Annotated in this window: 45 protein-coding genes, 1 tRNA gene and 3 pseudogenes; 14 read left to right on the top strand and 35 right to left on the bottom strand. The window is 61.0% G+C overall.

Going from position 1 to position 48,523, the window contains the following annotated elements; translation table 11 throughout:
• From CIT26_RS37005 to CIT26_RS05955, 3 genes and pseudogenes are all read left to right on the top strand, one after another.
• The coding region (locus CIT26_RS37005) for a hypothetical protein (protein ID WP_206072728.1) at positions 1 to 185 on the top strand (185 nt) is incomplete at its 5' end.
• Positions 186 to 429: 244 nt separating this feature from the next.
• Positions 430 to 716: pseudogene (locus CIT26_RS05960) on the top strand (DegT/DnrJ/EryC1/StrS family aminotransferase); the annotation flags it as partial.
• A gap of 43 nt (positions 717 to 759) precedes the next feature.
• A pseudogene (locus CIT26_RS05955) lies at positions 760 to 1,147 on the top strand (transposase); the annotation flags it as partial.
• A 37-nt stretch (positions 1,148 to 1,184) separates the two neighbouring features.
• Here the strand turns inward: CIT26_RS05955 and CIT26_RS35660 are convergent.
• The 4 genes from CIT26_RS35660 to CIT26_RS05935 form a co-directional block, all read right to left on the bottom strand.
• Complete coding sequence (locus CIT26_RS35660; RefSeq protein ID WP_143747791.1) at positions 1,185 to 1,481, bottom strand: hypothetical protein; 297 nt, start codon at positions 1,479 to 1,481, stop codon at positions 1,185 to 1,187.
• A 1,124-nt stretch (positions 1,482 to 2,605) separates the two neighbouring features.
• Positions 2,606 to 2,884, bottom strand: coding sequence for a hypothetical protein (locus tag CIT26_RS05945; RefSeq protein ID WP_206072727.1), 279 nt, complete (start codon positions 2,882 to 2,884; stop codon positions 2,606 to 2,608).
• Positions 2,885 to 2,937: 53 nt separating this feature from the next.
• Positions 2,938 to 3,801, bottom strand: coding sequence for a LuxR C-terminal-related transcriptional regulator (locus tag CIT26_RS05940; RefSeq protein WP_095491707.1), 864 nt, complete (start codon positions 3,799 to 3,801; stop codon positions 2,938 to 2,940).
• 680 nt (positions 3,802 to 4,481) lie between these two features.
• The gene (locus tag CIT26_RS05935; RefSeq protein WP_245319182.1) at positions 4,482 to 5,255 is read right to left on the bottom strand and encodes a Crp/Fnr family transcriptional regulator; all 774 of its coding nucleotides are present in this window, start codon (positions 5,253 to 5,255) and stop codon (positions 4,482 to 4,484) included.
• A 697-nt stretch (positions 5,256 to 5,952) separates the two neighbouring features.
• On the opposite strand from CIT26_RS05935, the gene CIT26_RS05930 reads away from it, so the two are divergent.
• Complete coding sequence (locus tag CIT26_RS05930; protein WP_095491706.1) at positions 5,953 to 6,948, top strand: hypothetical protein; 996 nt, start codon at positions 5,953 to 5,955, stop codon at positions 6,946 to 6,948.
• Positions 6,949 to 7,055: 107 nt separating this feature from the next.
• Positions 7,056 to 7,334: a hypothetical protein gene (locus CIT26_RS35655; protein WP_143747790.1), complete on the top strand. Its 279-nt coding sequence runs from the start codon at positions 7,056 to 7,058 to the stop codon at positions 7,332 to 7,334.
• Positions 7,335 to 7,702: 368 nt separating this feature from the next.
• On the opposite strand, the gene CIT26_RS05920 is transcribed toward CIT26_RS35655, so the two are convergent.
• The 9 genes from CIT26_RS05920 to CIT26_RS05880 all read right to left on the bottom strand — a co-directional run bounded on the left by CIT26_RS05920 (position 7,703) and on the right by CIT26_RS05880 (position 18,375).
• The gene (locus CIT26_RS05920) at positions 7,703 to 8,893 is read right to left on the bottom strand and encodes an IS91 family transposase (RefSeq protein WP_095491704.1); all 1,191 of its coding nucleotides are present in this window, start codon (positions 8,891 to 8,893) and stop codon (positions 7,703 to 7,705) included.
• A gap of 2 nt (positions 8,894 to 8,895) precedes the next feature.
• Positions 8,896 to 9,645 carry a tyrosine-type recombinase/integrase gene (locus CIT26_RS05915; RefSeq protein WP_206072726.1) on the bottom strand — a complete coding sequence of 250 codons (750 nt, stop codon included), beginning with the start codon at positions 9,643 to 9,645 and terminating at the stop codon, positions 8,896 to 8,898.
• 160 nt (positions 9,646 to 9,805) lie between these two features.
• Positions 9,806 to 10,048, bottom strand: a complete 243-nt coding sequence (locus CIT26_RS05910) for a PAC2 family protein (protein ID WP_245319180.1) — start codon at positions 10,046 to 10,048, stop codon at positions 9,806 to 9,808.
• 667 nt (positions 10,049 to 10,715) lie between these two features.
• The gene (locus tag CIT26_RS38640) at positions 10,716 to 10,886 is read right to left on the bottom strand and encodes a DUF5996 family protein (protein WP_425350322.1); all 171 of its coding nucleotides are present in this window, start codon (positions 10,884 to 10,886) and stop codon (positions 10,716 to 10,718) included.
• 72 nt (positions 10,887 to 10,958) lie between these two features.
• The gene (locus tag CIT26_RS05900) at positions 10,959 to 11,861 is read right to left on the bottom strand and encodes a Vgb family protein (RefSeq protein ID WP_095491702.1); all 903 of its coding nucleotides are present in this window, start codon (positions 11,859 to 11,861) and stop codon (positions 10,959 to 10,961) included.
• Positions 11,862 to 12,487: 626 nt separating this feature from the next.
• Positions 12,488 to 13,306 carry a hypothetical protein gene (locus CIT26_RS05895; protein ID WP_095491701.1) on the bottom strand — a complete coding sequence of 273 codons (819 nt, stop codon included), beginning with the start codon at positions 13,304 to 13,306 and terminating at the stop codon, positions 12,488 to 12,490.
• Between the two features lie 873 nt (positions 13,307 to 14,179).
• Complete coding sequence (locus CIT26_RS05890; RefSeq protein ID WP_095491700.1) at positions 14,180 to 16,645, bottom strand: VapE domain-containing protein; 2,466 nt, start codon at positions 16,643 to 16,645, stop codon at positions 14,180 to 14,182.
• Between the two features lie 260 nt (positions 16,646 to 16,905).
• On the bottom strand, positions 16,906 to 18,090 hold the full coding sequence (locus CIT26_RS05885) for a tyrosine-type recombinase/integrase (RefSeq protein WP_095491699.1): 1,185 nt from the start codon (positions 18,088 to 18,090) through the stop codon (positions 16,906 to 16,908).
• Between the two features lie 208 nt (positions 18,091 to 18,298).
• Positions 18,299 to 18,375, bottom strand: a tRNA-Met gene (locus tag CIT26_RS05880).
• 345 nt (positions 18,376 to 18,720) lie between these two features.
• On the opposite strand from CIT26_RS05880, the gene CIT26_RS05875 reads away from it, so the two are divergent.
• Positions 18,721 to 19,686, top strand: a complete 966-nt coding sequence (locus tag CIT26_RS05875) for a Gfo/Idh/MocA family protein (protein ID WP_095491711.1) — start codon at positions 18,721 to 18,723, stop codon at positions 19,684 to 19,686.
• Between the two features lie 48 nt (positions 19,687 to 19,734).
• Here the strand turns inward: CIT26_RS05875 and mnmA are convergent, their stop codons facing one another.
• Positions 19,735 to 20,925 (bottom strand): tRNA 2-thiouridine(34) synthase MnmA, encoded by a 1,191-nt coding sequence (gene mnmA / locus CIT26_RS05870; protein WP_095491698.1) that lies wholly within the window; start codon positions 20,923 to 20,925, stop codon positions 19,735 to 19,737.
• A gap of 273 nt (positions 20,926 to 21,198) precedes the next feature.
• Between mnmA and sciP the strand changes: the two genes are divergently transcribed.
• Complete coding sequence (gene sciP / locus CIT26_RS05865; protein ID WP_006203587.1) at positions 21,199 to 21,474, top strand: CtrA inhibitor SciP; 276 nt, start codon at positions 21,199 to 21,201, stop codon at positions 21,472 to 21,474.
• Positions 21,475 to 21,908: 434 nt separating this feature from the next.
• Here sciP and CIT26_RS05860 read toward each other — a convergent pair whose 3' ends face one another.
• The gene (locus CIT26_RS05860) at positions 21,909 to 22,286 is read right to left on the bottom strand and encodes a flagellar export protein FliJ (RefSeq protein WP_029349790.1); all 378 of its coding nucleotides are present in this window, start codon (positions 22,284 to 22,286) and stop codon (positions 21,909 to 21,911) included.
• A gap of 449 nt (positions 22,287 to 22,735) precedes the next feature.
• On the opposite strand from CIT26_RS05860, the gene ctrA reads away from it, so the two are divergent.
• Positions 22,736 to 23,431: a response regulator transcription factor CtrA gene (gene ctrA / locus CIT26_RS05855; RefSeq protein ID WP_006203583.1), complete on the top strand. Its 696-nt coding sequence runs from the start codon at positions 22,736 to 22,738 to the stop codon at positions 23,429 to 23,431.
• Positions 23,432 to 23,550: 119 nt separating this feature from the next.
• On the opposite strand, the gene CIT26_RS05850 is transcribed toward ctrA, so the two are convergent.
• Both CIT26_RS05850 and chpT read right to left on the bottom strand, forming a co-directional pair.
• Entirely contained in the window at positions 23,551 to 23,916 is a 366-nt protein-coding gene (locus CIT26_RS05850; RefSeq protein WP_095491697.1) for a response regulator, read from the bottom strand.
• Positions 23,917 to 24,163: 247 nt separating this feature from the next.
• Entirely contained in the window at positions 24,164 to 24,793 is a 630-nt protein-coding gene (gene chpT / locus CIT26_RS05845; RefSeq protein WP_095491696.1) for a histidine phosphotransferase ChpT, read from the bottom strand.
• A gap of 420 nt (positions 24,794 to 25,213) precedes the next feature.
• Between chpT and CIT26_RS05840 the strand changes: the two genes are divergently transcribed.
• Both CIT26_RS05840 and CIT26_RS05835 read left to right on the top strand, forming a co-directional pair.
• Positions 25,214 to 25,753, top strand: coding sequence for a DUF1134 domain-containing protein (locus CIT26_RS05840; protein ID WP_245319184.1), 540 nt, complete (start codon positions 25,214 to 25,216; stop codon positions 25,751 to 25,753).
• A 148-nt stretch (positions 25,754 to 25,901) separates the two neighbouring features.
• Complete coding sequence (locus CIT26_RS05835) at positions 25,902 to 27,065, top strand: coiled-coil domain-containing protein (protein WP_095491694.1); 1,164 nt, start codon at positions 25,902 to 25,904, stop codon at positions 27,063 to 27,065.
• A gap of 29 nt (positions 27,066 to 27,094) precedes the next feature.
• Here the strand turns inward: CIT26_RS05835 and CIT26_RS05830 are convergent, their stop codons facing one another.
• The 6 genes from CIT26_RS05830 to CIT26_RS05805 form a co-directional block, all read right to left on the bottom strand.
• Entirely contained in the window at positions 27,095 to 27,898 is an 804-nt protein-coding gene (locus CIT26_RS05830) for a TrmH family RNA methyltransferase (protein WP_095491710.1), read from the bottom strand.
• A gap of 227 nt (positions 27,899 to 28,125) precedes the next feature.
• Positions 28,126 to 28,464: an ArsR/SmtB family transcription factor gene (locus tag CIT26_RS05825; protein WP_095491693.1), complete on the bottom strand. Its 339-nt coding sequence runs from the start codon at positions 28,462 to 28,464 to the stop codon at positions 28,126 to 28,128.
• Between the two features lie 155 nt (positions 28,465 to 28,619).
• Complete coding sequence (locus CIT26_RS05820) at positions 28,620 to 29,399, bottom strand: HugZ family pyridoxamine 5'-phosphate oxidase (protein ID WP_095491692.1); 780 nt, start codon at positions 29,397 to 29,399, stop codon at positions 28,620 to 28,622.
• 38 nt (positions 29,400 to 29,437) lie between these two features.
• Complete coding sequence (locus CIT26_RS05815; protein ID WP_095491691.1) at positions 29,438 to 30,610, bottom strand: CaiB/BaiF CoA transferase family protein; 1,173 nt, start codon at positions 30,608 to 30,610, stop codon at positions 29,438 to 29,440.
• A 6-nt stretch (positions 30,611 to 30,616) separates the two neighbouring features.
• The gene (locus CIT26_RS05810; protein WP_095491690.1) at positions 30,617 to 31,378 is read right to left on the bottom strand and encodes a 3-hydroxyacyl-CoA dehydrogenase; all 762 of its coding nucleotides are present in this window, start codon (positions 31,376 to 31,378) and stop codon (positions 30,617 to 30,619) included.
• A 70-nt stretch (positions 31,379 to 31,448) separates the two neighbouring features.
• On the bottom strand, positions 31,449 to 31,985 hold the full coding sequence (locus CIT26_RS05805) for a GNAT family N-acetyltransferase (RefSeq protein WP_095491689.1): 537 nt from the start codon (positions 31,983 to 31,985) through the stop codon (positions 31,449 to 31,451).
• Positions 31,986 to 32,269: 284 nt separating this feature from the next.
• Here CIT26_RS05805 and CIT26_RS05800 point away from each other — a divergent pair, with 284 nt between their 5' ends.
• Positions 32,270 to 33,259 carry a glutathione S-transferase family protein gene (locus tag CIT26_RS05800; RefSeq protein ID WP_095491688.1) on the top strand — a complete coding sequence of 330 codons (990 nt, stop codon included), beginning with the start codon at positions 32,270 to 32,272 and terminating at the stop codon, positions 33,257 to 33,259.
• A gap of 1 nt (position 33,260) precedes the next feature.
• Here CIT26_RS05800 and CIT26_RS05795 read toward each other — a convergent pair whose 3' ends face one another.
• On the bottom strand, positions 33,261 to 33,761 hold the full coding sequence (locus CIT26_RS05795; RefSeq protein ID WP_095491687.1) for an NUDIX domain-containing protein: 501 nt from the start codon (positions 33,759 to 33,761) through the stop codon (positions 33,261 to 33,263).
• A 53-nt stretch (positions 33,762 to 33,814) separates the two neighbouring features.
• Between CIT26_RS05795 and CIT26_RS05790 the strand changes: the two genes are divergently transcribed.
• Complete coding sequence (locus CIT26_RS05790; protein ID WP_095491686.1) at positions 33,815 to 34,729, top strand: metallophosphoesterase family protein; 915 nt, start codon at positions 33,815 to 33,817, stop codon at positions 34,727 to 34,729.
• Between the two features lie 111 nt (positions 34,730 to 34,840).
• On the opposite strand, the gene CIT26_RS05785 is transcribed toward CIT26_RS05790, so the two are convergent.
• From CIT26_RS05785 to CIT26_RS05745, 9 genes are all read right to left on the bottom strand, one after another.
• Complete coding sequence (locus CIT26_RS05785; RefSeq protein ID WP_095491685.1) at positions 34,841 to 35,464, bottom strand: hypothetical protein; 624 nt, start codon at positions 35,462 to 35,464, stop codon at positions 34,841 to 34,843.
• 119 nt (positions 35,465 to 35,583) lie between these two features.
• Positions 35,584 to 36,405, bottom strand: coding sequence for an alpha/beta fold hydrolase (locus CIT26_RS05780; protein WP_095491684.1), 822 nt, complete (start codon positions 36,403 to 36,405; stop codon positions 35,584 to 35,586).
• Positions 36,406 to 36,528: 123 nt separating this feature from the next.
• Complete coding sequence (locus CIT26_RS05775) at positions 36,529 to 38,307, bottom strand: tetratricopeptide repeat protein (protein ID WP_095491683.1); 1,779 nt, start codon at positions 38,305 to 38,307, stop codon at positions 36,529 to 36,531.
• 301 nt (positions 38,308 to 38,608) lie between these two features.
• A complete protein-coding gene (gene leuA, locus CIT26_RS05770; RefSeq protein WP_167391292.1) occupies positions 38,609 to 40,327 on the bottom strand; it encodes a 2-isopropylmalate synthase in 1,719 nt (572 codons plus the stop codon).
• 196 nt (positions 40,328 to 40,523) lie between these two features.
• A complete protein-coding gene (locus CIT26_RS38205) occupies positions 40,524 to 40,655 on the bottom strand; it encodes a hypothetical protein (protein WP_280951094.1) in 132 nt (43 codons plus the stop codon).
• 168 nt (positions 40,656 to 40,823) lie between these two features.
• Positions 40,824 to 41,912: an AbrB family transcriptional regulator gene (locus CIT26_RS05760; RefSeq protein WP_095491681.1), complete on the bottom strand. Its 1,089-nt coding sequence runs from the start codon at positions 41,910 to 41,912 to the stop codon at positions 40,824 to 40,826.
• A 61-nt stretch (positions 41,913 to 41,973) separates the two neighbouring features.
• Positions 41,974 to 42,288: a putative quinol monooxygenase gene (locus CIT26_RS05755; protein ID WP_095491680.1), complete on the bottom strand. Its 315-nt coding sequence runs from the start codon at positions 42,286 to 42,288 to the stop codon at positions 41,974 to 41,976.
• Positions 42,289 to 42,334: 46 nt separating this feature from the next.
• Positions 42,335 to 43,135 carry an SDR family NAD(P)-dependent oxidoreductase gene (locus tag CIT26_RS05750; protein WP_095491679.1) on the bottom strand — a complete coding sequence of 267 codons (801 nt, stop codon included), beginning with the start codon at positions 43,133 to 43,135 and terminating at the stop codon, positions 42,335 to 42,337.
• Positions 43,136 to 43,204: 69 nt separating this feature from the next.
• Positions 43,205 to 43,639 (bottom strand): DsrE family protein, encoded by a 435-nt coding sequence (locus CIT26_RS05745; protein WP_095491709.1) that lies wholly within the window; start codon positions 43,637 to 43,639, stop codon positions 43,205 to 43,207.
• Positions 43,640 to 43,737: 98 nt separating this feature from the next.
• Here CIT26_RS05745 and CIT26_RS05740 point away from each other — a divergent pair, with 98 nt between their 5' ends.
• Both CIT26_RS05740 and CIT26_RS05735 read left to right on the top strand, forming a co-directional pair.
• On the top strand, positions 43,738 to 44,817 hold the full coding sequence (locus CIT26_RS05740) for a hypothetical protein (protein WP_095491678.1): 1,080 nt from the start codon (positions 43,738 to 43,740) through the stop codon (positions 44,815 to 44,817).
• A gap of 25 nt (positions 44,818 to 44,842) precedes the next feature.
• A pseudogene (locus CIT26_RS05735) lies at positions 44,843 to 45,051 on the top strand (antitoxin).
• A gap of 17 nt (positions 45,052 to 45,068) precedes the next feature.
• Here CIT26_RS05735 and CIT26_RS05730 read toward each other — a convergent pair.
• Both CIT26_RS05730 and CIT26_RS05725 read right to left on the bottom strand, forming a co-directional pair.
• Positions 45,069 to 45,998, bottom strand: coding sequence for a cation diffusion facilitator family transporter (locus tag CIT26_RS05730; protein WP_095491677.1), 930 nt, complete (start codon positions 45,996 to 45,998; stop codon positions 45,069 to 45,071).
• Between the two features lie 28 nt (positions 45,999 to 46,026).
• Positions 46,027 to 48,216: an anthranilate synthase gene (locus CIT26_RS05725; RefSeq protein ID WP_095491676.1), complete on the bottom strand. Its 2,190-nt coding sequence runs from the start codon at positions 48,214 to 48,216 to the stop codon at positions 46,027 to 46,029.
• Between the last annotated feature and the right edge of the window lie 307 nt (positions 48,217 to 48,523).

Here is a 48,523-nt window from a genome sequence, read left to right as displayed (position 1 = left end):
ATGCCGTCGACGCGGAAGCGGTGGAAGTGGGAGCCTCGGTCGTCACGGTCGAGGTCGGGCTCGACGCGGCTGTCTCCGTCGTCGCGCGTGAGTTGTTCAACCCTTCCGAGTGTTTCCACCCTTCCGAGTGTTTCCACAGTATTCCCTTGTCGGAATTCATCGACTTCATGTGTTTCTCCAGTTAAAATATTAATCACTATAAGTATCTCGAAGGACACCCATCGACAAAGAACGATAATTTATCGTCTTAACGAAACTCCGCTTATACAACCAGAAATTTCGTCTGGGGGTATAATGCTAACCTTCATGACCAGAATACGGCGTGGATAGGGCTATACTGAGACTCTCCCGGGCGATCGGCGCTGCGTTCAAGCCTGCGCCTACGTCGGATTGCAAACGTCGCCTAGTACTCGGATCACGCGTGACCCTACCCCCGAGCAGCAGGAGACAAGGTCATGCATGCTAGTCGGCCAACACAGCATGAGCGTTACCGACACAGTCCGGCACGGCTCGAAACAGGTGATCTACGAGGGCTATCCTGAACCCGGCTACAATTACCGCCTGACTGACCTGCAGGCTGCCATCGGCGTGAGCAACTGCAACGGCTTCTCGCACTCTTCACGCGGCGGAGGCAGCTTGCGGCGCAATATGGTGAGCGCCTTCGCGACATCGCCGAACTGGAAACGCCTGCCGAGCCTTGCTGGACTCGCAGCAACTGACAAAGCTATTGTGTGAAATTCCCCCACTGGTTCGACCAGTGGGGCCATCTGCCCCCGGAAGGGAAAGGGCGCGGGCCTTGTCCTGCCCTATTGCGATACCGAGGCGATGCGGGAGCACCTCGCCGAGATCAGCCGGAGCGTCGACGACGGCGCGCATGCGGTGCTCATCCTCGATCAGAGGATGGCATGTGACTCCGAAACCGAAGGTGCCGGACAACATCACCCTGATGTTCCTGCCGCCGCGCTCACCGGAACTGAACCCAGTCGAAAACGTCTGGCAGTTCATGCGCGACAACTGGCTCTCCAACCGTATCTTCAAGGACTACGACGACATCGTCACCCATTGCTGCGCCGCAAGGAACAAGTTCGTCGACCAGCCGTGGAAGATCATGTCCATCGGACTCCGCGAATGGGCGCATCGGTCATGATCACCGCTCGTTGGTATTATTAGCAGCCGGTTTGGCGTCAATCTTTGCCATTGGAGTTTTGGCAAAGGCACGACTTTAGGCGCAACTGGTCCATTCCAGGATCCCGAATGCGGAGACGATGATCCCGGAATACTTTGCCAGATATCTCTGCGAGTCCAATGACCGCCTTGGCACCAATCGCCAATTTGTCATCGTCATAAATAAGAGGTGCGCCGCGTTGCGCCGTTGCACCTTCGACCGTCACGCCACTGGGAGCGGCGTTCCGCGCGATGCGAACCATCTCAGCAGTTGTTGCCTTATTTGTATTCGGATTAATGAGAAGTAGAGGTCTCATTTCGTCTCCTTTGCCCGGGCAAAGATGAGCAGCCCGCCGCACTTCAACGGGCGTGATCATCTTCGCCGATGTGGTTTGACCCTTCCCTCGGGGATAGGCGACCGCGATCGCGCTATTCGAGAGCGAGCAACCGTTCCGGGTTGGTCTCGATCATCGTATGGATTTCTTCAGGCGTGAACTCGGGTCCAGCAACGAGCTGACAAGGGTGCGCATGCCCTCGACCGGGGTCGGTCCGGATCGGATGCCGCTTTCGCCGCGGTCGCTGGTATTGATCACGAATACGCCAGCTTGCCACAACACCTTTTATGATGCGAGCGGTGCGGACAGTATCGAGAGCGCCGACCATGCCCACGCCTATCACGGCGACGTCCGTTTTTAAAGCCGATGATCAAAGAAGCATGCGGCCTCTGGAGCGGTTCATTGCTTGACTGAATCTAGGGGATTCCCGGCTCACGAGTTTTGTGATTATGGGATTGCCCGCCCATCTCTGGAGCGATCCGTTAGGATTGCTCTGTTTGGAACGAGAGAGGAACGGACCGATGTCGATATTTGTGCTCGGAATTGATCTTGGCAAGAACGTCTGCAGCCTCGTCGGGCTCGACGAGACCGGCGCCGTGGTTCTGCGCCCACGTGGATGACCTGATGCACGGCTTGACGCGCCAGATGAATTAAGACGCGAACATCGACCAAGCCGTCAATCTTGGCAATCGTATCGAGGTAACCATAAGCGGAACTGGCCGCCTCATGTTTTTCTTTCATCGGCCCGCGGGAAACCAAGCCCCGGTAACCCTGACGGCCGCGCATCGGCGCCACGATGGCCGCCGCCCGGAGCGGCTGAAAACCAGGGCTCGTGCCCTTCCCCAAGGGCTCAGGTTTGAGAAATCCGGATAGGCCTCGACGATGCTGCCCTACGCCTAATGAGGGTGTTTTGGTGTAGGGTTTTCCTAGCGTAAGGTTAAAAAAAGAAACTATGCGGTTGGCGCGTGGAGGGCCTACTCGACGCGTGTATCTTCCAATCATTTAGATCGTCTGAAAGTCGGAGGATCTCCGCTGTGGGTCTTGGCACGATCGGCAGCATTGCCCAGCTGACCTTGGACTCGGATCAATTGCCTCGGAACGGTCGCTCAATCTGCAGTGTAAGCAGGCTCGGGGAAGGTGTATCTGCCAACCCATCTTATGGCCTCCTCTATCGTATCGAAATTCTTGTGCTGCCCGCTTAGCAGCCCGAAGCCCGTCTCGAGAAACCATTTGCCTTTCGTCGAGTAGGCTTCCTCGTCGATCTGGGTGAGGACCGCCACCAGTTGGTCGCATTTCCACACCAGAACCCCCGATTCTCCGCCCTCGACCGTTCCGATCCGCACTTCGCTGAACGAAAATCCAGAAGTAATTTTTGCTTTGCCCACTTTGATAAAGCCCTCCACCTCATGCGCCCCTGCGATGCCGTCTCCACCGCTCGCTACCATCGCCGGGGGATGATTTGAGCGTATGGTTCTTGATAGCGGAGGCTCATATCAGGGCGAAGCTTTGGCACAAGCGAATGCACCAGCTCGAATGATGATATATTGTGAGACGGCTGAGTTGCCATCTTTTCGCTCCCCGACGGGGCATTGCCAGATGCGGGAGTAAGCATGCCATGGTTCATCGCCCAAACTGCAGCCTGTGTACGGTTGCGGACCCGGATCTTTCGGAGGATGGCCTTGACGTGTACCTTCACCGTAGCTTCGGCAATGTTGATCTCGCGCGCGATGGCTTTGTTAGACTCCCCTTCGATTAAGCGGCGTAGAATACAGTTTTCCCGATTTGACAAAACTGATAGTTCTTGATCCTCATGCTCCACGTTAACAACCACCTTTGTTAACTCATCAGCTACCGCGTCAGGTTTCAGATCATGCCTTATTTCTTGAATAGCCGTTGAAGTTTCGGCAGGTAACACCGTCTGCCCTAGCATAACCAATTCGAGAGCTTTGATGAAGGTGTCGTAAGCAGCGACTTTTATCAAATACCCGTCTGCCCCCGCACGAAAAGCTGAAACTATATCGGTCGATCGACAGTGATCGGCTAGCGCGACGACATGGCTGGACGGATAAATCGCTTTGAATTCTGCAATTTGTGCGAATTCAGCATCCGCATCAGTACCGCCGACATCTATGATGAGCAAGATGGACCGGTGCTGGGCTAGCGGCTTCTGCAGAAGATCGTGAACACTAGCCGCAGAGAAAAGGACACGAAACTTTGCCGCATCCAGGATTCGACTAAGGCCTTCTCGGAGTAACTCGCTCGGCCCGACAAGTACTGTTACAAAAGATTGTCTTGTCATCATTGCCTTTCGCTCCGGCACGATTGAGGTACACGCGTCGGGTAGAGCACTCCACGCGCCAACCGCACTCGATGCCCTCGGTTTGAGTCTCTTGCAGTTCCTCACTCCCTCCTTGGCGAGAACAGGTTGGGCAGTGTAAGGTCTATTTATAAGCAGTCTCTAACATAAGTTGCTTTTTCGGTAAATTTCGCCGCAAACCGACGTCAAGCTAGAACCCCAGGGCGCGGCAATCTGCCTGAAGACGCAGGGATGGCACGGCTTAGCCATCTCAAGCCGCTGGTAGTCGAACGACGATCGGGTAGTGCCTGCGGCGATTGCAACGATAGAGGAGGATTCCTGAAGGTGGAGGTTGGCGTGGTCAGGTCTGCCGCAGTGTGTCAGGCACCTGCACTTATTCGGCAGCACGCTCTCGTCGCGCGATAGGCCGTGTCGCCGTCGGTCATGATGATCGGACCTTTTTGCATATTGCTCAACACGAACGAGGTTGAGTTCCGCTCGGCCCGTCCTTCACCGCAAGCCGGATGCGGATACCGTGTGGTCGAGATATATCACTGCCCCGCCAGGCCGCGCACGACCAGTCGTCCGGAAACATTTGGCTGGAACTGTTCCAGCGACGGCCGAGGGTCGTCTTCCAGCAGAGAATTTGCTAATGGCCCATGCGTTGCCGCTCTAGGAGATAGCCGTTACCTGAGATACTCGTTGTCGAATCCGGCTATTTCGACCAGCTTCTTGCGGTTGATCACCTGTACATGGCCGCCCTTGAAAGAGACGAGATCGGCCTTTCGGAGTTCCCCCAACGTTCGGTTGACGTGAACGGTGGTCATTCCGAGGATGTCGGCCAAGTCGCATTGCGTAAGGGGACACTCATATCTTCCATGGGCCGACAAGCCAACCATGGAGAGCCTCTCCTCCAACTCGAGCAGGAAATGGGCGGTGCGGCTCATCGCGTTCCGCCGCCCGGTATTCATGAGATGTTCGGCAAGGATGGCGTTCAGGCGGGCCAGGGAGCGGACGATCTTGTTCCCGAGGTGGCCTTCCGACAAGATGGCCTCGACCAGTTCCCTACTGGAAATTTCATAAACAGTTAGTTCGGTTACGGACGCCAGCGATGCTAAACGCGGTCCGTCCACAGAACGGAAACCGACAATGTCCCCCGTGAGGGGAGTGTCGATGATCTGCCGTTCTCCGTCCGGTAGCCCGTGGTAAAGGATGGCCCAACCCGATTTTACGATGAATATCTCAACGTTGTCGTCATCCTGGCGGCCTATCACCGAATGGGGTTTGTAGACTTTTGCGGTAACACCGAGAAAATCGTTGTTCCCCCAATCGTTCTTCGACAATGTCCCCCCTCTCGCCGCAATTTTCCTGAAAGTCTCTGTGACCGGCGCGGCGATTGCCAGCGCCGGCGGCCTTTCATCCTGAACGTCTCGACTGATGGCAGCGGGAAAGACAACCAAGGCGCTGGCGCTTTACCAGGACACCCCACTTCGCGGCGAACGCTGCGCCGGGTGCACCCATTTCCTGGAGCCGAACGGGTGCGAGATCGTTGCCGGTGCAATCAGCCCAAATGGCTGGTGCCGTTTCCACGAGCCGCTGCCGGCTTGATGCACCAAGCTGCGGTCTCCCGCCTTATGTCTCGGGCGGGAGCAACGCGTCGTCAGCTTCAACGTCCACACAGGACGTTGGCTGGCCGTCGGCAAGGCGTCTGCCTAGGTGAAGGTCACGACGATACCACACCAACCTGAATGTCCGCTCTTGAATATTCGCAGCCCGAAGCTGCCGGTCTTCTCTCGGCCCAAAATGACCATGAACAGCGAGGTTTGGTGGAAAACGGAACGTCCGCTGTCGGCGCACCCTCCAGCAAATTTCCACCACATCCCAGAACTAACGATCGCTTCATCGGGATTGGCTGATAGCTTCGGCACGTCTTGGCATGACATGACTGCGGGAGGATGCCCCCTTGAGAATGAGATATCTGGTAGCAGCCTCACTCGTTGTGGCGATCGTCCTGACGCTCAGATGGGAATGGCGGGAGCCCCATCACTTCGAGGATGAGGTCATGCGAGCCGCGCTGGCGGAGGAAGTTCGCCGNTGGCGATCGTCCTGACGCTCAGATGGGAATGGCGGGAGCCCCATCACTTCGAGGATGAGGTCATGCGAGCCGCGCTGGCGGAGGAAGTTCGCCGGGACGACACCCGTTGCCCGCTCAGCAGCAAAGCTGTGGAGCAGGCTCGGCCATGGGTTCTTGCAGCCTGCGCGGCAGGCGGGCTCGGCTGGCATGAGGCAGCGGCGAAATATGGCGACGATGCAGCCAGAGTGTTCCTCGTCTATGGCGAGGATGCGGATTTCGTGGAGGTTTTCGACCGTCTCGGCCATCCGGTCGTGCCGGTGATTGCTTACTTCGTGAAGAATGGATCGTCGCAGTACTTGTTGCAGGAAACCGTCGGTCAGGGCCTCTCGAGCCTGTGGGACGACCGGCAGGTGGGATTCGGCCTCGCCGAGATTTCGCCGGAGCAATATGGGCTTATTGCCATTCACGAGCTCAAGGATCGCGGGCATGAGATGCTGTCGGAGTTCGAGATCGTTGACGGAACAGCAGTCCGCAGACAGTTCACCCGCACGCTGCTTGGTGCGAAGAACATAGTCCTGGGCGGCGTTTCCGATCTGGAAGGGGTGATCACCCGCGGCGAGCGGCTTCCGACCTGGGGCGAGATGGGCTGGGCTGCGTTCGATGCGGCAATCGTCGTCGGGGGCATGGGCGCCGCAGCCAAGGCATTGCGCGTTGCGAGGGCACCGGTGGCCGCAGCTGGTCGCGGAACTGTGCGGATAGCACATCTGAGGGCTGCAGGCAAAGGTGCGTTCCAATCGCTTTCCGCCGTCGGTACCGCAGCCGGTGTCGCCGCCGTCGTCGCACTTCCCTATGTGGCGATCACGCGACCTCACCTTCTGACAAACGCGGCCGGTTGGATAGCCGAACAAGCAGGTCTCCCGGCCTGGCTCGGCGCCTTTGCGGCCTACCTTATACTCTGTCTTGTCCTGGCTTCTCTGCTGAGGATGGTTCTGGCGCCGCTGGCCTGGACGCTGCGAACGCTGAGCAAGATCGTTAGACGACTCGCCGGTGCCGGCGGTGTCCGATCCGCGGCAGCCTAAATCCCGCGCACAGTGCCAATGGCAGGTTATAAATGGTGGAATGCTAACCCTTCAGTCATTGGAGTCGCGATCTTGAATGCCTTCAGGTTTTAGGGGAGATTAAGCCGATGATAAAAGCGGATACTCCGTTCGCCCTTATGCTGGAGATGCACGCCGTGGTCTTAGGCGTTCCAGCGCTTATTCTGCTGGCATCAGCCGCAATCGTTGCATTGATACGCCCTTGGCGATTTTCTTCATCGGTCGGCTTGGCTTGCAAACTGGCTTCAGGAGTTGGCATCATGGCTGTGGCAGTTGTGCTCGCACAGGGAGCATTTCTTCTCGGCTTTGGCACGCTGTTAGAGGATCCACGCTATCGTTCTCACTTCGTCTGTGAACCCTGCTTTTGAGTCCGCAAAGGGGCCGTCAACAGAACGGCCGCTTTGTTGCGCCGCTTCCTGATAGCTGCCGGACTGCTTACGTGAAGAGTTTCGGGCGCCGGCAGGCGTTCGAAAGTCCCCGAGGAAGGAACCCGCGGGCACGGCCGATGGCTATGGAGATTTCGATTTTCGGCTGGTGTCGGGGATGGTGCGACCGCCGCCGGGAAGCGGCGGGATTGATGCACACGGACCGCCTTGTCTTCCGGCCGTGCGGCATCGTCGGCTCGGTGCGCGGTCGGACGCAGCCCTGTCGACGCCGATGGTCACCATGGACGCGCGTGGGTTCGTTGCCGGAGGCTGAGCGCCTGCGGTTGAAGGCTGGACCATGCCATGCCGGGTCATGGCGTGCTGCTCCCGGTTGATGGGGAATCGTGTGGCGGTCCGCGCGGCTGCCCCCACCGTTCGAACACCTCGATGACGATCATGCGTCCGCCGCAGCATGGGCACGGCGGGCGGAAGTCGTCCGGTTCGGCCGATGGATCGTTCGTGGCGGGAGGCGCGGCCGCGAGCAGTTCGCGCGCGAGTGCGAGGCTGGCCTTGCGGGCGGAGCTGGCGAGCAAGCCGTAATGGCGGATGCGATGGAAGCCACGCGGCAGGACATGGAGCAGGAATCGGCGGATGAACTCGTCGGTCGCGAGCGTCATGGCCTGCTGGCGGTCGACGTCAGGGCGGCGATAGTCCTTGTAGCGGAAGGTGACGTCGCTCTCGTCGAGGCGGATGATGCGTCGGTTCGAGATGGCGACCCGGTGCGTGTAGCGCGACAGATAGGCGAGCACCGCTTCCGGCCCGGCGAAGGGCGCCTTGGCGTAGACCACCCAGCGCTTGTTCCGGATCGGCGACAGGTGCCGCAGGAAGGCCGGCTCGATGAGAGGAGCAAGGGTGCCGAAGAAGGCGAGCTGGCCGGCGTCGTGGAGGGCGATCAGCCGGGTGAGGAACAGGCGGCGAAACAACTTGCCGAGTACCCTGACCGGGAGCAGGAAGGCCAGCCGCGACGATATCCAGCGGCTCCCGTCCGGCGCGATGCCGCCGCCCGGCACGATCATGTGGACATGGGGATGGTGGGTCATCGCCGATCCCCATGTGTGGAGCACGGCGGTGGTGCCGATGCGCGCGCCGAGATGCCGGGGATCGGCCGCGATCGTCAGCATCGTCTCCGATGCCGCCTTGAACAGCAGGTCGTAGACCAGCGCCTTGTTGTGGAAGGCGATCTCGGCGACCTCGGCCGGCAGCGTGAACACGACGTGGAAGTATCCGACCGGCAGCAGGTCGGCCTCCCGCTCGGCAAGCCATGTCCTCGCGGCCGCGCCCTGGCACTTCGGACAGTGCCGGTTGCGGCAGCTGTTGTACGCGATCCGCCGTTGGCCACAGTCCGCGCAGGCCTCGACGTGGCCGCCGAGCGCTGCGGTGCGGCAGAGTTCGATCGCCGACATGACCTTGAGCTGCTGTAGGCTGAGCTGCCCTGCATGGGCGACCCGGTAGGCAGGCCCGGCAGCACGGAAGATGTCGGCGACCTCGATCGAGGCGTGCACGCTCAGCCGTCGGGCGAGATCTCTCCCGGCTTGAACAGGCCAAGCTTGTCGAGCGGACTGGTTACGGAGCGTACCGTCCGGGTCGCGACCTTGGCGTAGAGGGCCGTGTTGTCGAGCTTGGCGTGCCCGAGCAGGACCTGGATGACCCGGATGTCGGTGCCGTCCTCCAGCAGGTGGGTGGCGAAGCTGTGACGCAGCCCCGGGAACAGCCAGCCGTCGCGATGCATCACACCCTGTTGCCGCCGGCCCTTCCACCACTGGCGCAGCAGGGCAAGCAGGTCGGCCGACAGCATGGCATTGCGGTACCGCCCGCCCTTGCCATGTTCGACGCGCAGCAGCATGCGCTCGCTGTCGACGTCGGTGACCTTCAGCGTCGACACCTCCGCGACGCGCAAGCCCGCGCCATAGGCGACCGACAGCGCGGCCTGGTGCTTGAGGCAGGTGGTGGCGTTGAGGAGACGGGCAACCTCGTCGCGGCTCAGGACCACCGGCAGCTTGCGCGGATGCGACAGGCGGACCAGCCTGCGCGCCAGGTCCGGGCGGTCGAGCGTGTGGGTGAAGAAGAAGCGCAGGGCCGACACGATGCTGTTCATGGTCGGCACGGGAACGCCGTCTTCCTGCTGCCCGACCTGGAACCGGCGCAAGTCATCCGCTGTGGCCGTGTCCGGCGATCGGCCAAGGAAGCTCGCGAACCGTCCGACATCGCGGATGTAGTTGCGCTGCGTCTCCTGGCCGAACCTTTGTTGCCTCATGCTCGCTTGGGACTGATTGCCGACAGGACGTCAGCCTTCAGGAACCACCATCCGAGCCGTGCGTTGATAGACGCCGAGGCGTCTGTGCACTGTGAAAGCAGGCTGGACATAAATGCACGGCAAGAGCAGGCCCTTCTTTTGAGGAGTTGGGGCCTGCTTTTTATTGGTTCAGCCTTTCCACCGTCTCGATAATGGCTTTGGCAAGCGCCTCGCCCTCGTGGATGGGCTCGGGGCCGTAGAGCAACAGGACAGCTTCTTCGCTCGGCAGCACGCCGGCGGGACAGGTCTTTTCGATCGCCATGCGAACCAGCTTAAGGCCGGCCCAGGCGTTTTGGATCGTCTCTGGCGCTTCCACTGCATCCTCGCTGAGATGGTGGCCCGACAGCCGCTGGGGAGTAGTCAACCGACCGCCGGGCCTAACCGGCGGGGTGTGGGCCGTGTCCGCCGGCTGGGACGAATAATAAGCCGTTTCATGCAGAACTGCTAATTTAGTAAATGATCATGATCCGTTCCCCTAGCCACCAGGTGGGACGGGCCTAAACCAGTGCGTGCCGGACCCGGCCGGCTTGAGTTCATTCCGCCAATGATGCCTACCTTGGTCGCCAAGCCGCCCCAAGGCGATGACTGGATGCATGAAGCCAAATTCGACGGCTACCGCTCCAGATCATCATCGACGCCGGCGGCGCGCGGATTTTCACCCGCCGCGGACTCGACTGGCCCCTGAACATTAAAGGGGCACAGATATACGGTAGGAAGATCAAATCATGAACAGCGGCCCGCTTCGGGCTCCAGTCCCGCGCGAAATCGAAGGTCGCAGAAGGGTGGTTTGCGGTCTTACGAGGGTGACGGCAAGAGTGGCTCATGTGCTCCGGACTCATGCACTGCAGCAAAAGCTGCGCGTGATCGACGCCTTCCCTGTCGGCCAATCAGATTCAAGACCTGACCACGGCGGACCTATTTGCTTGCGCACAGGTGCCGACGCTCACACCGGCGACGTCGACCTCGTCATTCACGTTGCGCAGGGGGCTGCGCCTTGCCCGGTCCGGCTACACCTATTGCCGCTCAAGCGTTTATCGATCCCACTTCCCGAGATTGGCGGCCGCTTCATAGGTTTCCTGAAGAAAACCCAGGAGGAACTCGTCCGGGTTGGGCGACCGACGAACCGCGTCGTAAGGCATGATGAACTGCCCAAGGCCCCTTGTCGTAGAGGGCCTCAGGCGTGCGCAACGGCGTGTCGCCAAAGCCCGCGGGCTCGCCTGGTTCCGATTCCTGCAAACGACTCTAGGACGTCCGATCTTTTGACACTGGAATCCTCAAAAGAAAAAGTCCGATTCAGGGGGTCCGAAGGTGATGAATGTCGGCTCCGAAAGGTGGCCGCTGCCCGCAACGACGAACTCGCCGACGAATGTGCCGGTGGTGCCGTCATACTCCAGCACCGAGTGGCCCAGCTCGCTTGCGACCAAGAGGTTGCCGTTCGAGTTGAACGCCATGCCCTCGGCCTCATTGAGGCCGCCGCTGCCGGCGGTGATGAAGACACCTTCGAAGTCGCCGGTCGTGCCATCGTAGCGCATGACCTCGCTCGTCGCGGCGCTGCTGAGAAACAAGTCGCCGTCGGGGCCGAAGACCATGCCGGTCGGATCCAAGATGTTGCTCTCCGAACTGGGGACGAACTTGTCGACGAACGAGTTCGTCGCTGGGTCGTAGCGAAGGACCTCGCCGGGTCCTGATTCCGGAGTGCTGGCAACATAGAGCAGGCCATCCGGTCCGAAGACCAGCGCTTCCGGGTCGTCGAGCCCGGCCGCGTTGGCAGGATCGACGACGGCCTCGAAGACGCCGGTGTCGCCGTCGAAGCGGAGGATCTGGTTGCCGAGGCCGTCGTCGGTGAGGCCCGCGGCGATGAAAAGGTCGTTGTCTGGTCCGCCAAATGCGATGCCGGCCGGGTCGACCAGGCCGTGGCCGCTGGCGAAGACATCAAGGAAGTTGCCTTTCTCCCCGTCGTAACGAAGCACTTCATCGCTGCGGCTGGCGACGTACAGGTTGCCGTCGGGACCGAAGGCGATGCCTTCGGGTTCGATGAGGCCGCCACCGTTGGCGAACTTTTTCAGAAAGGCGCCGGTCTCGCCGTCGTATGCCATGACGCTCTTCGTGTTGGTGCTGCTAACGAACAGAAAGGTATCGTTGTCCGTGTCCGCAGCGAGTTGCTTCTTCTTGGGCATAGTGGACCTCCGTTCACAATGGACGGTAACGGCCGCCTATCTGGTCCTGACAGTCGCCACTGGAAAGCGCTACAGCTAAAAGTGCGGTCTTACGTCCCGTTTACCCCCTTCGTGTCTCATAGAAGGATGGCTTTAAACGCCGTCCGCAATCGTCAGGGTATGCTTGGAGCGAGATGAGAGCAAGATGTATAGGGCGACAATCTGGATGAGATTAGCGCGACAATCTGGAGATCCTGACTTGCTGGATTGGATTGTGCGCAAGTAGCCAGCGCTACCCAGCCGTAGGGGAATGGCGGGGATATATCGCAGTCTCAGACGGATCCGCGCGCGACAGGTCCGCGATGCGGTCGGCGGCGCTTTCAAGCTCTTCCGCAACAGATCGCGGGGCATTCGACTAGCGCTGTTCAAGCTCGCTGACTCTAGCCTCCAACGATGCAATCTGCCCCGCCAACTCGCGGAGTAAATCCTGTTGGGCATTGTGATTTTCAACTTCTCGATGTCGCGTGGACCTGCCGATAGTCGCAGGAATTCCCCGGAAACGGCTGAAAAGGCCCAACGCGGAGACATCCAATCAACCGGCGACGGTTTCGGAGCGTTCAAACGCCACCAGTCCGACGAATAATAACTCAGGCTGTGACATCGGATGCGGATCTTGCCGGAACATCTCCGATGCTGACCTTCAAACCAAGCTTGTTTCGCAGGAGCATGACCAGTGCCTTGAGCGTATCGCTAGCCTCGGCGAAGTCTCTTGTGGCGCGCTCAATCAGTTGCTGTGCCATCTGGTTTGCTTCAAAAAATTTCACTGCGACGGGGCTGCCTTGCTGAAAAGCGACCTCTCCGATTCCCGTAGCCATATCGATCAAAGGCGGCATCATCGCGTTGATCTCCGACCTCAACACCGCATATTCCGCCCATACGGGAAGAATGCTGTTATGGATCGGCGCGGTTTCTAAGACGCTATTGAGCGCTCGATCATCACCGAGCGACAGAAGCATTCCCATCTCTGCCGGCTCGAGTTGGACCGGCATCGGCAGATTTATGATAGGGAGAATGTAAGTAGCCGGGTTTTCGGTATGCCCACTGGCGGCAATCACCCGGCCTTGGCATTCTTCGACGTGCAATTTGAAGTGCGCGAAGTTGTTCACCATGGAAAGCATTTTAAAAACGAGCGCATGGGCCAGTGCCTGACGCTCCTGGCGATCCTTCTGTTCTCGTTCGCTCTTCTGAGCTCGCAATGCACTCATCTGCAGAAAGTACGCGATCACGCCGCCTACGATGGCACCGACAATTGCTCCACCAAAGGCCGACAAGTCTGCTGATGTCAGCGGTGTTGAATCGGTTGCCACCTTAGGAGCAGCAGAGACAGCAATGGCAGCGAGCATTGCCGTCGCGCCAAACAGTGCTCCGCTCACAACTGCGACAATATAAGGATGCTTGTCGATCATTCCCCGCTCACGGTCATGACCATCGCGCGAGCTGGGCACGGCGTCAAGCAGGGTCGAACGGGGAGTGATCGTTGACGTCCGTCATTTTGTACGCAACAGAAGAAAATCTACGTATTTGCTAAGTAAATCAACGCTATGTGGCGGAGAGAGCGGGATTCGAACTCTGCGTTTGAGGCAGTTTCGCTGTCTCAAATTCGGCTAAGCAGCCGACAAATCACAAAATCGAAGGACTGCTCCTGGGCGCAAAGCAGGCTATCCCCAGGTACTGGTCGCCTCCGGCGTCAGGTTCAACTGACTTCGAGCCGAATTCGACTATGGCTATTACAGGATGTAGTGGCTCTGGGTCCTTCTTGGCGGCGCTGATGCCGGGAGGGAGGCCCCGAGCGCGAGTCACGCGAAATGTGAATTCTAACGCAGAGAAACGGGTTTGAACGTGAGTATTGCTCATGATTTGCGGTTTTGAGAGGAAAATATCCCTATGTTAACCGGATTTTGGTTGATTTTGGCGCAGAGAAACCGGTTCTCACCCCTCTCACCCTCGAATTTGGCAGGGTGAGCGGAAAAACGTAACAAAATCAACACTCTCTCACCTTCTCACCCTTCTCACCCTAAAATCTAATAGTTTTAAAGAGAAGAGGATAACAGAAGCACGGCATACGCCGAACCAACGTGGAAGTACCTCCAGTTTAAACTATATGGAAATAGGGTGTGTGTGAGGGGTGAGCAGGGTGAGAGAAACGGAGGAAATGGGTTGTGGCTCATCTCGGAAGTGGGAAATTTCGCAACTTCTGCGCAATGACGCTACAATCGCATTCCCATGAAAAAACCCGCCGAAGCGGGTCAATTCGATTTATTCCTACTTTGTGATTGTATTCAATCTTCCGGCCGCAGGTAGACGCGACATTTTCCGTATTTTTTGTTGATCTCTCGACGGTCACCGGACCCTCGGTGCGGGGCCACCCGACGATCAGCATGGCCTTGCCGATCTTGCCAGCTTCGGTATGCGGAACGGACCCGTCGCGGCCGAGCATTTCTTGCCAAACCTGGGCAATGCAGGTCTCGTCGCGGTAGGTTTTCGGGGCATCGGCGTCGAGGTTCATCGAACCGGTCATCGGTGCCGATAGGCTCTGCCAGCCAAGCATGAATCTGCCCGGCGAGCATTTCCTCACTGGTCTCGACGCGACGGCTTTCCTGCATCACCAGGGCCGTTGCGGCGGCGGCGTCAGTCAGATGGAGCGGGAGGTCGGCGCTCCCGTGCTTGGCGGACATCCCGTGATAGATGGAGACCGCCTCGGCCCAAATTTGCATGACCTCGCGGCGCAGCCGGGGATTGTCGATCTGGCCCTCAAGGTTGCAGACGATGGGCCAGAAGCGCCGGCCACCCGTCATGTCGCGAAGGTATTCCCGATCGTTGGTCGAGCCGATGAAGATGCACTGGCGAGGGAAGTCCCTGGCCCGCTTCTCCCATGCCAAGCGCACCTTGTCATCCTTGCGGCTGACGAACGCCTTGAGATCATTGACCTCGGCGCGAGCCATGGAAGAAAGCTCGCCGAGTTCGAGAATCCAGGAGCCCTGCATCAGTTCGACCATCTGCTTCGGGTCGCTGATGTCACCGGTTAGTTCGTTATACCAATGGAGGGCGAGGATTTCGATGAAGGTGGACTTGCCCTTGCCTTGGACGCCTTCGAGGATCGGCACGAAGTCGAACTTGTGGCCTGGTCGCATGACGCGCGCCACGGCGCCGACCAGCATCATCAGCGCGGCCTGGCGGTTGTAGTCGTTGTCGGTGCAGCCGAGGTAGTCGATGAACAGCGTCTCGGCGCGGCACTTGCCGTCCCACGGCACGGAGGTGAGCAGGTCTTTGATCGGATGGAAGCGGCGTTTCTGCGCGGCGGCGCCGATGGCACCCTTGAGATCGCGATCGGAAACCTTGATGCCGTAGCCCTTCAACTGCGTCTTGCTCTCGATCAGCGACCGAACGGCGGCATCGTGATCGTCCGTCCAGTTGTCGCCGTTGAGCGTGTCCTTGATGTCCCACATCCGGCCGACCAGGTTGGCGGGATCGTGCGTCGAGTCGCGCTTCTTTTTGAGGTGTCTCGGCGACCGCTTGAGTACGACTTCCTGAGCGAACTCGTTGTAGGCGACGGTGCCGCGCACGCGGGGGTCGTTGTCGACGATGAGTGCGACGTTCGGAAGGGTGCTCTTTAGCTCGCCTTCCTCGTTGCGGTGCAGCTTGTGCAGCCAGTCGGGATCATAGTCGTCCTTTGTGTCCGCTTTCGCGGCAGGTTGGTCATCGCCGCCGAGCAGGTCTGATAGATCGTTGTCGGATTTGGCGGGGATGACAGCCGGCAGATCGAAGTCGTCATCGAGCCCGAGATCGTTGGCGAGCTTGACGGCATTGACCGCCTGGATGAGGGTCGCCATGCGAACCGGGTTCTTGGAGCCCTTGAAGGACTTCCAAACCCGAGCCGAGTCGCGCGCATCGAACTTCGGCGACTGCTTCGCCCATTCGTTCCAGCGCTCGAAGCCTTCGTTGGCGCCCTCGAACTGGTGATGCAGCGCGGCGCCGACTGTCAGCCACTGGTCGCGGTCATCAACCCAATCGGCTGGCAGGCCCTTGATGATCTCGTCGATTTTCCCGTCTTCCAGGTCCATCGGCGCGGCGCGCACGATCGTGAACAGATCGTCTGCATCTTCCTCATGCGTGGGCGCGGCGGCGCTGACGCCCCATTGCCCGATCAGCGCCTTCTCGACTGTCATCATGAAGGGGAAGTCGAGATCGAGCGCACGTTCCCATCGGTAGGGCAGGCGGGTGTCGGGGTGAATTGACGGCGGCAGCACGGCTTGGGCGCCGGTGCCGTAAAGGTCTATTTCCCAATCGTACTTGCGGACTTCCCGGTCCTTGGCCTTGTCGAAGACCATCGTGAAGCCGGTCGATTTGGCGAGCTTCTTTTTCGGGAACGGGGTGTCGGTGAGAAAATAAAGATGGCGGCTCTCGCCGCCTGAACCGCTGACCCCCGATGGAAAGGTGCGTGCTGAAGGCCACAGTTCGAGCAGCTTGGCCCACGCTTCGGCAGCCAGCGCGGGTTTGCGGATGTCCAGGTCGATGAGATGGAGGTAGCCGTCTTCGGTTTTCGACGGCTCGCCGAGCCGGATGCCGATATTGGCGTTCTCGCGATAGGTCGAGCGCAGCGCCGCTTCGGATTGAAGGGGAACGTTGGACCAGTCGGATGCGATCGGCCGTTTCTCGAAGGGCACCAGCCAATGAAGGGATGCGTCGGCCTCGATCAGTGGGCGGGCGGAACCAAGGACGCTGTCGACCGTGGGAGCATTTGTCATGATGCCGCCCAGCCAGAAAAAACAGAGCGATCAATGAGATAAGATTGTAGAGGCGCTTGCATGACAAGCGCGGCTTTTGCTATTGTCGAGGTGCAAAGTCGGTCCTTTCGAGGATTTCAAGCCCGCCCGGTTGGCGCCGAGGCGGGTTTTCCGTTTCTGAGTATACAAACGCTATCATACTTGCAGTGCCTATCTGCTGCAAGTGTTTGATTTGTTTAACATTTTTTGTGAAAGTGCTTGCGTGGCTCCGCCGCGTTCGGTCACTCCAAAAGGGCGGAAAGATCGTTGGGATCTTTGGCTGTCAGATAATCGGACCACCAAGCCATGAGCCGGCGCCGTTCGTCCAAGTACGCGGCATGATTGTAAGAGCTTCTGACCTTGTTGCCGCTCGAATGGGCCAGCGCCCATTCAATTGCGTCTGCGCTCCAGAGACCTGACTCATTGGCTATCGTGCTGAAAGATGAGCGCAGCCCGTGAATCGTGAGTCGCCCGTGCATGCCCATTCGATAACAGGCGAAAATCATTGTGTTCGCACTTAAGGGCTTGCCACCGCGCGCGCCTGGCACGATCCATTCCGAGTCACCGGCAATCTTTTTCAGTTCCCCCAAAAGCCGCTTGCTCTGTTTCGTCAGCGGCACGAGGTGATCGCGGCCGGCCTTCATTCGTTCGGCCGGAATGCGCCACAGATCGCCGTCGATCTCTGGCCATCGCCCGAACCGCAGTTCATTGGTTCGGACTGCCGTATGCATGATAAATTCAATCGAAAGCGCGGTTTGCCGCTCCCCGTCATATGTGCTGAGCCTGCCGAGAAAGTCGCCGATCTCATTCGCCTTCAGGGAGGCCATATGAACGGGCTTAGGAGTTGCTTTGAGTGCGCCGCGAAGATCGGCGATGGGATCGTGTACAGCGCGGCTCGTGGCGATGGCATAGCGGAAGACTGCCCCGATAGACTGGCGAAGCCGCTTCGTTACATCCAACGCCCCGCGCGCTTCGACCTTGCGCAAAACTTCGAGGATTTCCGGCGCGGTGATGCTCGGCACTGAACGCTCGCCAAGATCGGGAAACACGTCCCGAACCAAGCGGCTCAGCACCCGCTCGGCGTGGGCAGGGACCCACGATGACTCCTGCGCCCCGTGCCACTCGCGGGCAATGGCTTCGAAGCTGTCATGCGCGCCCGTGGCGGTCTTGCCTTTGATCACTGCAGGGTCGACGCCATCGGCCAGTGCGCGTTTGGCATTCTCGCGTAGCGCCCGTGCGTCAGCCAGTGTCACGCGAGGGTAGAGGCCAAATGACAGGGTCTTTTGCTTGCCGGCGAAGCGATAGTTCATGCGCCATGCCTTGGAGCCAGATGGCGGGAGATACAAATAGAGCCCGCCACCGTCCGACAGTTTCTTGGCGCTGCCTTCCGCTTTGGCAGCCCGGCACGCTGAATCGGTCAATGGCATGTGTGTGTCCCTTGTGTCAGGGTTGTTGGTATCGAGATTTTCGACACTACCAACAATCGATACCAACACAAGCAAACGACTCTCATTCAACTTGACCCGTCAAAACGGATCAAAAGTGGCCTAGGTTCACTAAATAGGTGAAACTATAGGGGTTTTTCGCACAAGCGAGAACGCCCAAAATGGGCTGAATTCGCGTTTGTGAGAGGACTGGTAGCGGGAGAGGGACTTGAACCCCCGACCCCAGGATTATGATTCCCGTGCTCTAACCAACTGAGCTACCCCGCCAAGGCGGCGAAAGGTCCGAAATCCGCCTTAAATCAGAAGGCATGTCGGAGCGTTCGCCAAGGTCGGGCGGATATAAGGTTGGGACGCCAAGCCTGTCAAGCATCGATGCAGCCGGCATGCCGGCACATTCTATCGCATGGTGCTTTGCGAAAATCGGAATCGATCTTCCGGAACGATGCGAAGCTTCACGATCTTGAGACGCGTGCCTGTGCGTCCCAAGCGGACGCACATCGCTCCAATGGCCGGAAAGCTTGCCGGGCAGATAATTGGGCACAGAAATGCCGGGGTTGAGTTCGGCGGGGCGCGCCGCTATGTCTCGGCCACGAAATTCTAGAGTTGGAATTGATGAAACCGCGCATTGCAGTCCTCGGTTGCGGATACTGGGGCAGCAACCACATCCGCACCCTCAAGGCGCTCGGCGCGCTGCACGCGGTCTCGGACGTCAACCCTGCCCGCGCCGAAGGCTTCGCCAGTGAGCAGGATTGCCTGGCGATCGAGCCGGAGGCGCTCTTTGTCCGCAGCGACGTCGATGCCATCGTCATGGCGCTGCCGCCGCAGTTCCATGCCGACATGGCGGTGCGCGCCGTCCAGGGCGGCAAGGACGTGCTGGTGGAGAAGCCGATCGCGCTGACGGTGGCGGATGCCGAGCGCTCGGTGAAGGCGGCGGCCGACAATGGCCGTGTCTTCATGGTCGGCCATGTACTGCGCTTTCATCCAGCCTTCGAGACGTTGAAGGCGCTGATCGACAATGGCGAGCTCGGCGAGGTCCGCTATATCCATTCGCACCGTCTCGGGCTCGGCAAGTTTCACACCGAGAACGATGCGCTGTGGGATCTCGCGCCGCACGATCTGTCGATGATCTTGGCCATCACCGGCACGGAACCGATCGAGGTGCGTGGCGAGGGGGCAGCGCTCCTCGACAATCTTAGCGATTTCGCGCATCTGCACATGCGCTTTCCCAACGGTCTGCGCAGCCATCTCTTCGCGTCGCGGCTCAATCCCTACCGCGAGCGGCGGCTGACCGTGGTCGGCACCAAGGCGATGGCGGTATTCGACGATGTCGAGCCGTGGGAGCGCAAGCTCGCCGTCTACCGCCACGCGGTGTGGCAAGACAGCGGCCAATGGGCCTTCACCACCAACGAGCCGTCCTATGTGGCGGTGGGCGAGGGCATGCCGCTGACGAGAGAGCTTGAGCATTTCATCCAGTGCATCGAGACGCGGGCAGAACCGCGCACCAGCGGCGAGGAAGCCATCAGGGTGCTGCGTATCCTGACCGCTGGCACGGTTACCCACACCGGATCGTCTTCCTGAGAGAAAGTGCCGCTGTGTTAGAGCCTGATCATCCCGATAGGATCGGGATCATTCGGCGGGAATCTGCGCCGGGCGGGCTGCCAGCCGCGTCAGCATCGCCTCGGCCTCGGCGCCACGCTCGGAACGCTCGATGAAGCCGCCGCCGAACACGCGGGCCTGGTTGCCGTCGTCGGAATAGAGCACGCAGGCCTGGCCGGGCGCGATGCCGGACTCGCCGTCGACCAGTTCCACTGAAGTGATGCCGGCGTTGTGATGCAGCACGGCCGGGCGCGGCGGGCGTGTCGAGCGGACCTTCGCGAAAAGCTCCAGCCCAGCCGCCGGGATGTCGGACAGCGCGGCGTCGCCCAGCCAGTTCATGTCGCGCAAATAGATCTTGTGCGTCTCCAGCGCCTCGCGCGGACCAACGACGACGCGGGCTCGATCGGCGTCGAGATGGACGACGTAGAGCGGCTCGCCCGAGGCGATGCCGATGCCGCGGCGCTGACCGATCGTGTAGCGCAAAATGCCTTCATGGCGGCCGAGCACGCGGCCGTCGATATGGACGATGTCGCCCGGATTGGCAGCAGTCGGCTTCAGCTTGGCGATGATGTCGGAATATTTGCCCTGTGGCACGAAGCAGATGTCCTGGCTGTCCTGCTTGGCGGCGACCGTCAGCCCCATTTCCTCGGCGATGGCGCGAACCTGCGGCTTCGACAGGCCGCCAAGCGGAAAGCGCAGATAATCGATCTGCGCCTGCGTGGTGGCGAACAGGAAATAGCTCTGGTCGCGGTCCGCGTCGACCGGCCGGTACAGTGCGCGATGGGCGCCGTTGGCGCCGGAGCGGATGTAGTGGCCGGTGGCCAGCGCGTCGGCGCCGAGCTCCTTGGCGGTCGCCAGAAGGTCGGCGAACTTCACCGTCTGGTTGCAGGAAACGCAAGGGATCGGCGTTTCGCCGGCCACATAGCTCTCGGCGAAGGGGTCGATCACCGCCTTGCGGAAGCGCTCCTCGTAATTAAGCACATAGTGCGGAATGCGGAGCGTCTCGGAGACGCGGCGGGCATCGTCGATGTCCTGGCCGGCGCAGCATGAGCCGGCCCGGTGCGTTGCCGCGCCATGGTCGTAGAGCTGCAGCGTGACGCCGACGACATCATAGCCTTCGCGCTTCAAAAGACCGGCAACGACCGACGAGTCGACGCCGCCCGACATGGCGACAACGACGCGGGTGTTTTCGGGACGTCCGGGAAGGTCGAGGCTGTTCATGGTTCTTTCGTTCTGCACGGCGTCCTGGAAGAGGGCGCTTGAATGCCAATGGCCGGAATATAGGTCAAGCTTTCCGGGTGCGCCAGCTTCGCGAACCGGCCGATTTTTTTGAACGGATTCGGCGCTCGCGGGCAGATATCTCAAATGCCGACGAAAAGACTAACGCGGCGTTCATGATCCTTACCTAGCTATTAGGGTTCGCTTAGGCAATTTTTAAAGCTGTGGCGGTAATGTGGTGGGGATTGGGTCTTTGAGTTTTTAGTAGAGAGTACGATGACCGATCTTGTTAGACCGCGCGTCAAATATGTTATCGGGCCTGACGGCAGCCCCCTTACGATTGCCGATCTGCCGCCGACGAACACACGTCGCTGGGTTATCCGGCGCAAGGCGGAAGTGGTGGCGGCTGTACGGGGTGGGCTTTTGAGCCTCGAAGAGGCATGCCAGCGCTACAAGCTGACCACCGAGGAATTCCTGTCCTGGCAGGCGTCGATCGACGAATATGGCCTTGCCGGGCTGCGCACGACGCGCATCCAGCAATATCGACATTAAGGCTGGTTCGACGAACTCAAAAGGCGCGACAATCCGCGCCTTTTTTGCTTTGCCGCCAGGGTTTTCTCTGCTTCAGACGGTCAGCACCACCTGCCGATCGGCCGAGAAAGGCATGAGCGGCGCCTGCCTCTTCGAGCGGGTCTTTGCGACACGGACGGCAAGCTTTTGCGCGTCGACCTTGCCACATTCCAAAAGCGCGGTCGGCACGACGCGCCGAACTCGGCCAGAACCGGTGGGTTGCTCAATCAGATAAGGTCCTGGCCGGAATCGCCTGCGCCCGACATTAGGGATGCCCGGATGCGGCCGGTCGCGGAATATGAAGGGGATTTGGTAGCATAGGCCTGAAACTGGCGGCTGCTCGACCAATGAGCGGCGACGTTCCAGATGAGAAACGCCCTGATCGCTGGGTGTTGACTGGCCTTAAAGCCTTGTTTTCAGCCGATCATGGCGCTGCGGCCGCCGGTCTCGGCGTCGCGGATTTTGGTGTCGCGTGATTCGAGCATTTCCGCTTTGGAAAGTTCCGCTTCGGCTTCGCCGAGCAGTGATTCGGCAACGCTTCGCTGCTGGGCGAGGTCGCTTTGCGAGTTTCTGAGATTGTCGCGGCGCAGGCGCGCTGCCTTGGCGAAGGTCGGATAGGCAAAATGGTTGATGTCGGTGATGCCGGCTTTCTTTTCTTCGGCAGTGATCTGGAGCTCCAGTTCGACAGCCATGCGCTCGAATTCAGCGATCATCATGTCGAGTTGCAGCAATTGCCGCCGCTTCTCATTCACCTGGAACTGCTTCAGCCGAACGAGGTTTTCACGTGACTTCATGATTCGGTACTCCTGGAAACGCACACCTGCACATATCGTCCAATCACCTGGCAAACTCAGGCTTCACCCGTTTCCACCGACTTTACGGGAACTATGGGAAACAAATTCCTAAAGTTTTTTGCCGGCGGTAACCATTCGTTTACGGGCATTGTTAATCATACGGCTCAGGACTTAAGGCCGGGTAAAAATTCCGGCTCTCGATGCGGAAGCACGGCCAGCGAGTCCCTGGAGTCACTTAGTCTGGCTTATTAATGTTTTGCATTAGCGGTTTGGTTGTGTGATTCACTATTAGATTCAACAAGGTGTAGAAAGGGGTTAAAAAATCTGGTACCGTCAGCGGCACGGAATTAGGTTTTGTTAACCATTCGATGGCAGCCTCTGCTCAGGCAATCACTGCTCCGGTCCTGGACGGGTCGTGAAATGGTCCGGCAGCAGAAAAGGGGAATGAAATGCGTGTTCTGCTGATAGAAGATGACAGTGCAACCGCACAAAGCATCGAGCTGATGCTGAAATCGGAAAGTTTCAACGTCTATACGACCGATCTTGGCGAGGAAGGTGTCGATCTAGGCAAGCTCTACGACTACGACATCATCCTTCTCGACCTCAATCTCCCCGACATGTCGGGATATGAGGTCTTGAGAACACTTCGCCTTTCCAAAGTGAAGACGCCGATCCTTATCCTCTCCGGCATGGCCGGCATCGAGGACAAGGTACGCGGCCTCGGCTTCGGCGCAGACGACTATATGACCAAGCCGTTCCACAAGGACGAACTGGTCGCTCGCATCCACGCTATCGTGCGGCGCTCCAAGGGCCATGCCCAGTCGGTCATCACCACCGGCGACCTGGTGGTCAATCTCGATGCCAAGACCGTTGAGGTCGGTGGCCAGCGCGTGCATTTGACCGGCAAGGAATACCAGATGCTGGAGCTGCTCTCGCTGCGCAAGGGCACTACGCTCACCAAGGAAATGTTCCTCAACCACCTTTACGGCGGCATGGACGAACCGGAACTGAAGATTATCGACGTCTTCATCTGCAAGCTGCGCAAGAAGCTCGACGCCGCTTCCGGCGGCCAGAACTACATCGAGACGGTTTGGGGTCGCGGCTATGTGCTGCGCGAGCCGGAAGATATCCGCGTCAGCGCCTGAGCTGACGACGCGGATCCGATCGATTTTCCTACAAAATCCGGCTTCGGCCGGACTTTTGCGTTTGTATCGCAGACATTAGAGCGCCAATTCCCCGGGGCCATGCGCCCGGGATCGGCGAATCAGGCTGCAATTCTCAAGGTGCGGAAGCATTCGAGAAGTTGCGGCCGATTGAACGGCTTCAGCAAATAGCCTTGAGCGCCGGCGCGCTTTGCCCGCATGATCGAAGCGACGTCGACCTCAACCAGCGAAATCAGGATCTGGGGCTGTATCCTTTCCATGGCGCGTATGCGGCGGATGACTTCCTCCGCCTGCATGTCCGGCAAGGCGCCGTCGACGACGATGATATCCGGCATGTCGGCAGTGCACATCTCGACCGCGTCAAACCCGCTGGCAGCTTCGATGACCAGCATGTCGGAACCACCCAGGATGCGCTTTGCGACCTTCCTGATGACGCTCGAATCGTCGATGAACATGCAGCGTTTCATTTCCGGGCCCTCTTTGCCATGCGGCAATCCGGCAGCGTCGCGGTACTGAAAGGCAGGGTAGGATCAATCCGGTAAAGAAGCTGAAAAGCCGATAGGTAAAATTTTTGCAAGAACAGCTTTTACGGAAACTTCTTGACCGATGCTTCGGCCGAACTAGCCTGGAAGGCTCATTTCATTCGACCGTGATGGCGTAGTAAATATTGTCTAAAAACTCTTATCTGTTCTTTTCAATCATTTCTTAGTAACTTCAAGCAGCCGATAGTACGATTTCTTCTGCGTTCGCGTGGATCGATACCGTCATGTTCGCCTCGCGCGCCAGAAGCAACGTGTAGTAGGGCTGCACCGAATGCGCGTCGATCGGTTCTTCAGGCCTGTTGCCGGAATGGAGTTCCAGGAATTTGGGCGGCACGCGCAGCATCGGACCGCTCGCGGCGAGCGCAAAGCGGGGTTCTGTGTCGAGGTTTTCAAGCGTAACCGTAAGCTTACCGCCACGCGGAATGGCGGCGTTGGCGACGAGAATGAGATTGAGCAGCAGCTTTACCTTGTTCTTGGGCAGTAGCGCACGGGTTCCGTTCCAGACCAGTTCCGGCTTCTCGTTCTTCAAAAAGGCGATCGCAACGGCCTCGGCGTCCCCCGTGTCGATCATCATGCCGGCAGAACCGGCTGCGCCGAAGGCGATGCGGGCGAATTGCAGGCGGGCCGAAGCGTTTCTGGCGCTCTGCCGAATCAATTTCATGGCATCTTCGTCGGCGCCGCCTTCGTCGAGCAGCTCAAGCCCGTTGTTTATGGCGCCGACCGGCGAAATGATGTCGTGGCAGACCCGGCTGCACAAAAGCGCTGCGAGATCGGGTGCGGAAAGGGTGAAAAGCTCGGCCATCGGCGAAAGTCCCTGCAAAATTTCACTAGAATGGCCGCGCGGTAAATGATCACGCCTGCCCACACGAATCACGCTCTCTCCCAAGGCCTTGAATACACAGCGCCTGAGCGTGCAGCAACAAATCCGGAATTGTCGTTATCGAAAATGGTGTGTTCACGCAGGGTGCGGATACTGCGGGGCGACGCGAAACCAGCTCGAACCAGCCTTCTAACCGCCATCTTAATGTGAAAGCTTAATGGTTGAAAAAGGATTACGGCATAGTTTGCCCATAACAGTCATCCTTAGCGGCCGCCAAAGAGCCGCACGGATGTGAGGCGTCGGCGAAAGTGCTCCCTGACGGAGATTGGAAGCATGTTTTCCCGATACTACGACCGGAGTTTTTTCCGTGTCACCTCAGACCGGATTTTCCGTGTCCTCTCAATGGCGATCGCTCTCATGGGCCTTGTCATCGTTTTTTCGACCTCGCCTTCGCGGGCCCAGGAATACACCGCTCAGGAGATCGTCGATTCCGGTCATAAATTCTTCGGCGCGACGTCGGGCGGGCTCGCCACCGTCGTCGAGAAGATTTTCGCCTCCTACGGCCTGCCTAATGGCTATTTGCTTGGCGAGGAGGGCTCGGGCGCGCTGATCGGTGGCCTGACCTATGGCGAAGGCACGCTCTACACCAAGAATGCCGGCGATCACAAAGTGTTCTGGCAGGGCCCCTCGCTCGGCTGGGATTTTGGCGGCGAGGGCTCGCGGGTGATGATGCTGGTCTATAATCTCGACGACGTGAACAGCCTCTACAATCGTTTCGGCGGCGTTGCCGGCTCTGCCTATCTCGTGGCTGGCGTCGGCTTCAACGTGATGAAGAACAACAATGTGCTGCTGGTGCCGATCCGCACCGGCGTCGGCGCCCGGCTTGGCGTCAATCTCGGTTATCTAAAGCTGACCCAGCGCGCCACCTGGAATCCATTCTGAGCAAGCGGTTGCCTCGCCGTCTCGACTGGTTCCAAGGTCGACGATCTGAACATTGCTGCGGCAGACCCTTGCCGCAGCGCTGGAATTCCGTCATGCGAACGTGGCACAGTCGCTTACGGTTGTTTGCCGTCCATAACGGATAGTCACCTTGGTTCAGTCGGTCCTGTTCTTTGTCCTCGGCTTTCTCTGCGCCGGCTTTGTAGCGCTGATGATTGCCCCGGCCATCTGGCGGCGGGCCGTGATGCTGACGCGCAAACGCGTCGAGGGCTCGATGCCGCTGACGCTGGCCGAGATCCAGGCGGAGAAGGATCGCATCCGCGCCGAGTTCGCCATGTCGACGCGCCGGCTCGAGATGAGCGTCAAGTCGCTGCGCGAGAAGTCGGCCGAACAGCTTGTCGAGATCAGCCGCGGCCGCGAGGCACTCAAGGAGCTGGCGCTCGAGCGGAAGGACAAGAAACAGGCCCTTTCCGAACTCGAGGCCAAGGGCGAAGACCTTCGGCAGCGCGAAGACCAGTTGCAGCTTTTGTCAGATCGGCTTGCTCAAACCGAGCATGCCCTGGAAAAGCGTGTGCTCGAGCTGAAAAAACTGGAGCATATGTATGACGACGCCAGCTTTTCTTCGAGCAGCCGTCAGATCGAACTTGTGGCGCGCGAGTCCGAACTGCAAAAGCTGGCCGACGACATTTCGGTGCTGCGCGGCCAGCGCAAGGAGGCGGACAGGCGCCAACAGGAGATCGCGGCCGAGAGCAAGGCCGCACGAGACGCGTTGAAGGCCGAGAAGAGAAGGACCGGCGAACTGGACAAGAAGGTCGAGCGCCTGCTCGCCACGCTTGCCGATCGCGAGGACAAGCTTGACCGCCGCGACAAGGAAATCGCGCGGCTTCGCGAAAAGTCGAAAAGCGAACGCGTGGAAAACGCCTCCGCGGTGCGTTTCGTCGGAGTGCAAGGCAGTCAGGCCGATGCGGCCGTCAAGGACGACACCCAGAAAGCCATCGCCAAGCTCGACAACGACCGCGAGCGGTTGGAGGCGAGGCTGACGGAACTGGCCCGCGAGAACAAGAAACTGAAAACGGATCTTGCCGCCTTCGAGGCATCCAAATCCGAAGGCGGCGACGATGCGCGCCGCGCCAGCGCTGCATTGCGTGAGCAGATGAGCGACCTGGCGGCGCAAGTCGTCGCCCTGACGGCGAAGCTCGACGGGCCGGAGTCGCCGATCGCAAAGGCTCTTGCGGCACCCAACCCACCGGGAAGCGGCGAACGCAGCCTTGCCGATCGCGTGCGGGCGCTGCAGAAGGCCGAATCGGCGCATTGAGCCCAGCCAGTGATGCTGTCTTCTGCGGCTCAGGTCCTGCTTGCCGAAAAATGATGTAAGGCGATGGCTGACGCGGCGGCGACATTCAGGCTGTCGAAGCCCTCTGCCATATCGATCCGCACCGTCCGCAGGCGGGCGAGCAGACTTTCGGGCAGGCCTTCGCCTTCGGTGCCGAGATAGAGCGCCAGCCGTTCAGTCCCTTTCGCATCGCGGATGCCGGTTTGCCCGCGTGGCGACAAAGCGAACTGGCCGAAGCCCAGCCGGTCGAGCGCCGCGGTGAAGCCGATGGTCTCAGTGAAGGAGGCGAAGGGAACTTTCAGCGCGGCGCCGACCGAGACGCGGATCGCCTTGCGGTACAGCGGATCGCAGCAGGTCGCGTCCAGAAACACCGCATCGGCGCCGAAGGCGGCGGCGTTGCGAAAGATCGAGCCCATATTGTCATGGTTGGCGATGCCGACCAGCACGACGATCAACGCGCGGGCGGGCAAGGTATCCAGCAAGGCCTCTGCAGGCTGCGCCGCGCCCTTGCGGCCGATCGCCAATATGCCGCGATGCATGTGAAAGCCGGCAATCCTGTCCATGATCTCGCTGGCCGCCACGTAGACCGGAAGGTCCGCGGGTGCCTTGCGCAGGGTCCAGAAGAGGCCTGCCAGCCGGTTTTCGAGTACCAGCACCGATTCGGCCGAGAAGCGATTGGCCGCGAGCAGCATTTCGAGCACCACCTTGCCTTCGGCAACGAAGCGGCCCTGCCGGCCGGCAAGATCGCGCTCGCGGATGTCGAGATAGGCGGCGACGCGCGGGTCTTGCGGGTCTTCGATACGAATGGGGCGCATGCTTGCCTCGGCGGACACGCATCGCCCCGAAAATCATAGTGGCTTTTCGGACAGTTCGATGCGTGGATCCAAAGTACGTTCTGCGTCGAAGTGGATGCAAGTCGCTCTAAGCGGCGAGGTAGGGGTGCTTGGGCAGTTCTTGCTTTTATGCATGTCGTTATCCCAAAACCGCTTCGCACCTCGGGTCAAACCCAAGGGCAGGCTTTTGGCCGACATGCATTGGCCGGTCAGGTCCCGGAGCGACGCAGGCGGTAGGCCACCTGCGACAACTCACCTTCGCCGAAAATCCCGTCCAGCGTGTTGAGAAGTTCGCGCACGGCATCGGATTTGCAGGAATAGTAGATCATCTGCCGGTCGCGCCGGGTCTCGACGAGATCGAGCGCCCGCAGTTTGGCCAGATGCTGGGACAGGGCGGATTGGCTGAGCAGAACCTTCTCGGCGATAGCACCGACCGACATTTCACCATCGGCCAGATAGTTCATGATCAACAGTCGTTTCTCGTTGCCCATCAGCGTCAGAAACGCAGCCGCTGATTCGGCATTGGCGATTAGCTTTTTCGAGACCATCGATCCCCCACACCTTCCTGCTCATCCGGCGCTATGGGGGCAATAGCGTCTGATTCCATAGACTCACTCGCGAATGCGCGCTGGCGATTCAACGCTACCGGGAAAGGGTAGAACATTTCACTCAAACCTCAAGACTTGCTTTCGACCCGACACGATTAACTGTCGGACTGTGTTTCGTCTGCAACTCGGCCGGTCTTTGCCATGTCGACCAGAACATGCCTGAGCTCACGCGCCGCCCTCAGTGGCTCGGGGAAGAAGACCCGGCAGACATCGTCGCCCAATGCCAGGTCCATGCCGTCGGCGTCGAAGCCGGTGATGACCCAGCCGTCGCCTGCGGCCTTGGCGAAATGGCGCGCGTAGACGGCAATTGCGTCGCTATGGTCGGCATTCATGTGGTCGAGGGCAGATTGTTCACCAGCGGCAAGCTCTTCGACGATCGGAGCGGTCGTGACCAGATCGGTGCGCTCAAGCAAGTAGGCCTTGCCGAAGCCGCCGTTGAGACTGGCGCGCTCCGGCTCGAGGCGGAAGATCGAGAAATCGCCAAGTCCGGCATAGAGCTTTGCTTTGGGGTTGCGGTTGAGATAGCGCCGTTCGGCGCGGGCATGCTCGCCGGACCCGCGCTCAAGCCGTGCTGCCCGACAGACGAGCGTCAGCCGCGGGTGCGCCAGCGGGTCGCCCCTGCCGGGCTCGCCGACAAGCAGCGAACAGCGCGGGTCGGCAAGGATCGCGCCGGTATGGGCGGACAGCATCGACACAAGGATCAGCGGCGCGCCGTCGATATCGGTGGCGACACCAACCCTGCTGGCCAGCGGCGAACCGGTCCCGGGCTCGATCACCGCCAGCGCGCCGAAACGGGCACCGCGGATCATCGTCTTCGCCAGCCTGATCGCTTCGGCGTCGGTCTCGCGGATCACGTCCTTTTTTCGGTCGGCCAAAATCCACCCGTCTTAAGATGATTTTTATTCTCCGGTTATCAACCTATCACACCGGATTTGACAAGGGCCTCAGTTTCGCTTTCCGAAAGACCGAAGCGTGCCAGCACGGTCGCCGCCTGACAATCGCGATCGGCCGGCATGGCGGCAAGCGTCGGCCGGGAGCGCGAAAAGCGCGGCGCCGGGACGGGGCGCTCAAGCGCACCCGACGTCACAAAGGCGTTGCGAGCGCGATTGTGCGGATGATCCCTGGCTTCCCGCAACGACAGAACCGGTGCAACGCAAGCATCGGTCGCAGCAAAGAGACGGTCCCAGTCGTCCCGTGTCTTCTGCCCGACCCGATCGACAATGGCAGCGCGCATCTGCGGCCACAAATTCCTGTCGTATTGGCCGAGTACAAAACGCTCGTCGAGCGGCAGCAGTCTTGCGAATTCAGCGAAGAACCGGGGTTCAAGGCAGCCGACGGCGACGTGGCGTGCGTCCGCCGTCTCATAGGTGTCGTAAAAGGGCGCGCCGGAATCGAGCAGGTTCGCGCCGCGCGTGTCACTCCACAGGCCCGCCGCCATCAAGGCGTGCACAGGTATCGCCAGCATCGAAGCGCCCTCGATCATCGCGGCATCGATCACCTGGCCCTTGCCGGAGCGCGAACGCTCAAACAGGGCGGCCAGTGCGCCGGCAACCAGCATCACGGCGCCGCCGCCATAGTCGGCAACGAGGTTGAGCGGTGGGACTGGCCGGCTTCCTTCCTGGCCGATGGCGTGCAGCACACCCGAATAGGCGAGGTAGGTGATGTCGTGGCCGGCACGACCCGATAGCGGTCCGTCCTGGCCGAATCCCGTCATGCGGCCGTAGATCAGCGCCGGGTTGCGCGCCAATGCCGCATCCGGCCCGAGACCAAACCGCTCCATGACATCGGGACGAAACCCTTCAACCAGAATGTCGGCCTTTTCGGAAAGGCGCAGCACCAGTTCGGCGCCTTCCCAGCGCCTTAGGTCAATCCGCAGGATGGAGCGGCCGTGACGGTCGATGTCGTATTCATCCGGTAGCGACAGGAACGGCTGGGTCGACCCAATCCGCTCGATGCGCAGCACCTCGGCGCCCATCTCCGACAGCATCAGGCCGGCCAGCGGCACCGGTCCAAGCCCGGCCATTTCGATGACCGTCAGACCGGCGAGCGGGCCGGTCTTCGCCTGCGGCGCGACTTCGGCACTCATGATCGGCTACTTCGGCGCCATGCGGATGGCGCCGTCGAGGCGGATGGTCTCGCCGTTGAGCATCTGGTTTTCGACGATGTGCAGCACAAGGGCTGCATATTCGGAAGGCTCGCCGAGACGGGACGGGAAGGGCACCGCGGCGCCCAGCGAATCCTGCACCTCTTGCGGCATGCCGGCCATCATCGGCGTCTTGAAGATGCCGGGCGCGATGGTGCAGACGCGAATGCCCGACCGTGCAAGGTCGCGCGCAACCGGCAGCGTCATGCCGACGACGCCGCCCTTGGAGGCTGAATAGGCGGCCTGGCCGATTTGACCGTCATAGGCGGCGACCGATGCCGTGTTGACGATGATCCCGCGCTCGCCGCCCTCCAGCGGCTCAAGCTTTGCGGCCCGGTCGGCGACGAGGCGGATCATGTTGAAGGTGCCAATCAGATTGACCTCGATCACTTTGCGATATTGGTCGAGTGGGTGCGGACCGTCCTTGCCGATCGTCTTCATACCGATGGCGATGCCGGCGCAATTCACCAGGATACGAGGTTCGCCGAGCTTTTTTGCCACTTCCGCCACGCAAGCAGCACCGCCGTCGGCGCTGCTTACGTCGCATTGGATGGCGATGCCGCCGATATCGGCCGCAATCTTCGCCGCACGCTCGATGCCGAGGTCGAGGATGGCAACGCCGGCGCCCTTCGCGGCCAGTGCACGCGCCGTCGCTTCGCCTAGGCCGGAGCCGCCGCCGGTGACGATCGCAATCTGGCCGTTCGGGTTCATGCCGGCGTCCTCCATCCTGCCGCGCACATGCTACGAAGCCCGACAGGACGGCGCAACAGCATCCGGCCGGTCACGCCATCGCGGCGACGTGCGCGGCAATCCTTGCCTGATCGGCGTGGCAGACCTCCCCCACCAGCCGTGCCATCGCGCCCGGCACGATCTCATGCGACAAAAGCCGGTCAGGATCGACCGGGCGCGGCATGGAGATTTGCCCACGCGGGATTCTCTTGAAGCCGAGCGGGCCATAATAGGGCTCGTCGCCGACAAGCATCACGGCCGGCATGCCGGCCTTGGCGGCGGCCTCCAGCGCGATCGTCACCAGCCGGCGGCCGATGCCGAGATTCTTGAAGGCCGGCCGCACGGCAAGCGGTCCGAGCATAAGCGCACGGCCGGCGCCGGCCGCGATGCGCGTCATGCGCACCGAGGCAACAACGATGTCGTCATCGACGGCCACGAACGACAATGCGCGTTCATGCGGGCCGCCCTCGCGGATCTTGTAGGCGCCCAGCACAAAACGGCCCGGCCCGAAGGCTTCGTCGTTGATGGCTTCGATTTCGGGGTCATGCGCCGGATTTTCCGGCAGGTATTTCACGTCGGCAAGGCTCATGGTCTTTGCGTTCCGGTATACGGGGAAAGGTTTGCTGCAAACGGCAGCGTTCGCCAGTCAGCGCTTCATCAAGCGCGGGCGCCCTTTCGTCGTCGGTCGAACCGGATCAAGGCAAAGTCGAACATGCGGATTTTCCGCTAGCACCAATCTTCAGCCGCTGCAATCGGCCGTTTTCGCCTGCCGCCCTTCGTGTACCGCCCTGGCGATTGACGAACTGTTCAACGCCTGGCGGTTTCCGTGTGGTCAGCTCGCGCCTACATCCCATAGAGACGAAAGGACATCGCATGGGATTGCTGGTCGACGGCAAATGGCAGGACCGCGGGTACGACACCAAACAGAGCGACGGCGAGTTCGTGCGGGCGCAGTCGCAATGGCGCGACTGGGTCACGGTTGACGGCACGCCGGCCGAAGGCCGCAAGCGCGGCTTCAAGGCCGAGCCGGGCCGCTACCATCTCTATGTCTCGCTTGCCTGTCCCTGGGCGCACCGGACGCTGATCTTTCGAGCGCTGAAGAAGCTCGAGGGCGTGATTTCGGTCTCAGTCGTCCATCATTTCATGGGCGCCAACGGCTGGACATTCCTGGCCGAGGACGGCGCCACCGGCGACACGCTCTACGGTTTCGATTTCCTGCATCAGATCTACACCAAGGCTGATCACGCCTATTCCGGCCGCGTGACGGTGCCGGTTCTGTGGGACAGGCGAGAACAAACAATCGTCTCCAATGAGTCCTCCGAGATCGTCCGGATGCTCAATTCAGCCTTCGATGAATGGGGCGACGTCAGCCTCGATTTCTATCCGAAAGCACTGCGCAGCGAAATCGACGCCGTCAATGCGCTGGTCTATCCCTCAGTCAACAACGGCGTCTATCGCGCCGGCTTCGCCACCACGCAATCGGCCTATGAAAAAGCGTTTGGCGAACTGTTCTCGGCGCTCGATAAACTCGAGGATCGCCTATCTCGCCAGCGTTATCTCGTCGGTGACCGCATCACCGAGGCCGATTGGCGGCTGTTCACCACGCTGATCCGCTTCGACCCGGTCTATGTCGGCCATTTCAAGTGCAACCTGCGCCGCATCGCCGACTACCCGAACCTGTCGAACTATCTGCGCGACCTCTATCAGGTCCCAGGCGTCGCAGGCACGGTGAGCCTGCACCACATCAAGGCGCACTATTACGGCAGCCACGAAACGATCAACCCGATGCGCATCGTGCCGGTCGGGCCGGAACTGGACTACGCCGCGCCGCATGATCGCAATCGGTTCAGGAAGGCGGCGTGACCTACCAGTAGGGCGACGCCACCGCGCCGCCAAAAATCTCGGCAATCCGTCGCAGTGTGGCCGGCGTCGTTCTTTCCGGCAGGCGGTCGAGAGGAAAGAAATCGGCTGCGGCGATCTCGCGGTCCGGCAGCTTCGGCGCCGTCTGATTGAACTGCTCGACCAAATAGAGGCCGACATGGTCGCGGCGGCTGGCCCGACGGTTGAAATGCATCGATTTCAGCACCGGCGGCGCGGTCAATGCAATATTGCCCTCCTCGGAGAGCTCGCGCGCCAGCGCCTCGATCATCGTCTCGCCCAGCTCGACGCCACCGCCGGGAAGCTGCCAGCCCGGTACATAGGTGTGGCGAATGAGGAAGACGGAATTGGACGCGCGGTCGTGGATCAAGCCGCGCACCCCGAGCGTCATCGGCCGCCGCAGCACGAAATACAGATGAAACAGCCTTGCCCTGAGACCCGGCCAGCCGGCCTGGCGGAAAGCTTGCTCCGGATCGGGCCGCGTCATCACCCACGAAACCGTGGGTGGAAAGCAGCGCGCGCGTCGCTTATGAAGAAAGGATGTTCAGGCTCGCGCATATTTCCGATATCCATCTGGGACCGCTTCCCGGTGTAACCTATCGCGATCTCGCCTCCAAGCGCGTGGTCGGTTACGTCAACTGGCAGCGCAACCGCCGCCGCCACATGCGCGATGCCGTCATCGACACGATCGTCGCCGATATCAAGGCGAGCGCACCGGATCACCTTGCTGTCACCGGCGATCTGGTCAATCTGGCGCTCGATGGCGAGATCGAGATGGGCAAGCACTGGCTGGAGACGCTGGGTTCTCCCGATGATGTGTCGGTCGTTCCAGGAAACCACGACGCCTATGTGCCTGGCGCCTTCGACAAGGCCTGCCGGTCGTGGACGGCATGGATGACCGGCGACGGCATCAATACGCCGATCGACCGAGACGCCTTTCCGTATCTGCGCGTGCGTGGCAACGTCGCGCTGATCGGTGTGACGACGGCGCGGGCCACGGCTCCGTTCATGGCCAACGGCTTCTTTCTGGAAGACCAGGCGGAAAGGCTGCGCGAAGTGCTCGATGCTACGGCCAAGCGCGGACTGTTCCGGGTGATCATGATCCACCATCCGCCAGTGCGCGGCGCCGTTTCGCAGCCCAAGCGGCTGTTCGGCATTGCCCGCTTCCACAAGGTCGTTCAGCGGCACGGGGCCGAACTTGTGCTGCACGGCCATTCGCACGAACCGACGCTGTTTTCCATCAATGGGCGCGGCGCCAAAATTCCAGTGGTCGGCGTCGCCGCCGCAGGGCAGGCGCCAGGCGGCCGGCGGCCGGCGGCTCAATATAATCTGTTGGAGATCGATGGCGAAAAGGACAATTGGCGGATCAGGCTGACGCGACGTGGCCTGACCGGGCCGGCCATCCCGCCTTCCGATCTGGAGATTCTGGAGCTTGGCGCGGACGCTATGGCCTAGAGCCTGTTCCATCCCGATGGAACCGGGATGGGGCTCTATCTTCTTGTTTGACCATGATCTTTTCCGAAAAACCGGATTCCACTTTTCGCTACGCGGACCTTCAGTTCAGGATCATGGCCTGAAGCTCAGTCCCATCGCAACAAGGCGGTCCCAGAACAACACGATCGATACTGCCAGCCCGACCAGGGCGCCGGCGGCGATCAGGCCGAGACCGGAGAGAAACGCCGACCAACGCTTGCCGCGCGGGACGGATCGCAGTGGCGGCTCGGCTTCCGGGACCAGCGCGCGTTTCAAACCGGCGACTGCCTGCTCGACCCCGCCTTCCAGCATCCTCTGGCGCTCGACGACGCGCTCCGCGACGTAGCGCGTCACTTGATCGGCAACGGGTTTCATCTCGGTTGATTCGGCGAGCACCACCCGGCCGATGCGCGTATCCTTGAGGAAGCGATAGGTGCGGCGGTCGCGCCCCATAGCGACATGGCTGACGGCGTCGATCCAGAGGCGCGGCTGCAGCCCGGACGAGACGGCGAAGTCGAAATTGTCCATGTCGGCGGGCACGTCGGCGAAGATGGGCGCGAGTTCGGCGGCAAGCAAATCGAGCCGCATGCGATGCGCCTCGCGCATGTCGACCACGACGTCGTCGCGGTCGGCGAAGGCGTTTTTCACGTCGCGAATGGCGTCGGACAGTTTTCGCGACTGATCGATCTGGGTGATGTTCTCGCCTGCATCCTTCATCGGCGTTTGCCTCGCGGGTTTGGTTAACACCGAATTAACACAGCCGTCGGCAAAATGCACTTGCGAGATCGACAGGCCTTTAAGCGGCTTACCAGACAAACCGGCCCGAAGCCGTGCCCTCAGTCTTTGGCAGGGAGGGATCGATTCGCCGCGGCGGATTTTGGACGAAGCGGCCTGGCGCGGCGTTTCATGTTGCGGCAGACGATCTCGGCGATCAGGCCGGGCGCTTCCTCGACCAGCATATGGCCGGCCTCCAACACCTGGTGCAGGTGGAAATGCGCCGGCAGACCATCGGCCTGTGTGAAGGGCAGCACCGCGTCGCCTATCCCCCAAACCACCATCACCGGCATAGTGAGCGTTTCGAGCCGTTCGCGCGGGATGACGCCCTGCCGATCACCCCTGGTCATGACAGCCGCGATCTCGACAAGTCTCTGCAACTGGCCGGGACGCGCACGCATTTCGCCAAGCACATCCACGATGCGCTCCGAAGGCAGGCTTTGCGGTCCAGACATGGCGGCGAGGCAGGCGCGAAGTTCACTCTTGCCGGCAGCGGCGGCGTAACGGCGCAACAGCTGGCCATTGATCTCAGTCCCAAAACCGCCCGGCGCCAGAAGCGTCAGCGACGCTATCCTTTCGGGCTCGGCCAATGCCATCAGCACTGCCGCCGCTCCGCCCATCGAGTGGCCGACGAGATGCACCCTCCTAATTCTGCGTGCGGCGAGGTCTGCAAGAACGGCCCGGGCGGCCGCCTTGGCCGGACCGCCACCCGGAAAATCGAGGGATAGCCCATGGCCCGGAAGATCATAGGCCAGCGTCCGTGAACCAAGTGCCAGTGCCGAAATCACCTCGTGCCAGTCGTCGTGGCAACCGCCGAAGCCATGCAGGAAGACAATCGTCTTCGGACCGGTGCCCCGTTCGGCAGCGTAAAGGGATGAAATCATGCAATTTTATGGTTTTATTGCAAAATCAAACAGGATGCGAAATTCCAGATTGTGGCTGGATTGCGCCTTGTCCAAGCCGATGGCCAGTAAAATTTTCGCGATCAGCCGTGCTAGTTCAGAAAGCTAGCTGGCATTGCCGAGCCCGGCGGCACGCAACGCTTCGACCAGCCGATCGGTTAGATCGGCGGGGTATCTCCGCTCGACAAAGGTCGCGCGCGGATCGGCAGCGAATTTCGGGAATTTGACAGTCATCTCGTCCACGAGTTCATGCGCCAGTTGATTGCGGCCGGTTGCCTTCGCGCCGATCAACCGCGCGGCCAGATAGTGCGATTTCGTCGGCGTCGCTTGCAGCGCATCGCTGGCAAGCGCGGCCTTATTCATATCGCCCGCCATGAACTGCCCGACGAAAAGCCCGTAGTCCCACCAGGTCGGATGCGCGCTGGAGGTTTCGGCGGCGTGAGCAAGGATCGGTGTTCCCTCCCTGTACCTGCCGGCGAAAATCAACCCATAGGCGTAAGCTGCTGCCATGCTGAGGTCGTAAGGGTTGAGTTCGTAAGCCTTGTGCATCCAGCGGATCGATTCCTCCGAATTGCCGAGGCGGGAATTGAGATAGCCATAGGCACGGTGCGCATAGGGGCTGGTCGGCCCCATCTGCACGGCGCGACGGGCAAGCGACATCGCCTGTTCGATCGTTGCGCCGGCTGGATAGGCGTAGTGATCTGTGGCCGCCTCGAGATGCAGGGTCGCGAGCTCCGAATAGACGAGCGACGATTTCGCATCCCGATTGATCAGGTTTTCGAGACAGCGATAGGCAGCCTCATGGGTTTTCGCACCCTGGTCGAGATAGTACTTGTCGTTGAGCAGCAGACATTCCGTCAGGCCGGCCTGAAGACCGCTCTGTTCGATATAGTTGTAGATCGTGCCAGAGGCGGGAACGGCCGAACTCAAAATGCCGGCGACACTGTCCTCGACGGCGGAGGGTGTGCTGTCGGCGGCAGTCAAGTTGCGTGACAGCAGGACCCGTCCGGTCGCCACGCTTTGAAGCTCCAGAGTGACATCGCCTGCCGTTGGTCCCGGCAGGACATCGAATACGAAGCTGATTGCATCGGTGACCGGATCGGGCGGGCCGCCGGCGTCCCGACCGATGAAGTTGACCGTATCGAAGCCGCTGAGGCCGGCGCGCAGCGATGCCGCGACGCGGGCAGCCTCGGCACTGTTGGTTTTCACTGCAATGTAGACGAGCGGAAGGCTTTCAATCGGAGCCCATGGCGCAATGCTGCCGGTTGCCACCGCGTTTTCGATCGTCGACGCGGTATCGCTTCCCGCCAGCAATGCGCCGCTTCCCTGACGAAGGATCAGCACGCCCAGCATGGCGATGACCAGAGCGATCGCCAGCCAGAAGAACTGGAGATGGCGCAGCAGCGACGGTGCCGGCTCGCGAATGACAGGGGACATCAACGATGCGGCACCTGCGGCCATGCCGGGTTCCTCGAGCGATCCCGACAAGGTGGCAGCCGCCTCGGTGTGTTCCTCCGGCTCCGGCTCGGCCGGCAGGCGGATCGCGTTGAGTTCGTAGGATGGAACATAGCCGCCACGCGGAATGGCGATGCGGATCGGCTCGGCAACACCCTCATTGGCGAAGTAATGCTGCAGAAGCTCGCGCAGCCTGCCCGCCTGCACCCGCACCACGGCGTCGGTCGACGGATCGAAATCGCCGTCCTTGCCGAAAACATCCATCGCGATGGAAAAGCCCTTGAGCTTGTCGGCTTCGCCTGCCTGCTCGCGCTCGACCAGATAGCGAAGCAGCTTACGCGCTCGTTCGGATCTCCCGAACGTTTCGCTGGCTAGCAGTCGCTCCAACGTCTCGCGCACTGCGGGGGCGGCAGGCGTGGCATGCTGCAAGTGTCGATCCTTTCGAAGTCGGCACAGGTTAAGACGCAATCATATAGGGCCTGCCCTGCCATACAAGCATGCATCCATTATGCGATCGCGTACCCCACCGGATAATTTCCCGGTGGTTAACGGCGCGAAAGGCCAGAGCAAAAAGATACCATCTGGGTTCATCTTGCTCCAGCGCTGTTAGCCTTTCGACAGCTTGTCTAGAGCGGTTCAGCTTTTTTGATAGAACCGCCGAACCGCTCTAAGTATTTGTTTTTGCGCAATTCCGGACGGAAAACCGCTACGCACTTTTCCTGGAATTGCTCTAGTCGACCTTTCGGCCGACGATGCGGTTGGCGGCGGAAACCACGGCTTCCAGCGAAGCGGCCACGATGTTGGTGTTGATGCCGGCGCCGAACAGCTTGCCGCCGGGATGCTCCATCTCGACATAGGAGATGGCCGACGCATTCGAGCCGCGCTGCATGGAGTGCTCCGAATAGTCGAGCACCGACATCGGCACGCCGACATGACGCGACAGCGCGTCGACAAAGCCGTCGATCGGGCCGGTTCCGGAGCCTGAAATCGTCACCTCCTTGCCTCTGTCCAGGATGATCGCCTCCACCGCACGCCGGCCCTTGGTCTCGAGGTCCGGATAGGTGTGGTGGTCAAGGAACTTCAGCCGCGCGCCGGGCTGATCGACATAGGTTTCGAGAAAGCGCTCGTAGATGCGCTTGGCCGGCACCTCCTTGCCTTCGGCGTCGGTGATCGCCTGGATCGCCTGACTGAACTCGATCTGCAGGTTGCGCGGCAGGTTGAGGCCGTAGTCCGCCTGCAGCACATAGGCGATGCCGCCCTTGCCGGACTGCGAGTTGATGCGGATGATCGCCTCGTAGTTGCGTCCGACATCGGCCGGGTCGATCGGCAGATAGGGCACTTCCCAGTACGGCGTGTTGGCCTTGCGCAACGCCTTCATGCCCTTGTTGATGGCATCCTGGTGCGAGCCGGAAAAGGCGGTGTAGACGAGCTCGCCGACATAGGGATGGCGCTCGGGGATCTTCAACTGGTTCGAATATTCATAGACGTCCTTCATCCGGTTGATGTCGGAGCAGTCGAGCTCGGGATCGACGCCTTGCGTGTACATGTTGAGCGCCAGCGTGACGATGTCGACATTGCCGGTGCGCTCGCCATTGCCGAACAGCGTGCCTTCGACGCGGTCCGCGCCCGCCATCAGGCCGAGCTCGGTGGTGGCGACGCCGGTGCCGCGGTCGTTGTGCGGATGCAGCGAAATGAGCAGGTTCTCGCGGTTGTCGAGGTTGCGGCACATCCATTCGATGCGATCGGCATAGATGTTGGGTGTCGACATCTCGACCGTGGACGGCAGGTTGATGATCAGCTTGTTTTCCGCCGTCGGCTTCACGATTTCGGTGACGGCGTTGCAGATTTCCAGCGCCACTTCGAGCTCGGTGCCGGTAAAGCTCTCCGGCGAATATTCGAAACGATAACCGCCGCCGGCCTTCGCCGCCATGTCGGTGATCATCTTGGCAGCATCGGTTGCGATCCGCCTGATGCCGGCAACGTCCTTCTCGAAGACGACGCGGCGCTGCAATTCGCTGGTCGAATTGTAGAAATGCACGATCGGGTTGGTGGCGCCCTGCAGCGCCTCGAAGGTGCGGGTGATCAGTTCCGGCCGGCACTGCACCAGCACCTGCAGCGAGACATCGGCTGAGACATTGCCCTCTTCGATGCACCAGCGGGCGAAATCGAAATCGGTCTGCGAGGCCGACGGGAAGCCGATCTCGATCTCTTTGAAGCCCATGTCGAGGAGCAGGGCGAACATGCGCGCCTTGCGCTCGTGGCCCATCGGGTCGATCAGCGCCTGGTTGCCGTCGCGCAGGTCGACCGAGCACCAGATCGGCGCCTTGTCGATGACCTTCGAAGGCCAAATGCGGTCGGTGAGACCGACCGTCGGGTAGGGTTGGTATTTCCGGGCTGCCTCCGGCATGCCCCGGGCTGCCTCCGGCATGCCCCGGGCATCCTTGCCCATCTCCCCGCTGTCTGCGCGGATCTCTTCTCGTGCGTTCATTGTCGTCTCTCCCGGCGGCTCGCGGGGTCCGCCTTCAGGCGGATTTGGTGCCGAGCGGCGCCTTTACCAGATGTTCATTCGCTTGATGTGACTTGCCAATTTTGAGACTGGCCAAGGAGCATGCGCGTGAGCGGCGGTTCGACCGCCGGGCGCTCCTTCAGCGAACCCGGCGATCGCCGATAAGGCCGAGAAGCAGCAGAGCGGAAGCAAGCGCGCGCACGGTCTCGCCAGCAAAGCCGGTCTGACGGGAAGCGACGGAGGTGGCGCGGTTGATCATGGCGGTTTTCATACAGGAGCCGCCAAAGAGAGGCAAGTGGACGGACGACTGGCGTTTCCTATACTACCCGACGCATTCCTGAGCGACTGGGCTGGTCCTTCAGCGGCCGCGAGCAGATTGCGTGGCGCCTGATCCATTTAGGACAGCGCCGCAGGTCTTTCTGCAGCCGCAGATTACCCTCTATTCCCTCAGACTTCGCGCCACCAGCCGCGCCACGCTTGGCCCGATCAGCAGCACGACGAGGAAGCGTGCCGATTGCAACGCCATGACGAAGGAGATGTCGACGTGCTGTGCGGCGGCGGCGATGATGGCGACGCAATCCATGCCGCCGGGGCTGGTCGCCAGATAGGCGGTCAGCGGATCGATGCCGAGCACATGGCTGATCATGAAGCCGAGACCGCCGCAGAAGGCGATGAGGATGATGATCGAACCGACGATCTGCGGCAGGGCCCGCGTCGCGTGCCGCAGAATTGCCCTGGTGAAATTCAGGCCGATGGTCCAGCCGATCATCGTATAGCCGAGGGCAAGCAGCCAGGGCGGCAACTGCATCGGCACGCCTAGTCCGAGATGCACCGCAGTGCCGAAAACGAAGGTGCCGAGGAAAAAGGGTGACGGCAGCCTGAGCACCTTTCCGATGAGGCAGCCGACGAGCGCCACGCCAAGTGTCGCGGCAAAGGCTGTTGGATCGATCGGCGGGAACCAGATGATGGCCGGGACCTCGATGCCTGATGTGTCGACCCACATCTTTGCGACAAGTGCGGCAGTCATCGAGACGAAGATCACGCGCAGATATTGCATGAAGGCGACGAGGCGCTGGTCGGCGCCGAAGGCGCCTGCCATCAACACCATGGCGGTGGCCGCGCCGGGCGATGAGCCCCAGACTGCGGTGGTGCCGGGCAGGATACGCCAGCGGCTGATCAGCCAGCCGAGGAGGCTTGACGCAGCAACGGTCACCACCACGGTGCCGAGGAACAGCGGCCATTCCCTGTAGAAGACTGGAAAGATGTCCGCAGAGATCGAAGCGGCGACAAGGCAGCCGACGATCGCCTGGGCGGCGCCGAACAAAGGGCGCGGCACGCGCACCGTGGCGCCGTTGGTGCCGGCCAGGATCGCCGCCAGCATCGGCCCGATCAGCAGCGCCGCCGGCAAGGCGGCGAATTCCAGCGCGCCGGCAAACAGGATCGAGAAGATCAGGAGGGCCAGCCACTGCCAGACTCTGGGTATCCGCGCCATGCGTTCGACGGTCGGCTGGTCTGGCAGGGAATCCATTTTCGGTCTTAGACCCGAAGAGGGGAGATGCGAACCCCGCGGCGGCGAAAAATGCGTCCGCTCAGGCGTCAGTCGGTTTTAACGTGGGCAGGCCGAAGCCGCCTACGGGCTGGGTCTCGACCTGGAATTCGAAGCCGGCGATGATCGGCCGCGCCTTGGCGATCGCCGCCTGGACTTCCGGCAGTTGCAGCGAAGCCTTGTGGCTTGCCTGGTCGGTCCACACCTCGGTCACCCAGATCGCGTCGGCATCGGCCGGGTCAGTGGCGATGATGTAGCTCAGGCAGCCAGGCATGGCGCCGGTGCTGGCAAGCAGGACATCCATCATTGCGTCGCGCTGGCCGCGCGTCGCCCGCATCTTGCCGATCAGACCGTACATTGCCGTTTTCTCCGTTGGCTTCCGCGACAAGTATGCAGGTCGCCGCTCACGGCATCAACTGGCCACCATTCACCTCGATCACCTGGCCGGTGATGTAACCGCTCAACAGAGCGGACGAGAGGAACAGATAGGCGCCGACGCAGTCCTCGGGCGTGCCGGCGCGGCCCTGAGGAATGGTGGCCACCATGCCCTTCATCTGCTCCTCGGTGGAATAGCGCTCGTGGAAAGGCGTCGCGATGGTGCCCGGCGCCACCGCGTTGACGCGGATGTTGAAGCCGATCAGTTCCTTGGCCATGCCGCGGGTCACATTGGAGACGAAGGCCTTGGCCGAGCCATAAAGGCCGGCGCCGCCGCCGGCGCCATTGCGCGCCGCAATCGACGAGGTGTTGACGATGAAGCCGCCCTGGCGCTTCAGCCATGGCATCGCCTTGCGCGATGCGGTCAGCACGGAGCGGGCGTTGAGGTCCATCACCGCGTCGTAATGCGCCTCGGTCTGCTCGGCATAGGGCACGCGCCCAAGCATGCCGCCGGCATTGTTGACGAGACCGTCAAGCCGGCCGAAATGTTGCGCGCTGTCTTCGACGACGCGCTCGACATCGGCGGGGATCGAGAAATCGCCCTGGATCAGGAATACCTCGCCGCCGCCGTTGCGGATGGTCCCGGCCAGGTTTTCAGCAGCCGCCCGACTTGAATTGTAATGCAGCGCGACGCGGCATTTCTGCGCGGCGTAGGCCAGTGCAAGTGCCGCCCCGATGCCGGTCGAAGCGCCGGTGATCAGCACCGCCTTGCCGGCGAGGTCGGGGATGACCAAAGTGGGGGTGAGAAGGGCGGTTGTGGTGGCTGGCACGTCTATTCCTCCGGGACTCTCCCACTCTTCGTAGGGCCTCGCCGCCCTCATGTTCAAGTCAGTAGAGGTTCAGGGCCGCAAATAGGCGTAGCCCTGGCGCTGCAATTCGGCGAGCTTGACGACGCCGCCGGTCTCGGCGGCATGGAAGCCATCGAGGAGATCGGTGAGCGCAACATCCATGCCGTGCATGGTGTTGGCGCAAGCATGCGGGGTCAGCCCGTCGCGGACCAGGCCGGAAAAACGGCTGGAAATGGCAGCTGACGCGCTCTTCGACTTGAAGGCGGCGAGCGCCGGTCCATGCACGACCAGCACGATGTCGACCTTGCCGCCGGTGCCCTCATAATGGTTCTTGATATTGCCCAAAACGAAGCCGACCTTGTCGAGGTCACTGAGGTGATAGGCGACCTTCTGCCTTTCTTCCACGGTCGCCGCCTTCACCTGGCGCAGCCCGAAGAGGCCAGCGGCCCCGGCAAGGCCCGCACGGAAAATATCGCGGCGTCGCATCATGTCGTTCTCCAGTATGCAGTCCTCGCAAATTGCGTGGCTTCGGCCTCGATCCTAGCATAAATTGAAGTCACGTCCTGTCGGGCGAGGAGGGGCACATGACATCGAAGACCATTGTGGGCGCCGGACTTGGTGGCGCCTTGCTTGCCGCTGTTGCCGGCACGGCCCTTGCCGACGATACGCCTAAGCTCACCGAACTCAGCCCGGACGGCAAGGATGCCTGTTTCGGGCGTGTCTATGATGCCGCGCATCTCAAGGTACATCCGAACCAGAAGGTGGGACGGATTTTCTTCTACTATGGCAGCGATCCGGTCAGCCACCCGAACGAGGAGCCGAGCAGCGCTCCGTCCGGCTACAACGGCTTCATGGCGACGACGGTGCGCGGCGCCAAAAAGCCCGAATGGGTCGGCGGTTGGTGCGGCAAGGATGATCCGCAATCGGGCGAGATCCATTGCGGCATGGAATGCGACCGCACCATGGCCTTACTGAACGTCGATGAAACAGGACGGCTGATCGTCTCCGGCGTGCATCGCAACCTTTATCTCGATGCCGGCGCCGAGGATGAGCTGGGCGAAATGGAGTTTACCAAGCAGGCACTCGGCACGGAAGACGACGGCTTTCGGCTTGACCGCATGCCGGCGCAGACCTGCAAGGTCGAATTCGCGCGCATCGATCCGGTCGATCCGGCGCTGGGAGCACCGCTGCGTGAGCGGCTGAAACCGGACCAGCCGTTCTGCTACGGGCGCGACTACGATGCCGCGCATCTCGGCTCGCATCCCGATCAGCTTACCCACACCATCCGGGTTTTCCGGGGCCCAATCGAGCTGGCCTCCTTCGCCAAGGACGGCGATCCCACAAACTGGCCGAGCGGTGCCGATATCGTTGTTTCCGTCACCACGCGCCACAAGCCGGCCGAGGTCACGCAGAGCTACAGTTGTGAAGGCGAAGCGGACCAGTGGCGCTGTGTGGCGAGCGGAATGACGAGTGACTTTTCCTGCGATATCGCAGCCAGGGAGATTTATCTGCGTCGCGGCGCCAACGGCACGATGATGCTGGCCAACCCCAACAGCAGCCTGCCGATCATCGACCTGTGCTCGAAGGCGGCCGGAGGCGAGACCGCATCCGACGACAAGGTCTACCGGCTGGAGCCGATGCCGCAGGCTGCCTGCGCGCCTTGACACTTTGGGTCAGAAAAGACGGCATATGAACAAGGCAAGGGTGTTCTGGTCAGGCCGCTCGCAGGCGGTGCGTCTGCCCAAGGAATTTCGTTCCGAAACCGAGGAGGTTTCGATCCGCCGCCAAGGCCGGCGGTCATCCTAGAGCCGCTCGCGCAGGATTGGGCTTGGCTCGACCAGGTGACCGGGCCGCTTGACGACGACTTTGTCGAGGCAGCTTTAGAACGGCCGACATAGATCTGATGATCGCCGCTTCACGCGAACGGCACGGCCGTCGTGCCCTTGGGCAGTTTTGCCTCGTCGTCGGGCTCGACATGGATGGTGACGCGCACCGAGGGGTTTTCGGCCTTCAGCGCATCTTCGATGCGGTCGCAGATGACGTGGCTGGCGCCCACCGACATATCGGCATCGACGACCAGATGGAACTCGATAAAGGTGGCGCGGCCGGCAATGCGTGTCTTCAGATCGTGGACCTCCAGTGCTCCCTTGCAATTGGCCGAGATGATGTCGCGGATGTGCATGTGCTCGTGTGTATCGACGGCGCGGTCCATCAGTCCGTTCATCGACGAGCCGATCACGTGCCAGCCCTGAAACAGGATGTTCAGCGCGACGATGAGGGCAAGAGCGGGATCGAGCACTTGCCAGCCGGTGAGCACGGCGCCGGCCAGACCAATGAACACGCCGACCGAAGTCGCCACGTCGGTCATGATGTGCCTGCCGTCGGCGACCAGTGCCGGCGACTTCTCGGCACGGCCGGCACGGATCAGCGTCAAGGCCCAGAAGGCGTTGATCGCCGTCGCGACGCCGTTGATGGCAAGGCCGCTCCAGGGCTGTTCGAGCGGGACGGGATGCCGCCAGTACCACCACACTTCGTTGAGGATCAGAAGGGCTGCCAGCACGATCAGCACGCCTTCCAAAACAGCCGAGAAATACTCGGCCTTGTGGTGACCGAAGGGATGATCCTGGTCGGCCGGCTTGTGGCTGACCTGGATCGCCCAATAGGCGGCGGCAGAGGCAATGACGTTGACGATCGATTCCAGCGCGTCCGAATACAGCGCCACGGAACCGGTGATGTACCAGGCCGCCAGCTTCAGGCCGAGCACGACGAAAGCGACGATGATCGACCAGAAGGCGAGGCTGGCGACCTTGCGCTTGGCGGCGTTTTTCGAATCAATAGCGGTCATTGATTGCTTCCGGCCGCCGAAACCGGAGCTAAGCCGCCTTTTCCTTGGCCTTGCGCGGCAGATGCGCAACGATGTTCTCGATGATGCGCATGCCGGCATTGTGGCCGAGCGTCATGATCGATTCCGGGTGGAACTGCACCGCGGCGATCGGCTCCTTGCTGTGCTCGAAGGCCATGATGACGCCTTCTTCCGTCTCGGCGGTGACGACAAAGCCATCGGGCAGGCGAACCGGATCGGCGAAGATCGAGTGATAGCGGCCGACCGTCACCTCCTTGGGCAGGCCGGAAAAGATGATGCCCGGCTTCGACACGCGGATGCGCGACGGTTTGCCATGCATCGGCACGTGCAGCTGCCGCAGCTCTCCGCCATAGGCCTCGGCCAGCGCCTGCAGGCCGAGGCAGACGCCGAAGATCGGCAGGTCGCGCGCGCGGGCTCGCTTGATGGTGGCGGCGCAGTCGAAGTCCTTCGGCGTGCCGGGACCGGGCGACAGCACGACGAGATTGGGTTTCAGGCGGTCGAAGACCTCGTCCGGCACAGGTGTGCGCACGGTCGAGACATTGGCGCCGGTCTGGCGGAAATAATTGGCGAGCGTGTGGACGAAGGAGTCCTCGTGGTCGACCAGCAGGATGTTGACGCCGTCGCCGACGCGCGCGGTGGCGCGTTCGGTGTCGGCGGCATTGCCTGACTTGGCGTCGCGAATGGCGGAGATCATGGCGGATGCCTTCAGTTCGGTTTCGGCTTCTTCTTCCTCGGGAATGCTGTCGAAGAGCAGCGTGGCGCCGGCACGCACCTCGGCGATGCCGTCCTTGATGCGGATGGTGCGGAGCGTCATGCCGGTGTTCATGTCACCGTTGAAATTGACCATGCCGATCGCCCCGCCATACCAGGCGCGCGGGCTCTTCTCGTTCTGCTCGATGAAGCGCATCGCCCATAATTTCGGCGCGCCGGTGACGGTGACCGCCCAGGCATGCGACAAGAACGCGTCGAAGGCGTCCATGCCTTCGCGCAGCCGTCCCTCGATGTGGTCGACGGTGTGGATCAGCCGCGAATACATCTCGATCTGGCGGCGGCCGATGACGCGCACCGAGCCTGGGTCGCAGACCCTCGACTTGTCGTTGCGGTCGACGTCCGAGCACATGGTCAGCTCAGATTCGTCCTTCTTCGAATTGAGCAGCTTCAGGATCTGCTCCGAGTCGGAAATGGCGTCGTCGCCGCGCTTGATCGTGCCGGAGATCGGGCAGGTCTCGACACGGCGGCCATTGACCCGCACGAACATTTCGGGCGAGGCGCCGATCAGGTATTCGCCCTCGCCGAGATTGATGAAGAAGGAATAGGGCGAGGGGTTGATGGTCTTCAGCTTGCGGGAGATGTCGGAGGGCGGTGTCTCGCAGCGCTCGTAGAACATCTGGCCGGGCACCACCTCGAACAGGTCGCCGCGCTTGAAACTCTCCATCGCCTTGCGCACCAGATTGGCATATTCGCCGGGCTCATGGTCGCCGCGCGGCGGGATGCGGTCGGCGGTCTTGAACGGCTCGACGATTTCGTCGCGCGGCAATCCCTCCGTCGAAAACCCGTCGCCGGAATAATCGTAGCGGTCGGTCCAGGCCTTGGTCGAATAGTGGTCGACGACCAGGATCTCATCGGGCAGGAACAGCACGAGGTCGCGCTGGCTTTGCTGGCGCTCGAGCTTGTAGTCGACCGGATCGAACTGGAAGGCAAGATCATAGCCAAAGGCGCCGTAGAGGCCAAGATTGGCGTCTTCCTCCGTCTTGAACAGAGCGGTGATGGCACGCAGCACGGTGAAGACGGAGGGAACGCGGCTGCGTTCCTCTTCGGTGAAAACACGGCCGGGTTTGGCTACGTCGAGGCGGATCAGTTTTCTCGACATCTCGGCGATCATCACGTCGTCAAGGCCGCCAAGCGCCTTGCCGATCACCGGCAGAAGCATCTCGCCACGGCTGTTCAGCGCCTCGATGCGCATGGCGCGGCCACGCGCCGAGATCACCAGCGGCGGGTCGATGATGGCGGTGTCCCAGCGCGTGTAGCGGCCGGGATATTCGTAATTCGAGGAAAACACGGCGCCGCGGCGTGAATTCAGCCCGTCGATATAGGCGTCGATCGCGCCTTGGTAAGGCCGGTCATGGCGCTCGCGGGTAATCGTCACGCCACCCGCCGTGACGAAGCGCTCCGCCCCGTTGTCCAGAATTTTCGTCGTCATTGCCGTCTCCATCAGCGTCTTGGCTATATCAGCGTCTTGGGGCAACGGACCCGGGGCATGGCTTGAAAAAACAAATGGCCGCCCGGACATTCCGTTGCGGCCACCTTCTATTTTCACGCGCACGCGTTCGAACAGGCCGCTGTCAGCGAGCCCACCACCAAACGGTCTTGATCGAGCGCGTGTTCATGGCGATTCCAATAGCGGCGATTGCACGGCCACGCAACTGGATTCAATGGAGGGTGTCGTAAGCAGATGAGTTGTCCGGATTAGGTAGCACGTGAGTTGTCCGGTTTTATCGCCAGCGCAT

The organism is Mesorhizobium temperatum (assembly GCF_002284575.1).
Classification (GTDB): domain Bacteria; phylum Pseudomonadota; class Alphaproteobacteria; order Rhizobiales; family Rhizobiaceae; genus Mesorhizobium; species Mesorhizobium temperatum.
The sequence above is the reverse complement of the archived record's forward strand: the minus strand, read 5'-3'. Positions and strand labels throughout refer to the sequence as shown.

Bases quoted from the DNA above. Each gene is read 5' to 3' on its own strand.
- CIT26_RS35660 (WP_143747791.1), bottom strand. From the start codon at position 1,481: ATGAGACCTCTACTTCTCATTAATCCGAATACAAATAAGGCAACAACT.
- CIT26_RS05940 (WP_095491707.1), bottom strand. From the start codon at position 3,801: ATGATGACAAGACAATCTTTTGTAACAGTACTTGTCGGGCCGAGCGAG.
- CIT26_RS05930 (WP_095491706.1), top strand. From the start codon at position 5,953: ATGCGAGCCGCGCTGGCGGAGGAAGTTCGCCGGGACGACACCCGTTGC.
- CIT26_RS35655 (WP_143747790.1), top strand. From the start codon at position 7,056: ATGATAAAAGCGGATACTCCGTTCGCCCTTATGCTGGAGATGCACGCC.
- CIT26_RS05915 (WP_206072726.1), bottom strand. From the start codon at position 9,645: ATGAGGCAACAAAGGTTCGGCCAGGAGACGCAGCGCAACTACATCCGC.
- CIT26_RS05900 (WP_095491702.1), bottom strand. From the start codon at position 11,861: ATGCCCAAGAAGAAGCAACTCGCTGCGGACACGGACAACGATACCTTT.
- CIT26_RS05895 (WP_095491701.1), bottom strand. From the start codon at position 13,306: ATGATCGACAAGCATCCTTATATTGTCGCAGTTGTGAGCGGAGCACTG.
- CIT26_RS05890 (WP_095491700.1), bottom strand. From the start codon at position 16,645: ATGACAAATGCTCCCACGGTCGACAGCGTCCTTGGTTCCGCCCGCCCA.
- CIT26_RS05885 (WP_095491699.1), bottom strand. From the start codon at position 18,090: ATGCCATTGACCGATTCAGCGTGCCGGGCTGCCAAAGCGGAAGGCAGC.
- CIT26_RS05875 (WP_095491711.1), top strand. From the start codon at position 18,721: ATGAAACCGCGCATTGCAGTCCTCGGTTGCGGATACTGGGGCAGCAAC.
- mnmA (WP_095491698.1), bottom strand. From the start codon at position 20,925: ATGAACAGCCTCGACCTTCCCGGACGTCCCGAAAACACCCGCGTCGTT.
- sciP (WP_006203587.1), top strand. From the start codon at position 21,199: ATGACCGATCTTGTTAGACCGCGCGTCAAATATGTTATCGGGCCTGAC.
- CIT26_RS05860 (WP_029349790.1), bottom strand. From the start codon at position 22,286: ATGAAGTCACGTGAAAACCTCGTTCGGCTGAAGCAGTTCCAGGTGAAT.
- ctrA (WP_006203583.1), top strand. From the start codon at position 22,736: ATGCGTGTTCTGCTGATAGAAGATGACAGTGCAACCGCACAAAGCATC.
- CIT26_RS05850 (WP_095491697.1), bottom strand. From the start codon at position 23,916: ATGAAACGCTGCATGTTCATCGACGATTCGAGCGTCATCAGGAAGGTC.
- chpT (WP_095491696.1), bottom strand. From the start codon at position 24,793: ATGGCCGAGCTTTTCACCCTTTCCGCACCCGATCTCGCAGCGCTTTTG.
- CIT26_RS05840 (WP_245319184.1), top strand. From the start codon at position 25,214: ATGGCGATCGCTCTCATGGGCCTTGTCATCGTTTTTTCGACCTCGCCT.
- CIT26_RS05830 (WP_095491710.1), bottom strand. From the start codon at position 27,898: ATGCGCCCCATTCGTATCGAAGACCCGCAAGACCCGCGCGTCGCCGCC.
- CIT26_RS05825 (WP_095491693.1), bottom strand. From the start codon at position 28,464: ATGGTCTCGAAAAAGCTAATCGCCAATGCCGAATCAGCGGCTGCGTTT.
- CIT26_RS05815 (WP_095491691.1), bottom strand. From the start codon at position 30,610: ATGAGTGCCGAAGTCGCGCCGCAGGCGAAGACCGGCCCGCTCGCCGGT.
- CIT26_RS05810 (WP_095491690.1), bottom strand. From the start codon at position 31,378: ATGAACCCGAACGGCCAGATTGCGATCGTCACCGGCGGCGGCTCCGGC.
- CIT26_RS05805 (WP_095491689.1), bottom strand. From the start codon at position 31,985: ATGAGCCTTGCCGACGTGAAATACCTGCCGGAAAATCCGGCGCATGAC.
- CIT26_RS05800 (WP_095491688.1), top strand. From the start codon at position 32,270: ATGGGATTGCTGGTCGACGGCAAATGGCAGGACCGCGGGTACGACACC.
- CIT26_RS05795 (WP_095491687.1), bottom strand. From the start codon at position 33,761: ATGACGCGGCCCGATCCGGAGCAAGCTTTCCGCCAGGCCGGCTGGCCG.
- CIT26_RS05790 (WP_095491686.1), top strand. From the start codon at position 33,815: ATGTTCAGGCTCGCGCATATTTCCGATATCCATCTGGGACCGCTTCCC.
- CIT26_RS05785 (WP_095491685.1), bottom strand. From the start codon at position 35,464: ATGAAGGATGCAGGCGAGAACATCACCCAGATCGATCAGTCGCGAAAA.
- CIT26_RS05780 (WP_095491684.1), bottom strand. From the start codon at position 36,405: ATGATTTCATCCCTTTACGCTGCCGAACGGGGCACCGGTCCGAAGACG.
- leuA (WP_167391292.1), bottom strand. From the start codon at position 40,327: ATGGGCAAGGATGCCCGGGGCATGCCGGAGGCAGCCCGGGGCATGCCG.
- CIT26_RS38205 (WP_280951094.1), bottom strand. From the start codon at position 40,655: ATGAAAACCGCCATGATCAACCGCGCCACCTCCGTCGCTTCCCGTCAG.
- CIT26_RS05760 (WP_095491681.1), bottom strand. From the start codon at position 41,912: ATGGATTCCCTGCCAGACCAGCCGACCGTCGAACGCATGGCGCGGATA.
- CIT26_RS05755 (WP_095491680.1), bottom strand. From the start codon at position 42,288: ATGTACGGTCTGATCGGCAAGATGCGGGCGACGCGCGGCCAGCGCGAC.
- CIT26_RS05745 (WP_095491709.1), bottom strand. From the start codon at position 43,639: ATGCGACGCCGCGATATTTTCCGTGCGGGCCTTGCCGGGGCCGCTGGC.
- CIT26_RS05740 (WP_095491678.1), top strand. From the start codon at position 43,738: ATGACATCGAAGACCATTGTGGGCGCCGGACTTGGTGGCGCCTTGCTT.
- CIT26_RS05730 (WP_095491677.1), bottom strand. From the start codon at position 45,998: ATGACCGCTATTGATTCGAAAAACGCCGCCAAGCGCAAGGTCGCCAGC.
- CIT26_RS05725 (WP_095491676.1), bottom strand. From the start codon at position 48,216: ATGACGACGAAAATTCTGGACAACGGGGCGGAGCGCTTCGTCACGGCG.